Raw genomic sequence first — 47,419 nt, forward strand, 5'->3', positions numbered from 1 at the left:
CGCCGTCACCTTGGGCAGCGGCCTTATCGCCTGCTCCAGATTTTCGATCCCGCACATGCCGCACGACGACTCCGACACACGATGCCGCACTCGCTCCAGCAAGGCCTCGGTGCGGTCCTGCGGCAATGTCGCGCGCGCCACGATCCCCTGGTCGGTACGATGCGTGTCGACATCGAACGCCGCATCGCCCGGCCCGATCAGCCGCTCGGCCAGCGCAAAGCCCAGCACCAGATCGCCAATGTCACTCGGCGTCGCCATCAGCACCGCATAGCCGATGCCGTTAAATTCGATCGCGACCGGCACTTCCTCCGCCAGCGCGCGGGCGATCGCCTGCGTCCGGCCGTCCGGGGTCAGACGATCGAATGTCAGGGGGCTGGCGGCGGCGTCTTCCATCATCAGGGCGTAGCGGTGGACGGCGCGCCGCTCAACCGGCGTCGCAATGGCCCGTCTCGTCCACCGCGTTGAATTGCGTCGCGTCGACATCAGGCGCCGCCCGACCCCGCGCCATCCGCGCGACGGCGGCCGCCACCATCGGCGAAAGCCGGTCGGGCTGGTCCTGCGCGATGGCGACGATCTGCGCCTTCATCCGCGGGTCCCAGAAACGGGTCAGATGCTCGGCCAGCGCTTCCGTCGCCTTCGCGTCTCCCATCATCGCCAGATTGCGCGCGATCTGGTGCGCCATATAGAGCAGGCGGTCCTCGGTGGACATGACATGGATATCATCGCTCATATCCGCCTCCCTATTCGGCCGCTTCCAACGGCGCGATGCGGCGACTGTTGCGCGCCTGCCGCACATAATCCTGCTGCCAGTCGCTCGGCCCGTTCGACGCCATCACCTGCACCGCCGTCACCTTATATTCCGGGCAGTTGGTGGCCCAATCGCTATAGTCGGTGGTGATGACGTTCGCCTGCGTCTCCGGGTGATGGAAGGTCGTATAGACCACGCCCGGCGCGACCCGCTCGGTAACAAGCGCGCGCAGCGTCGTCTCCCCAGCCCGGCTGCGCAAAGTCACCCAGTCGCCGTCCTTCAGGCCGCGATTGTCCGCATCGCTCGGATGCATCTCCAGCCGATCCTCCGGGTGCCAGGCGGTATTGGCGGTCCGCCGCGTCTGCGCCCCGACATTATAATGGGACAATATCCGCCCCGTCGTCAGCAACAACGGGAAGCGCGGTCCGGTCTTCTCGTCGGTCGGCACATAGTCGGTGACGACGAACTTGCCCTTCCCCCGCACAAAGCCGTCTATGTGCATGGTCGGCGTCCCGTCGGGCGCTGCGTCATTGGCCGGCCATTGCAGCGATCCTTCCGCCTCCAGCCGGTCATAATGCACGCCGGCAAAGGTCGGGGTCAGTGCGGCAATCTCATCCATGATTTCGGACGGGTGGCCATAGGTCCAGCCCAAGTCCATGGCGTTCGCCACCAACTGCACGATCTCCCAGTCGGCATAGCCATTCAGCGGGGCCATCACCTTGCGCACCCGCTGGATGCGCCGTTCCGCGTTGGTGAAGGTGCCGTCCTTCTCCAGAAATGTCGATCCGGGCAGGAAGATATGGGCGTAATTGGCGGTTTCGTTCAGGAACAGATCCTGCACCACCACGCACTCCATCGCCGCCAGCCCGGCTGCGACATGATGGGTATTGGGATCGGATTGCAGGATATCCTCGCCCTGCACGAACAGCCCCTTGAACGTCCCGTCGGTCGCGGCGTCCAGCATGTTGGGGATGCGCAATCCCGGCTCGGCGTCCAGCGCCACGCCCCATGCCCGCTCGAACATGCTGCGCGTCGCGGTGTCGGACACATGGCGATAGCCCGAAAATTCATGCGGGAAACTGCCCATGTCGCAAGCGCCCTGCACATTATTCTGCCCCCGCAGCGGGTTCACGCCCACGCCCTCGCGTCCGACATTGCCGGTCGCCATGGCCAGGTTGGCGATGGCCATGACGGTGGAGGAACCTTGCGAATGTTCGGTGACGCCCAGCCCATAATAGATCGCGCCATTACCCCCGGTGGCATAGAGCCGCGCCGCCGCACGCACCTCGTCCGCCTTCACGCCGGTCAATGGCTCGATCGCCTCTGGCGAGCGCGCTGGCTCCGACACGAACTCCGCCCAATCGGCAAATTCGTCCCAGTCGCAGCGCTCGCGAATGAACGCCTCGTCATAAAGCTTCTCGGTCACGATGACATGCGCCATCGCGGTCAGCATCGCGACATTGGTGCCGGGCCGTAAGGGAAGATGATGCTCCGCCGCAATATGGGGCGATTGCACCATATCGGTACGGCGCGGGTCGATGACGATCAGCTTCGCGCCCTGCCGCAACCGCTTCTTCATGCGGCTGGCGAACACCGGATGCCCGTCGGTCGGGTTTGCGCCGATCACCAATATGACGTCGGCCGCCATCACGCTGTCAAAATCCTGCGTCCCTGCCGACGTCCCGAACGTCTGGCTCAACCCATAGCCGGTCGGCGAATGGCAAACCCGCGCGCAAGTATCGACATTATTATTGCCGAACCCCTGCCGGATCAATTTTTGAACCAGAAAGGTTTCTTCATTGGTGCACCGGCTCGACGTGATCCCGCCGATGCTGCGCGTCCCATATTTCGCCTGAATCCGGCGAAACTCGCTCGCGGTATAAGCGATCGCCTCGTCCCACGACACTTCGCGCCACGGTTCGCTCACCGACGCACGGATCATGGGGTTCAGGATACGGTCCTGATGCTGGGCATAGCCCCAGGCGAAGCGGCCCTTGACGCAGCTATGGCCGCGATTGGCCTTGCCGTCCTTCCACGGCACCATCCGCACCAGTTCCTCGCCCCGCATTTCCGCGCGGAACGTGCAACCCACGCCGCAATAGGCGCAGGTGGTGACGACGGCGCGATCGGGCGTGCCGATCTCCACTACGGCCTTTTCGATCAGCGACGCGGTCGGGCAAGCCTGCACGCACGCCCCGCAGGACACGCATTCGGACCCCAGGAAATCCTCGCCCTGCGACGCCGACACCCTGGAGGCAAAGCCCATATTCTCGATCGTGAGCGCAAACGTCCCCTGCACTTCGTCGCACGCCCGCACGCAGCGCGAACAGACGATGCACTTGCTGGGGTCGAAGTCGAAATAGGGGTTAGACTGGTCCTTCGCCTGCCCCATATTGGTTGCGCCGTCATAGCCATAGCGCACATCGCGCAGGCCGACCGCGCCCGCCTGATCCTGCAATTCGCAGTCCCCGTTCGCGCCGCAGGTCAGGCAATCGAGCGGATGGTCGGAGATATACAATTCCATCACCCCGCGCCGCAATTGCTTGAGGCGCTCGGTCTGCGTCCGCACCACCATGCCGTCCACGACCGGCGTGGTGCAGGATGCGGGATAGCCATTGCGCCCCTCTACCTCGACCAGGCACAGGCGGCAGGAGCCGAAACTCTCCACGCTGTCGGTCGCGCACAGCTTGGGGATCGACCCGCCGGTCAGCGACGCCGCCCGCATGATGCTGGTGCCTTCGGGCAGGGTCACGCTCTGCCCGTCGATGGTCAGGGTGACGGACTTGCCAGTGGAGATCGCCGGCGGCGTACCATGATCTGTTTCGCGGTTGAAGCTCATTCCGCGGCCTCCTTGATCGGCGCACTCGCACCAAAATCTTCGGGAAAATAATCGAGCGCGCTCAGCACCGGATAAGGGGTGAAGCCCCCCAGCGCACAGAGCGACCCATATTTCATCGTATCGGCCAGATCGCGCAGCAGGCTGGTCTGCGCCTCGATCGACACATCGATCCGGTTCGGTGCCCGCGAGTAAAGCGCCCTATCCAAATAGCCCTCCCCCGTTCGGGCTGAGCCTGTCGAAACCTTCCCCTTATCTTCAGGGTGAGACGTGTCCCGCGCCCCGATGATCCGGTCCATAATCTCCACGCCGCGCGTCGATCCGATCCGGCAAGGCGTGCATTTGCCGCAGCTTTCCGCCGCGCAGAACTCCATTGCGAAGCGCGCCATATGCGCCATGTCCACGCTATCGTCGAACAGCGTGATCCCGGCATGGCCGATCAACCCGCCCGCGGCCGCGAACGCCTCATAGTCGAACGGCAGATGGAACATGCTCGGCGGGAAATAGGCGCCCAGCGGCCCGCCCACCTGCACCGCCCGCACCGGCCGCCCGCTCGACGTGCCGCCGCCGATATCGTTCACCAATTCACCCAGCGTGATGCCGAAACCGACCTCATACAGCCCGCCATGCCGCACATTACCCGCCAGTTGCACCGGCATGGTCCCGCGCGACCGGCCGAACCCGACCGCCGCATAGGCATCCGCCCCCTGCGCCAGAATGAACGGCACCGCCGCCAGGCTCAGCACATTGTTGATGACCGTGGGCCGGCCAAACAGCCCCTGCAACGCCGGCAAAGGCGGCTTGGCCCGCACCTGCCCCCGCTTGCCCTCGATCGAATCGAGCAGCGCCGTCTCCTCGCCGCAGACATAGGCGCCCGCGCCCTCGCGCACCTCCAGCATGAAGGGCGCGACGATGTGCGCCGACGCCGCGATCGCCGCGCGCATCGTCGCGATCGCGAACGGATATTCCGACCGGATATAGATATAGCCATGCCGCGCGCCGACCGCATGAGCGGCAATCGCCATCCCCTCGATCAGGCAGAAGGGATCGCCCTCCATCAGCATCCGGTCGGCGAAGGTGCCGCTGTCGCCCTCGTCCGCATTGCAGACGATAAACTTCTCGTCAGCAGGCGCGTCCAGCACCGTCTGCCACTTGATCCCGGTCGGGAACCCCGCACCGCCGCGCCCGCGCAGCCCCGACGCCTTGACCGTATCGACCACCTGTTGCACCGCCTGCGCCCGCGCCGTCCCCAATCCTTGCCAGCCACCATGCGCCGCATAATCCGCCAGGCTCAGCGGATCGATGACCCCGCACCGCGCGAAGGTGAATCGCCGCTGCCCGACAAAGAAAGGCAGGTCCTCCACCTTCCCCAACCGCGCCGCGTGCGCGCCGTCCAGCACCGCCGCGACATCGCCCGGTCCCACAGGACCAAAGCCGATCCGCCCCAGGTCCGTCTCCACCTCGACCAGAGGCTCGATGCTGAACAGCCCGCGCGATCCCGTTCGCACCACCTCGCACCCGGCATCACCAAAGGCCCGCGCCACATCGTCCGCGCCCAGCGCCACCGACGCCATGTCGCGGCTCACAAACACGCGCGTCATGCCGCCACCTCCAGTGCGATCCGCTCCAGCGCGGCCGCATCAATCCGCGCCACCGGCCGTCCGTCGACCAGCGCATTGGGACCGATCGCGCACAGGCCCAGGCAATAAACCGGCTCCAGCGCGACCTGCCCGTCGGCCCGCGTCGCGCCCATCGCCACGCCCAATCGCTCCGCCGCCGCCTTTTCGATCGCCGCGGCGCCCCGCGCCTGGCAACTTTCGGCTCGGCACAGCTTCACCACATGCCGCCCCGGCGCGACCCGGCGAAAATCATGGTAGAAGGTGACGACCCCATGCACATCCGCGCGGCTGAGGTTCAGCGCCTTGGCGATCGCCGGCACCCACGCATCGTCGATATGGCCGGCCTCTTCCTGCATCGCGTGCAGCAGCGGCAACAGCCGGTCGCGCGTCGCGCCGTGGCGCGCGGTCCATGCGCCGATAAATTCTTCCATTTCTACCCTGCCTTCTGGCCCGAATTTTGGGTGCGATCCTGCGCCCCGGCCATCAGCGGGTCAAATCGAAGTCGTCCATCTTTGATAGAAAAAGCCTATCACGCTGTTCGAAAGCCCGGCGGCAGGCGCATTTCGCGCGCGACCCCCAGCACCGCCTGCGCCAGCGGCCCCATCGGCGCGCTGTCGGACACGATCACCCCGACCCGGCTGCCTTCGTCCGTCTGGGGCATGGCGTGGGTCCGCGCCCAACTCAGTCCGTCCAGCAAGGTCGCATGACTGTCGGGAATGATGGAGCAGAGCCGCCCCTGCTGCACCAGCCCCAGCAGCGCCACATAGCTGTCCGCCGTCGCCAATGGCCGCAGCGCCAGCCCCCGCTCGGCCAGCCGCGCATCCAGAATCCGCCGATTCTGCATCCCCTGATGCAGCAGGCAGAGCGGCAATATGGCCAACCCCGCCCAGTCCAGCGGATCGGGCACCACCACGCCATCGACAGCGCTCACCAACATCGTCCGCTCGACATAGAGCGGCACCGACAGCGCATGGGCGGGCGGCTCGAAATCGAGATAGGTTAACCCCGCATCCAGTTCGAACGCCGCCAGATCGCGCTCGATCTGGCGCGACGTCGACGCCCGGATCGACACGTTCAAACCCGGATGCCGCGCCTGCATCGCCGCGACCAGGCATCCGATGGCGGGCATCGCCGCCGGAATCGCGCCCAATCTGAGTTCCCCCCTCAACGGCCCGCGCGCCGTCTCCGCCGCCTGCCCCAGCGCCTCGGCCGCCGCCACCAATTGCCGCGCCCATGGCAATATCGCCTCTCCCTCCGCGGTCAGCCCGCCATATTTGCGGTCGCGCCGGATCAGCCTCTTGCCCAATTGCGTCTCCAGCGTGACAATCCCGGCGGACAAAGTGGGTTGCGACACATTGCAATGCGCGGCGGCGCGGGCGAAATGGCCTTCGCGCTCCAGCGCCAGGAAATATTCGACAAGGCGGGTCTGCATATCCCCACCTTATGCCTTATAGAGCATAACTATCAAGGGAGCGGCCATGGACGAGACAAGGATATTGGGGGCCGTGCTGGCCGGCGGCCGCTCCAGCCGCTTCGGTAGCGACAAGGCGCTGGCCCGCATGGCCGACGGCCGCACCCTGATCGACCATGCGGTGGCGGGCCTCGCCCCCCATGTGGCGGCGGTCGTCATCTGCGGGCGGGAAGGCGGCCTGCCCGATCGCCCCGCGTCCGACATGGGACCGCTCGGCGGATTGAACGCCGCGCTCCATCATGCGCTGGACTATGGCTTTGCGGGCGTGCTGACCACCGGCTGCGACATGCCCTTCTATCCCGCAGCCCTGCCCGCCGCCCTGATCGGCGAAAGCGCCGCCATCCTCAAAGGCCAGCAACTGCTCGGCTGGTGGCCCGCCACGCTCGCATCCGAACTGGACGCCCATCTGGCGGAGGAGAATAATCGGTCAATATATGGCTGGATCGACCGCGCAAACGCGCGCGTGGTGGAGATACCGGGCCTGGTCCTCCCCAACATCAACCGGCCGGAGGATCTGGCGGGTCTATAGCCCGTGTTCCCGCAATTTCAGACCGCCAGCACCTCACCCACCGCCATATCCGCAACCACCGGCGTCCCCGCCACCGCCTCGCCGATCAGCAGCAAGGTCGGATCGTCATCGCTGATCGTCTGCACCAGAAACGCCAGCGCCGACAGCTTCCCCCGGATCAGCCGCTCGCTGGGCAGCGACACATTGACCGCCACCATCACCGGCGTCTCCGGGTTGCGCCCCGCCGCGATCAGCGACCGGCCAATCTCGCCCGCCGCCGCACGCCCCATATAGATGCCCAGCGTCCCGCCCGGCCGCGCCAGCGCTTCCCAGTCCAGCTTCAGCGGCTCGCCCGCCTTGAGATGCGCCGTCACCAAAGTCAGCCCCCGCGCCACGCCCCGCAAGGTCAATGACGCACTCCCGCTCGCCGCCGCCGCGCTCGCCGTGGTGATGCCGGGGCAGATATGGAAACGCACCCCCGCCGCGCCCAAATGCGCCATCTCCTCGGCCGACCGGCCGAATACCGACGGATCGCCGCCCTTCAACCGCACCACCCGCCGGCCCGCCTGCGCCGCCACCAGCAACAGGTCGTTGATGCTGCCCTGCTGCTTGCTATGCCGCCCGGACCGCTTGCCCACGCTCACCCGCTCCACGTCCTGCGGGATCAGGTCCAGCACCCCCGGCCCCACCAGCGCGTCATAAAATACGATATCGGCCGCTGCGATCAGCTTCTCCGCCTTGCGGGTCAGCAGGTCCGGGTCGCCCGGCCCCGCGCCGACCAGCCACACCTCACCGGGCGCAATCATCTCATTCGGCTGCATGAAGCGTCTCCTGACGACTCTCTTTCAATAGATTGGCGAGCGCGGGCCGGCACGACCCGCAATTGGTGCCCGCGCCGATCGCCTTGCCGATCGCCGGCACATCGACCAGTTGCTGCTCGCGGATCGCCGCGACGATCTGGTTCAGGCCGATGTCGAAACAGACGCAGATGGTCGCGCCCTTGTCCGGCTGGCTGCCCGGCCCGCGCGCGGCCAACACCGATGCGCCCACACCCTCGACCGACAATTGCCCGATCAGCCAGTCGCGCGACGGCAGCAGGCCGGTGCGGGTGATGAACAGCACGCCCGCCAGCTTGCCTTCACGGATGATGGCCACCCGCCGCGTGCCCCGCGTCTGGTCGATCGCCTCGACCCGCTCACCCTTGGGCAGGCACGCTTCCAACCGCGCGGCATCGCCATTGCCCGCTACTTCGTAGAGCGCGCCGCCCGGCACGCTGATCTTGGTGGACCAAAGGCAGGGCAGCTTCACTGGCTCCTGGCCCCGCAGGATCAGGAAGCCTTTCCATTCGGTCGCGACCCGCTCGACGCTGGCCGGGGTCGATTTGAAACCCGGCTGACCCGAATGGGGATCGACCAGCGGCCGGGGCAAAAGGCCGGTGCGCCCGCCGCTCGACACCTGGTCGGTCCAATGGATCGGCGTGAAAATCTCGCCGACCCGCTGTCCTTGGCTCAACATCACGCGAAACAGGCTGCTCCCCTGCGCCGTCTGCACCTGCGCCAGATCGCGATCGCCTATCCCCAACGCCTGTGCATCGCGCGGATGGATCTCGACCAGCGGCTCCTCGCGATGCCGCGCCAGCTTGGGCGCCAGGCCGGTGCGCGTCATCGTATGCCACTGGTCGCGATAGCGGCCGGTGTTCAGCGTCATCGGCCAGTCTTTGAGCGGCGCTTGCACCTCCATCTGCTTTGTCAGCACCAGCCGCGCCTTGCCGTCGGGGGTCGGAAAACGCCCGTCGGCAAAGGGCGTCCCGCCCCAGCGGAACGGCTCCATCGCGTCATAGGCGTCATTGCCGATCGTCGCCCACGCCCGCAGGTTCAACAGCCGTGCCCCGTCATTCTGATAGGCGGTCAACCGCGCATGTTCGCGCCAGATATCGGCGGGCCGGTCATAGGCGAAGGCATTGCGCCACCCCATGCGCCGCGCAACCTGCGTCACAATCCACCAGTCCGGCTGCGCCTCGCCCGGCAACGTCAGGAAGGGCCGCTGGCGGCTGATCGTGCGGTCACTGTTGGTGACGGTGCCGTCCTTCTCCCCCCATCCGGCGGCGGGCAGGCGGACGTCGGCATGAACGCTGGTGTCGGTATCGGCGATGATGTCCGACACCACGACGAAGGGGCATGTTTCCAGCGCCTCACGCACGCGCCCCGCATCGGGCAGCGACACGGCGGGGTTGGTCGCCATCACCCACAGCGCCTTGATCCGCCCTTCGCCGATAGCGCGGAACAGGTCCACCGCCTTCAACCCCGGCTTGGTCGCCATCGTCGGCGCGGCCCAAAAACGGCCGACGCGCGCGACATTGTCGGCCGCGAAATCCATATGCGCCGCCAATGTGGACGCCAGCCCGCCGACCTCGCGCCCACCCATGGCGTTGGGCTGGCCGGTGATGGAGAAGGGCGCTGCGCCCGGCTTGCCGATGCGGCCAGTGGCCAGATGGACGTTGATGATCGCATTGACCTGGTCGGTGCCACGGATCGACTGGTTGATGCCCTGGCTGAACAGGGTGACCGTGCGCGGCGTCGCGGCGAACAGCCGGAAAAACTGCTCCAGCAGCGCGGGCGCAATGTCGCAGGTTTTCGCCGTCGTCCACAGGTCGTGGCCGGTGCCGATATGATCCCAGAAGCCGTCGGGCGCGGTCACGCTATCGCCCAGAAACGCCGGATCGGTCATCCCCTCGGCCACGCACCAGGCGAGCAGGCCGTTCATCAGCGCGACGTCGGCGCCCGGCTTCACCGCCAGATGCTGGTCCGCGTCCTCGCAGGTTTCGGTGCGTCGCGGATCGATCACGACCAGCTTGGTGCCACGCGCCGCGCGCGCCGCCTGGATGCGCTGATACACGATCGGATGGCACCAGGCGGTGTTGGACCCGACCAGCACGATCAGATCGGCTTCGTCCAGATCGTCATAGCTGGCGGGCACGATGTCTTCGCCAAATGCCCGGTTATGCCCCGCCACCGCGCTCGACATGCAAAGGCGGCTGTTGGTGTCGATGTTGGCCGAACCGATGAAGCCTTTCATCAGCTTGTTGGCGACATAATAATCCTCGGTCAGCAATTGGCCGGAGACATAGAAGGCGACGCTGTCCGGCCCATGCCGCGCGATCGTCTCGCGAAACTTCTTCGCGACCAGGTCCAGCGCCTTGTCCCAACTCGCCCGCCTGCTGCCCACCATTGGATGCAGCAGGCGCCCGGTCAGCCCCACCGTCTCGCCCAGATGCGTGCCCTTGGAGCAGAGCCGCCCGGCATTGGCCGGATGCGCCGCATCCCCGTTGATGACGACCGATCGCGGCCCGGTCGGCGTGGCCGATATGCCGCAGCCGACACCGCAATAGGCGCAGGTGGTGCGGATCGGCTCCGCCATCAGGCCGCCGCCTGCATCGCGACAGGCCGCGCGATCCATATCCGCCCGCCTTCTTCCTTGACCGCGATGGTCGGCGTGCAGCCCTCGTCCGCGCCCTGCGCCTCGCCGGTCTGGAGCGCGATATTCCAGTTATGCAGCGGGCAGGCGACGCTATGGCCATGGACGATGCCCTGGCTCAGTGGCCCCTTTTTGTGCGGACATTCATTGACCAGCGCGAACACCTGGTCGTCGCCGGTGCGAAACACCGCGATCTCCTTTTCGCCGCCGATCTGCACCGTCCGCGCGCCGCGCTGGGGAATGTCGGCCAGGGTGCCGATGTCGATCCAATCCGTCATATGATTCACTCCGCCGCGATGGAGATGGGGTCGAGATGCTGGTGCAGGTCGCTATTGGCGCCCGCGGCGCGCTGCGCCCACGGGTCGTCCTGCATGAACTGCTGCGAAAACAGGAACCGCGCGCGCAGCGCCTCGCGACCGGCTTCATCCTCCACGATCCGCTGCTTGACATACTCCACGCCGACCCGCTCGATCCACGGCGCGGTCCGCTCCAGATAGCGGGCCTCTTCGCGGTAAAGCTGGGTGAAGGCGGCGCAATAATCGAGCGCCTCCTGCTCGGTCGACACCTTGCACAGCAGGTCGGTGACGCGGACATGGATGCCGCCATTGCCCCCGACATGCAGCTCATAGCCGCTGTCCACGCACACGATGCCGAAATCCTTGATCGTGGCTTCAGCGCAATTGCGGGGGCAACCCGACACCGCGATCTTGAACTTGTGCGGCATCCACGACCCCCAGGTCATCCGCTCGGTCTTGACGCCAAGGCCGGTCGAATCCTGCGTGCCGAAACGACACCATTCGCTCCCCACGCAGGTCTTCACCGTGCGCAGCGACTTGCCATAGGCATGGCCCGACACCATCCCCGCCGCGTTCAGGTCCGCCCAGACGGCGGGCAAATCCTCCTTCTTGATCCCGAATATGTCGAGCCGCTGCCCGCCAGTGACCTTGACCATCGGCGCGTCATATTTCTCGACCACGTCGGCGATCGCGCGCAATTCGCGTGGGTTGGTCAGGCCGCCCCACATGCGCGGCACGACCGAATAGGTGCCGTCCTTCTGGATATTGGCGTGCATCCGCTCATTGACGAAGCGGCTCTGCTGGTCGTCGACATAGACGCCCGGCAACGCGCAAAGCAGATAGTAATTCAGCGCCGGGCGACAGGACGAACAGCCGTCGGGCGTGGACCAATGCAGCTTCTGCATCACTTCGGGGATCGACCGCATATCCTGCGCCACGATCTCCCGCCGCACATCATCATGGCCAAAGCTGGTGCATTTGCACATCGTCTTGGGGCCGGACTGGACGTCATCGCCCAGCACCACCGCCAGCAGATTTTCGACCAAGCCGGTGCAACTGCCGCAGCTCGCCGACGCCTTGCACCCCGTCCGCACCGCGTCCAGGCTGCATGCGCCCTGTTCGATGCAGGCGACGACCTGGCCCTTGGAAACGCCGTTGCAGCCGCAAATCTCGGCATCGTCCGAGAGCGCCGCAACGGCCGACTTAGGGTCCAGCGCGCCCCCTCCCTGGGCGAAAGCCTGACCGAAGATCAGCAGGTCGCGCATCTCGGCGACATTTTCGCCGCGCTTCAGCAGGTCGAAATACCAGCCGCCATCGGCCGTATCGCCATAGAGGACCGCGCCGATGACCTTGTCATCCTTCACCACGACCCGCTTATACACCCCGCGCGATGCATCGCGCAGGACGATATCCTCGCACCCCTCGCCGCCCGAAAAATCACCGGCGGAAAAGACATCCAGCCCCGCGACCTTCAGCTTGGTCGATGTGACCGAACCCTTATAGCCTGTATGCTGGTCGGTCAGCCCGTCGGCCAGGCTGCGGCACATGTCCCACAGCGGCGCGACCAGGCCATAGACATTGCCGTCATGCTCGACGCACTCGCCAACCGCCAGCACGTCCGCATCGCTGGTGACCATATGGTCATCGACCTTGATGCCGCGATTGACCTCCAGCCCCGCTTCGCGCGCCAGCGCGGTCGCGGGACGGATGCCCACCGCCATGACGACCAGACTGGCGGGAATTTCGCGGCCATCCTTCAACCGGACGCCCTCGACCTTGCCTTCACCATAAATTTCGGCGGTATTGGCCCCGGTCAGGATGGTCTGGCCCCGCCCTTCCAGCGCGCTCTTGAGCAGCCAGCCGGCCGCTTCATCCAGCTGTCGCTCCATCAGCGTGTCCATCAGGTGGATGACCGTCACCTTCATCCCGCGCAGCGTCAGGCCATGCGCCGCCTCCAGCCCCAGCAACCCGCCGCCGATCACCACCGCGTTCCCGCCCTTCCCGGCGGCTGCGACCATGGTGTCGACGTCCTTCATGTCGCGGAAGCTGATGACGCCTGGCAGATCCTTGCCCGGCACCGGGATGATGAACGGATCGGAACCGGTCGCGATCAACAGCTTGTCATAATGCACCGTCCGGCCGCTTTGCGCGGTCACGCTCTTGGTCGCCCGGTCGATGGCCGTCACCGGATCGCCCGCGATCAGCGCGATGCCGTTATCGTCATACCAGGCGCGATCGTTGATGACGATGTCGTCGAACGTCTTCTCGCCCGCCAGCACGGGCGACAGCATGATGCGATTATAATTCACATAAGGCTCTGCGCCGAAGATGGTGACGCGATAGCGCGCGCCGTCCCGCGCCAGCAGTTCCTCGACCGCGCGGCACCCGGCCATGCCGTTGCCGACCACGACCAGATGTTCGCGCACATCGTCCATCGGCACCAGCATCTGGTCATCGCCGCCCGCCACCGGCGCCATTGCGGCCTGCGTCTCGATCTGAAATTCCATCCCCGTCGCTCCAGAAAAACAAAAAGCCGCCATCCTGACCCCCGGTAAGAACCGAAAGTCAGGATGGCGGCTTTGCCATCATATGGGCCTTGTCGATCCGTCCCTGGACCGCCGCGGCTATGTGAGAAGGACATCCTTGTCCCTTGCAGTGCAGCATATGGGGAATCGCTCGATCACTCAAGCGATTCCTCTCATGGATTTTCAATCAGATGGCCCAATCGGCCTGCAACCACAGCTTGTCGGTGTCCGTCGCCATCGCCTTCGCGTCATAATGGGCATAGCGGACCGACAAAGCGGTCTTCTTCACCTTCGCGGATGCGATGAGGTTCCACTCATTGCCATAATGCAGGTCCAGCCGGTCGCTGTCGAACCGGTGCCATGTCGCCGCCAGCGCCACGCCCGTCATCGGCCCCACCTGTTTCCAGCCATAGCCGCCACCGACATACAGGTCGCGCACGCCATTGGCGGGCGTGACCAGGAACTTGTCGGCCCAGCCCTGGAATTTGAAATTGGTGCCCAGCGGCGTCTGGAAACTGGTCAAAGCCGCGCCGCTGCTGGCGCCCAGCACTTCATAGCCCGCGTTCAGCTTCCATCCGCTGAAATCCAGTGTCGCGTCCGCCAGCCAATAATCCGCGCTGTAATCATTGGGATTGCGATGATGGTCGGACTGGCGCGCATAACTGAACTGATAGCTCAGCTTGGCGACCTTGGAGAGCTGCCGCGATCCCGCCAGCCGCACGCCATAGGTCTGACTGGACATGCGAAACCCCTGCGTCGCGGCTTCATCCTGATCCACCATATAGCCAAAGCCGGTCAGCGTGCCGACGGGCGTTACATAGGACAGGTTGGCCAGGATATTGTCCCCGCTCACCGCCTGCTGCCGCGCGCCCTTGCCCTGGAAACCCCATATCGTGCGCACGCTCCACGCATAGGCGACGTCCAGCTTCAACCCCTTGGCCGGCGCCCATTCGGCGCGCACCGCGTCGAACGTCTGCGCATTGTCGCGAAAGGCGACATTGCCCACGAACCGTTCGTCATCCAATGCGATCTTCTGTCGTCCGCCAGTCAGCGTCACCGCCTTGGTCTTGTACTGCAACTGCGCGATATAGAGCGCGATATTCTCCGGATCGGCCACTATCGGCCGGGTCGCCGCGCCATTCACCCCGTCATAATAGCGGTCGATGAGCGCCAGCGTCCCCTGCCCCACAACGCTCGCGGACAGCGCGCCGCTAGTGGCGATCAACCCGGCGCGGGCGCGCATGGTCAGGGCGTCGGCGTCTTGTGGCAGGCCATCCTGATCGACATGCTCATAGCGCAACCGCGCTTCGGCGACGGGTTTCAAACTAATCTCTTGGGCGTAAGTTGGCCCTGCGACGGCCAGCACGGCCGCCGATGCGATGATCTTTTTCATGGGAAATCGTCCCCCCTCGGACGAAGATACGGATCTAATCCCGTTCGCCCGAGCGATGTCGAAGGGCTCTGCTGAGCGGAGGCGAAGCTGCTTCGCTGCGCTCAGTGAGAGACTTCGACTTCGCTCGGCCCGAACGATGTTAACTTTGGGGCGGCAGCCTTTCATCGTCGCATCGCTGGTGCGGAAAACCGGGTCCCACTTTTCCGCGCGATGCTTGACGATGGGCCGCCGCCTCTCCTACTCTTTTAGATGCGGGCGCCCGTGGTCCAGGTCGCGCGCCACTTGGCCTTGACCAGCATCAGGCCCAGCAAGGCCACCACCGCCAGCCCGGCGAAGATCAGAAAGCCCGATGCGAAGCTGCCGGTGAACTGCTTGGCGATCCCCAGCGAACTGGCGAGGTAGAAGCCGCCGATACCGCCGGCCATGCCGACCAGGCCGGTCATCACGCCGATTTCCGCCTGGAACCGCTGCGGCACTAGCTGGAAGACCGATCCGTTGCCGGTGCCCAGCGCCAGCATGGCGAGGACGAACAGGCCCAGCGCGCCAACCAATGTGGTGGCAAAGGCCACCCCGGCGAGCGCCAGCGCCGCGACGATCAACACCATGGTCAGCGTCTTCACGCCGCCGATCTTGTCGGCCAGCGCGCCGCCCATCGGCCGCACCAGCGATCCGGCGAACACGCATCCCGCGGTGCAATAGCCCGCGATGATCGGGGTCAGGCCGAACTGGTCGGTGAAGTAGATCGGCAGGCTCGCGGCCAGGCCGACGAAACCGCCGAACGTCACCGAATAAAAGCCCATCAGCCACCAGGCGTCAGCCTGCTTCAATGGCTCGAAATAGTCGACCAGCTTCTTGGCCGGGGGCGCGTTGGGCGCGTCCTTCGCCATCAGCATATAGGCCACGAACACGATCGTCAGCGGAATGCAGGCCAGGCCCAGCACCGCGTTCCAGCCGAAAATCTTGGCCAGCATCGGCGCGAACAGCGACGCCAGCACCGTGCCCGAATTGCCCATGCCAGCCAGGCCCATGGCCTTGCCCTGATGCTCCGGCGGATACCAGCGGCTCGCCAGCGGCAGCGCGATCGCGAAACTCGCGCCCGCAAAGCCCAGGATGACGCCCAGCGCCAATGTGCCGCCAAAGCTGTTCACGCCCATCATCCAGGCGGTGAACAAGCCAAGGATCACAATGATCTGGCTGATCGCGCCCGACAGTTTCGGGCCTATCCGATCGACCAGCAGGCCGTTGACCACGCGCAGCAGCGCGCCAGCCAGCGTCGGCACCGCGACCATCAGGCCCTTTTCGGCCGGGGTCAGCATCAGCGTCTTGGAAATCATGGGCGCAAGCGGCCCCAACAACACCCACACCATGAAGGCGAGGTCGAAATACAGGAATGCGGCGATCAAGGTCGGCGTGTGGCCGGCCTTCCAGAAACTTGTCGCGGGTGCGGCCGGTGCGGCCTCTCCATCACGATCCCAATAAGCGGTTGCCATGCTACGTCCCCCAATAAACGGAAATGGACACGAAAAAAGCCGCAGGCCGGACGTTACCTTGGCGGTAAATCCGGTCAGCGGCTTTGCTGCGAATATGGATGAGGATGGCGATCCCACCCTTGGGACGGCGCATCCTTGTCAGCGCACTTCGTCGTGCGACCCTTATGGTATCTCGCGATTCGCATCATGTTGCAAGGCACAAAATGGGAGGACGAACCGCCCCCCTATTGCCGTTCGCCCTGAGCCTGTGGAAGGGCCGCTCTTTCTTCTTGTCTTATAAAGAGAAAGTGCAGGATTCGACAGGGGCAGCCCGACCGGATTATTTTTTGCCGGATCGATTTTGCGCGATCCGCCCGCCTCATCGCCCCGGCGCAAATCCCGCCAGATAATCCTCGATCTTCTCCGGGTCGAACACCCGCCCGTCGAAGAATCGGTCCGGCCCCAGCGTCAATTCGCCCCGGCGCGATCCCACCGCAAGCGGCAGGTCGACCGCGCCTTCCAGTTTCATGCTGGCGCCCGGCATGGCAACGTCGCTGTTGGCCAGCGCCCGGCGATAGACGTCCGGCCGGAACACCGCGCCCGCCTTGGCCGCCGCAGCGGCGTCGTGCTCGACCATGTTCCACCGCACCAGCTGCGAATAGATCCACAACGCCTGGCTGCGCCAGGGAAAGGGCGTGGCTTCCCGGCTGAACAGCATGAAGTCGGAATTGGCCACCGGCGCTTCGCCCGCCCGCGCCACCATCTGCCCGGAAAGCGCCCGCGCGATCAGGTCCGCCGGCTGATCGACATAGCGCGGCCGCGCCAGCAGTTCCGCCAACGTGGCATGATTGCCGCTATCGTCGCACCAGGCCGCCGCCCGCGCCAGTGCGCGCAGCAGCCGGTCGACGATGTCGGGATTCTCCTCCAGCCACGGCTCGCGGAAGGCCAGAACCTTCTCCACGCCGCGCCGCCAGATGCGCTCGCCCACCGCCACCGTCTCGGCCAGCCCCGCCTCCACCGCGGCGCTGCCCCAGGGTTCGCCCGCGATGAAGCCGTCAATCTCGCCCGCGCGCATCGCCTCCACCGTCAGCGACGGCGGCAGCACGCGCAACACCACATCTTTGTCGGGGTCGATCCCCGCGCTCGCCAGCCAGTAACGCAGCATCAGGCTATGGCTGGAAAAGCGATGCACGACACCGATCATCGGCTTGCGCCGCCACAGGCCGATCGCCGCGGCGAAATCATGCGCGGTGCCCAGCGGATCGGCGACCCGCCGCGCCACGTCCGGCTCCAGCGCGGCGGCGAAATCGCGGGCCATCACCAGCATATTGCCGTTGACGTTCAGCTTGTAGGGCGCGGCCAGCGCGGCGGGCTGCTGGCTCAGGCCCAGCGTCACCGCCACGGCCAGCGGCGCGAGCATCTGCGCGGCATGGACCTGGCCATAGACCAGCCGGTCGCGCAGCGTCGCCCAGCTGGTCGATCGCACCAGCTCCAGCGCGATCCCCTCTTCTTCCGCAAAGCCCTGCTCGCACGCGGCCACCAGCACGGCGGCGTCGGTCAACGGCAGAAAGGCGATTTTCAGGTCCGTCGTCATAATCCCCCTCCGCCCAACAGCTCGCTCGCGGTGATCAGCGCCTGCGCCACCTCCACGATCTTCTTGCCCTGGTTCATCGCCGCGGACCGCAACAGCGCATAGGCGTCCTGCTCGCTCAGCGATCGCTGGTTCATCAGGATCGACTTGGCCCGGTCGATGATCTTGCGTTCGGACAGCGCGGTGCGCGCCTCGTCCAGTTCGCCCTGGATCTTGGCGAAGGCGTTGAAGCGCCGCACCGCCAGTTCCAGCACCGGCTTCACCCGCTCCTTGCGTAGTCCATCCACGACATAGGCGGACACGCCCGCATCGATCGCCGCGCCGATCATCGCCTCGTCCGACTGGTCCACGAACATCGCGATCGGCCGGGCGAGCGCGCGGCTGACGGTCAGCATTTCCTCCAGCGTGTCGCGGCTGGGGCTGCCCAGGTCCATCAGCACGACATCGGGCGCCATCCGCTCCAGTCGCGCGACGAACGCGCCGCGCGGGGGGACGATATGGATATCGTCATAACCCGCCTCGCGCAGTCCCTCCTCCAGGACGGTCGCGCGCAGCCCGCTGTCATCGATGATGACGATTCGCATCTACCCTTGCCTCTTTTCGCCCCTTCACTGGCCGCGATGCTGCGCCGCGTCAATCGGGCGGCGGATCGCGCTGCGGCCATCCTGACGCTTAGTGTGCGGCGGACGTATCCACATTGCCCCGCGGCTTGGGCGCGATCCACACGATCACCGCCGCTGCGAACAGGATCATAGCCGACATGAAGAAAACATGATCGACCGCCATGACGATCGCCTCCTGCTCGACCAGGTTGGAAATGGTCTGGCGCGCCTGTTCGGGGGAAAAGCCCAGGCTGGACAGCAGGGATTGCGTCTGTTCGGGTTGCAGGACGTCGGCCATATCGTTGCGCGACACGCGCTGGCTGTCGCCCCAACTGGTCAGAACCAGCGACGTCGCGATCGCCGTCGCCATGGTGCGCACGAAATTCTGCAAACCCGCGGCGGATGCGGTTTCGCTGGGCAGCACCGAACCCAGCGTCAGCGTGGTCAGTGGAATGAAGAAAAAGGGCAGAGCGAAGCCCTGGACGAACTGCGGAATGATCATCGTGCCGAAATCGACGCCGCTGGTCCAATGGGCGCGCACCAGCGACATGATGCCGATCCAGGCGACCGCGCCCGAAATCATCAACCGCACATCGACCCGCGATATCATATATCCCGCAATCGGCGCTGTGAACAACGCCGCCATCGCCGTCATCGCGGTAACGATGCCCGCCAGGGTCGCGGTATAGCCCATCGACATCTGCAACCATTGCGGAATGACGACGATGCTCGCGAAATAGGCGCCAAAGCATAGCGCCATGGTGAACAGGCCGGAACTGAAGCCGACATGCCGGAATACCCGCAGGTCGACCACCGGATGCTCCTCGGTCAACTCCCATATGACGAAGGCGACGAAGCCGATGACCGCCAACAGCGCCAGCGCCACGATTATCGGATCGGCGAACCAGTCATGGTCGCGGCCGATGTCCAGCATGATCTGCAAACAGCCGATCCAGAACACCAGCAGGAACAGGCCCATCTTGTCGATCGGCACATTGGCCGTCTCCGTCTCCACCGGCTTCAGCAGCGCCTGCGCCGCGAAAATGCACAGCACCGCGATCGGCAGGTTGATGAAGAAGATCCAGTGCCAGCTCCAATTGTCGCTGATATAACCGCCCACGATCGGTCCCAACGCCGGTCCCATCAGCGTGGTCATCGCCCACATGCCCATCGCTCTCCCGCGCATTTCCGGTGGAAAAATGCGCATCAGCAGCGTCTGCGACATCGGCATGATCGGCCCGCCGCAAATGCCCTGTCCAATGCGGCAGGCGACCAACATGCCGAGCGTCGATGACAGGCCGCACAGGACGGAAAACAGGCCAAAGCCGATCATCGCCATGGTGAACATGCGCACCACGCCGAAACGCTGCGCCAGCCATCCGGTCAGAGGTACGCAGATCGCCTCCGCAACCGCATAGGATGTGATGATCCAGGTGCCCTGATCCGGCGAAATGCCCAGATTCCCCGCGATATGCGGCACGGAAACATTGGCGATCGTCAGGTCGAGCACGACCATCAAATTGCTCATCGCCAGCACCAGCCCGGCCAGCGTCCGGCTGCGCGGCGAGAGTCGCGAGAAGATATCGTCGTCGCTGCTCATCGCCCGGACATTCCTTTGGTGTTACTTTTCGGACAGGTCGATCTCGACATCCATGGACAGGCCCACGCGCAACGGATGCGCCGCCAGTTCCTTGGGGTCGAGCGCGATGCGCAGCGGCAGGCGCTGCACCACCTTGATCCAGTTGCCCGTCGCGTTCTGCGCCGGGATCAGCGACATGGACGCGCCCGTGCCGCCGGAAAAGCCGACGACCTTGCCATGATAGACGACGTCGCCGCCATACAGGTCCGACGTCACCCTGGCCGGCATCCCGACGGTCACGCCGCGCAGCTGCCGCTCCTTGAAATTGGCGTCGACATAGACCTGGGCGAGCGGCACGATGCTCATGATCGGGCTGCCCTGCGCCACGCGCTGTCCCACCTGCACCTGCCGCTTGGTGACGACGCCGTCGATCGGCGCGCGGATGATCGCCCGGTCCAGGTTCAGCTTCGCCGAATCCAGCTTGGCCTGCGCCGCCATCACCGCCGGGTCGGTATCGACCGTCGATCCGCGCACCAGCGCATCGTTGGCCGCCAATTGCCCGCTGGCCGCGCTGCGCGTCGCCTGTGCGGTCTGCACTCCCGCGCGGGCCAACTCCAATGCCGCGCGAGCGGCGGCATAAGCCTTGCGCGCGCTCGTCACTTCGTCACCCGACACCGCGCCATCGCTCACCAACGCCTCGCGCCGTCGCAGGTCGATCCGCGCCTTGTCGAAATCGGCCTGCGCGCTCGCCAACTGGGCGCGCGCCTGCACGATATCCGCTCCGCGCGCATCCACTTGCGCCGCCAGCGACGTGCTGGTCGCCGCGGTCTGGCGGAACAGCCGCTTGGCTTCGGCCAGGTCGGCCTCCGCCTGCGCCACCGCGATCTGCGCGTCGGTCGGGTCCAGCTTCACCAATATGTCGCCGCGCTTGACCTGCTGGGTATCGCTGACCAGCACGTCGATCGCCTGCGCCGACATAAGCGGCGTCACTTGCGCCATTTCGGCGTTCACATAGGCATTGTCGGTGCTGACATGCGTGCGACCGATCAGCAGGTACCAGGCGCCCCACAACAGCCCGCCGACGATGACGACCAGGGCCAGCCGGATCAGCCAGGTCTTGCGCGCCGATTGGCGGCCTTCCTGCTGCATGTCATCGCTGTCGGGCGCGGAAGCTTGCGGATTGGCGTCAGCCATGGGGTTGGTCCTTGGACTGGAAGTCGCTGGCGGCGAAACCGCCGCCCAGCGCACGGATGAGGGCGATATCGGTGGAGAAGGCGCTGGCCTCCAGCCCCGCAAGGGACTGGCGCGCGCCAAGCAGCTGGTCCTCGACATTCAGCACGTCGAGATAGGTGGACAGGCCGCCTTTGTAGCGTTTCTGGGCGATGCCATAGGCGTCCTCCGACGCCGCCACCGCCGCGCGGGCGTCAACCAGCCGCTGGTCCAGCGTCTTGCGCATGGTGACGGCGTCGGCGACCTCTTGATAGGCGGCCAGCACGGTCTTGTCATAGGACGCCACCGCCTCGTCATAGGTGGCGCGCGCGCCGCGATACTGGCCCTGCAACGCCCCGCCATGAAAAATCGGCAGGCTGATCGCCGGGCCGACGGTGCCGAACAGCGATCCCTTGTCGAACAGGCTGTTGATGAACGGCTTGGGCGTGCCCGTGGCCGACGTGCCGCTGAAGACCGTATCATAGCCCAGCGATTGGACACCGATCAGGGCGCTCAGCCGCAGCGCCGGAAAGAAGTCGGCATGGGCCACCTTGATCCGCTTGGCCGCCGCTTGCGCGCGCGCCAGTGCGGCGGCGATGTCGGGACGGCGGGCGACCAGATTGGTGGTGACGTCGGCGGGCAGGCCCAGCGGCGCCAGCGCGCCGATCTTGGGCCGGCCAATCGAAAGCCCCCGGTCCGGTCCGGCGCCGATCAGCGCGGCGATCTGATGCTGGCGCAATTCGATCGCCATGGTCGCGGCGGCCAGCTGCGCGCGGGCGGACGATACGGTGGCGTCCGCCTGACGCACGCTGCCGCGCGTTTCCAGTCCATTGTCGCGCCGGTCCGCCACCAGCTTCTGGCTCGCCATCCGAATGTCGAGCGTGCGCTGCGCGATATCCGCCTCGTCATGCAGCCGCGCCAGGTCGGCATAGGCGTCGGCGATACCCGTCGTCAGCGCCAGCCGCGCCTGCTGCGCGTCGATCCGCGCCGCGCGCGTTTCGGACGTGGCGGCCGCCAGCGCCGCCTTGTTTCGGCCCCACAGGTCGAGGTCGAAACCCATGTCCAGCGCCACGCGCCCGGTGCCCAGCCAACCTTGCGGCACGAAATTCTGGGGCAGTCCCATATTATAGCTTTGCTTGGTCGCGCCGCCGCTCGCATCCAGGTCGACCGACGGCAGCAACGCCGCACCCGCCTGCTGCGCCATGCCCGCCGCCTTGCGGAAACGGGCGCTGGCGGCGGCGACGTCGGGCGATGCGCGCAGTCCTTCGGCGATCAGCGCGTCAAGCTGCGGATCGCCATAGGCGCTCCACCAGCCATCACCCGGCCAGGCCAAGGGCGCAGCCGCCAGACTGCGGTCCGCCGCGATGGTGGCGGGCGTGCGCAACTCAGGTTTCGCGCCCAGATCGGGGACTGCGGCGCAGGCGGCCAGCAGCAGGATGGAAGAGGCCATGCCGCCCGTTCTGGCGGCCAGGGCAATGCGACTCACGGACATATCAAACCGTACCACCTAGTATGAAAATTGCCATTGCCGCCCCTGCAAAGCCTTGTCAACCGAAATAGCGTACTCTATGGTACGATTTTATGACAGCGCCTGACACGCCCCCGATTCCCTCGCGAAGGGAGGCCCGCCGCCAGGATCGACGCGATGCGATCCTAACGGTGGCGCAGACCTATTTCCTCGAACATGGCTTCGCAGGCACCACCATGTCGGGCATTGCGGCGGAACTGGGCGGGTCGAAGGGCACTTTGTGGAGTCATTTCCCCTCGAAGGAAGCCTTGTTCGCCGCCGTGGTCGAACGCGCGGCCAAGGCCTATCAGGCCCAGTTATCGCAGATTCTGAACGTCGATGAGGCGTTGGAACTGACTTTGCAGCGCGCCTGCCGCAGCCTGATCGAAAAAGTGACCTCGCCCGACGGCAGCGCCCTGCATCGACTGATCGTCGCCCAGGGACGGCGTTTCCCGGAACTCAGCCAGATTTTCTTCGACCTTGCGCCGCAAAATACCCGCCTTTTGCTGGCCGATTTCCTGCATGGCGCGATGATGCGTGGACAGTTGCGACCGGCCGATCCGGTCGACGCCGCACGCGCGCTGCTGTCGCTATCGCTGTCCGGCTGCCACCAACAAATGCTGATCGGCCGGATCGACCGTCCCGCCCCCAATGAAATCGCCGCCGACGCGACCTTCGCCGTTGATATCTTCCTGCGCGCCTATGCGCCCCAGCCGCCCCCCCCGGCCTGATGCCATCGCATTGATCGCATATCGGCACGTTAACCATTTCTTCGGCGGCGCTTCTTATCCTTCCGTCAGGCCAGAATCGGGAAAAGTGGGACGACATGCCGATCTTCAAGCGCAACCGTATCCGCCATGGCGAACTGGAGGGCGCGCCCGAAACCGCGCGATCCCTGCGCCGCCTGCGTCTGCTGTTGGTCGATGAAAATCCCACCGCGCGCGCCGTCGTCGCCCGCCGCCTGTCGCATCTCAATTATGACGTGGCGCTGGCCGAAAACGGCTTCATCGCACTTAATCTGCTTGTCACTCGGCCGGTCGACATCATCCTGATCGACATGGGCCTGACGATGCTGCCTGCCGTCGCCACGATGCAAAAGATACGCGCCGCCAATCTGGCCGGCAACGCCTGTTTCGTCATGATCGCCGGGCGGCTCGACAGCCAGTCCACGGTGGAGGCGCTGGCCGCCGGAGCCGACGACCATGTCGTCAAACCCTTCGATTTCGATGTGCTCGACGCCCGCCTGCGCCATCTGTGCCAGCGCGCGGAACAGGTCGGCGCGCTCACCCGCCATAATGCCGACCTCGACGCCCGCATCGCCCGCCGCGCGGTGGAACTGGGCGAAACCCGCGAAGCGCTGCGCGAAATGCAGATCGACCGCGCCCGCCTCGTCTCGTCGATCCAGGCGCTGCATGACGAGGTCGAACGGCTTCACGCCGCTCAGGGCTGATCCATCTCCAGCCATAGCGAAAGGCCATCGCCCGGATCGGCCGGCGGCGCATCGGCCGTGATCCGCGCCGCATCCGCCCGCGCCCGGTTCAACGGGCCCGCCGGCACCGCCGGTTGATGATAGACCCGGTCCGCTTCCCCCAGCAACCGCGCTGCCCGTAATGTCAGCTCGTCGGGATCGCCCGACGACAGCCGGATCACCTCCAGCCGCGATGGCGTTTGCGCGCCCTCCGCCGCCAGCCAGCCCGGCACGCCATCGGCCGCCCCGTCGCGCAGCGGATCGATCGGCCCGCCAGGGACCAGCCCCGCATCGATCGCCCGCCGCCGCGCACCCGCGTCCGGCCAGCGCGCCCGGATCGCCGCCCGCCCAGCAAACAGCGCCGTCGCCAGGTCGCCCAGCCGCGCCGGCAGCATCGCCTCCAGCCGTTGCCGCAACGCCTTGGCTAGCCCCGCCGACGCCCCGCCCGTGCCGATCGCGATCAACACCGGATCGCGATCCACGATCGCGGGCAGGGTAAAATCGCACAAATCCGGCATGTCGGTCGCATTGACCAGCACGCCCCGCGCCCGCAGCCGCGCGACGGTCGGCCCGTCGCCGTCCGCCACGATCGCGATCCGCGCCTCGGCATCGCTCTCGCCGACCACGATTGCACCCGCCCGCTCCAGCAACCGGCGCTTGGCGTCCGCCGCCTCGCCCTCGCCCGTCAGGATCACCGGCCGACCCGTCAGCCGCAAGAAGACGGGCAGGCTCTGCATCAGTGGCCGACCCAGTCCGGGATGATGTCCGCTTCGATCAGCGCCTCGATCGGCGGCCGCGCGCGCACCACCGCCCATTGGTCGCCCGACACCAGCACTTCGGGCGTCAGCGGACGGCTGTTATAGGTGCCCGCCATGGTCGCGCCATAGGCGCCCGCGGTCATGAAGGCGACCAGGTCGCCCGCCTGCACCACATCCATGTCGCGATGCATGGCGAAGGTATCGCCCGTCTCGCACACCGGCCCCACCACATTGGCGGTTTCGCGCGTCCCCGCAGGCTTCACCGCGCGGATATCATGCCAGGCGTCATACAGGCTCGGCCGCATCAGGTCGTTCATCGCCGCATCGACGATCACGAACGGCGCCTGCGCGCCCTGCTTCACCCGCACCACGCGCGACAGCAGCGCCCCGGCATTGCCCACGATCACCCGGCCCGGCTCGAACATCAACCGCACCGGCCAGCCCTGCGTCACCCGCGTCACCATCGCGCCATAATCGGCGGGGCTGGGCGGCAAAGGCTGGGACGGATCATAGGGTACGCCCAGACCACCGCCCAGATCGGCGGTGCGAATGTCATGTCCCGCCGCCCGCAGCTTCTCGATCAGCACGCCGACCTTGGTGAAGGCCGCCTCCAGCGGGGCCAGGTCGGTCAGTTGGCTGCCGATATGCACGGCCACGCCCTGCACATCCAGGCCGGGCAGATCACGCGCCGCCGCATAGGATTCAATCGCCCGGTCATAGGGAATACCGAACTTGTTTTCGGATTTTCCGGTCGAAATCTTGGCATGGGTGCCCGCGTCCACATCGGGATTGATGCGATAGGCTACGGCCGCGCGCGTCCCCATCGACAGCGCGACCTCCGACAGCATCTCGGCTTCCGGTTCGCTTTCCAGATTGAACTGGTAGATGCCCTTTTCCAGCGCCAGCCGCATTTCCTGCGCGGTCTTGCCCACGCCCGAAAAAACGATGCGGTCGGCCGGGATACCCGCCGCGATCGCGCGCAACAACTCGCCGCCCGACACCACATCCGCGCCCAGGCCCAGCCTTCCCAGCGTCGCCAGCACGGCGGCATTGGGATTGGCCTTCACCGCAAAGGCGATCAGCGGGTTGTCGAGCGCGTTCAGCCCTTCGCGGAACACGCTGACATGGCGCTCCAGCGTCGCGGTGGAATAGACATAGACGGGCGTGCCGACCGCATCGGCGATCACGTCCAGCGGCACCTGCTCCACCTGCATGGCGCCGTTCACATAGTCAAAATGGTCCAACTTCGCGTCCTTAAAAGCTTATTGCGGCCGCTTTTCGGGCGGCAGGTCGAACGGATCGTCGGCCCGCTGCCGCGATTGCGTCAGCAATTCCACATTGCGCTGCGGCCGCGCCTGGATGGATGGCGTCATCAACTCCGTCGATGTCGGCGCCGTCGCCGCTCCCACCGGCACGGCGGCCACATTCTGCCCGGTGACGGGTTTCAACGGCTGCCGCCCTCCGCACCCGGCCAGCACCAGCGCGATCATGGACAGGCCAGCCAGCGTCCGTGTCTTCATCATCCCAGCACCTCTTTGGCTTCGGCGATCCGCGCCCTTACCTGCGACGGCGCGGTGCCGCCATGGCTCTGGCGGCTGGCGACCGACGCATCGACCGTCAACACCGCATAGACCCGCTCGTCGATCCGCGCATCAATGTCTTTGAGCGTCGCGATCGGCAACTGATCCATCGGCACGCCCGCGCTTTCCGCCGCCGCGACCGCGCGCCCGGTGATATGATGCGCCTCGCGGAACGGGATGCCCCCTTCACGCACCAGCCAGTCGGCCAGGTCCGTCGCGGTCGCAAAGCCGCTTTCGGCCAGCCCGCGCATCCGGTCGGTGCGGAACGTCACCGTCCCGACCATGCCGGTCATCGCCGCGATCGACAGCGCCAGCAGGTCATGCGCCTCGAACACCGGCGGCTTGTCGTCCTGCATATCCTTCGAATAGGCGAGCGGCAGCCCCTTCATCGTCACGCACAAAGCGGTCATGCATCCCATGATTCGCCCGGCATGACCGCGCACCAGTTCGGCCGCGTCGGGGTTGCGCTTCTGCGGCATGATCGAACTGCCGGTCGAATAGGCGTCGGGCAATTTCACGAAGCCGAAGGGCTGGCTTGCCCAGATGATGAACTCCTCGGCCAGCCGCGACAGGTGCAGCGACGCCTGGGTCGCGGCCATCAGATAGTCGAGCGCGAAGTCGCGGTCGGATACGCTGTCCAGGCTGTTGTCGGTCGGCTTGGCGAAACCCAGCGCCGTCGCCGTCGCATAACGATCGGTCGGAAAGCCGGTGCCCGCCAGCGCCGCCGCGCCCAGCGGACATTCGTTCAGCCGCGCGCGCGCGTCGGCGAAGCGGCTGCGGTCGCGCCGCACCATCTCATAATAGGCCATCAGATGATGCCCCAGCGTCACCGGCTGCGCCGATTGCAAATGGGTGAAGCCCGGCATCACCGCGTCGGCCTGCTCCTCCGCCCGCGCCACAAGCGCGCGCTGGAGGCCGAGCAAGCCCGCCTCGACCTCGTCGATCGCGTCGCGCACCCACAGGCGGAAATCGGTCGCCACCTGGTCGTTGCGGCTGCGCGCCGTATGCAGCCGCCCCGCGACCGGACCGATCAGGTCGGCCAGCCGCGACTCGGTGACCATATGGATGTCTTCCAGGTCCAGATTGACCGGCACGCCGTTCGCTTCATATTCGGCGGCGATGGTGTCGAGTCCCGCTGCAATCGCGTCCGCATCGGCCTGCGCAACGATGCCCTGTGTGGCGAGCATCGCGACATGCGCCTTGGACCCGGCGATATCCTGTTTCCACAATCGCTTGTCGAAGGGGATGGAGGCATTTATCTCACGCATGATCGATGCCGGGCCGGCGGCGAACCGGCCGCCCCACATGCTGTTGGAGCCTGCTTCCGTGATATCGTCATTCCGCGCGCTAATGATACTGCTCCTGCCTGCCGCTCTGGCGGCTTGCGATAGGCAATCGCCGCCGAAGGAGCAAGCCAATGCCGCCCTCCCCGGTGAGGTTCCCGCCACGTCGGGAGAGGCGACAGGCGGCGCGACGAAGAAGGAGGGCGCCTTCGACTATCGGCTCGACCGCAGCAAGGCGGGCGCCCCCGCCCCCGACTTCGCCTTTCAGAATCCGGACGGCGGCGAAAGGACGCTACAGGATTTCGCCGGCAAGCCGATCCTCGTCAATCTCTGGGCGACCTGGTGCGCGCCCTGCATCGCGGAAATGCCCACGCTGGACCGGATCGCGGCGACATACGGTCCCAAGGGCCTCGCCGTCCTCACCATCTCGCAGGACAATCAGGGACTTAAGGCGGCCAAGCCCTTTTTCGCCAAACATGACCTGCCGCATTTAAAGGGCTGGGCAGACCCGGAAAACCAGCTGGGCTTCCACTATGCCACCGGCCTGCTGCCCACCACCGTCATCTACGATCGACAGGGGAAGGAAATGGTGCGGGTGATCGGCGCGATGGACTGGGAAGGACCGGAGGCGAAGGCCCTGATCGACGCGGCCATGGCGTCCTGACCGGCTGAATGAAACCATAACGAAGCAGAATCAAAAATCCGCCATGCCAATTGATTGCAAAATGGCGTGGCGGCGATGCACAGTTGTCACTTGCCGATTCGCTGATCCCCGCAATATCCTCGATCGCTTTTGCCATGGAAACAATTGAGAAATATTACGTTTTAGTGCATTTTTTTGCACTGCAATAGAGGATTGCCACAGCCCGTCCGTCATCCCCCTTGTCATCATAATGCAAAAACAGGGGGCATGAATGACGCGACTGTCCGCGCTCAAACTTTCACTTATTCTGGCTTCGTCCTGGTCCGTCTGCGCCATCGCGCAGGACGCGCCGCAGGAACCGCAGACCGATGACGGCGCCGCCATCATCGTCACCGGCACCCGCGCCGTCGGCATGCAGGCGGCCGACAGCGCCGCGCCGGTGCAGGTTTTCAGCCAAGAGGCGCTGAGCCATGTCGGCCAGCCGAACCTCAATCAGGCGCTGACCCAGATGGTCCCGTCCTTCACCGCCCAGACGCAGGGCACCGACATGTCGAATTTTTCGCTGTCGGCTCGCCTGCGCGGCCTCAGCCCCAACCACACGCTGGTCATGGTCAATGGCAAGCGTCGCCACGGTTCGGCCATCCTTCAGGTGATCGCAGGCCCGTTCCAAGGTTCGGCCGCGCCCTCCATCGACCTCATTCCGCCCGACGCCGTGTCGCGCATCGAAGTGCTGCAGGACGGCGCGGCCGCCGTGTACGGCACGGACGCGATTGCGGGCGCCATCAACCTGATCCTGAAAGACCAGTCCGAAGGCGGCACTTTCAAGGTCACCGGCGGCCAATATTATAACAGCGAAGGCGAACTCTTCTCCGCTTCGGGCAATGTCGGCTTCAAACTGGGCGAGGACGGCTATTTCAACCTTACCGCCTTCCATCGCCGCCAAAGCTACACAGAGGTGGCCTAGCAAAACTGCACATCGGGATAAGTGGATTTTCTGCCTGACGGCGGCCAGGATGGCCGCGTGACAGGAGTAGAGATGAGCAAACGACCACGCCGGAATCACAGCCCGGCATTCAAAGCGAAGGTGGCATTGGCCGCGGTGAAGGGCGAGAAGACGCTGGCGGAGCTGGCGCAGCAGTTTGACGTGCATCCGAACCAGATCACGCAATGGCGCGGGCAGCTTCTGGAAGGGGCTGCCGGTGTATTCGGGAGCGAGACGCGGAGCGAGGCTGCCGAGCCAGTGATCGACGTAAAGACGCTGCACGCCAAGATCGGTGAACTGACGTTGGTGAACGATTTTTTGTCAGGGGCGCTCGGGAAGGCGGGACTGTTGCCGAGCGCAAAACGATGATCGACCGTTCGCACGCACTGCCATTGGCGCGGCAAGCCCGGGAGCTGGGGATCAGCCGGGGCAGCATTTATTATCTGCCCAGACCGGTGCCTCCTGCCGATCTCGCCATCATGCGGCGGATCGACGAACTGCACCTGGAGTTTCCATTCGCCGGGAGCCGGATGCTGCGCGACCTGCTCCGGCAGGAGGGCTTCAAGATCGGCCGCCAGCATGTTGGCACGCTGATGAAGACGATGGCGATTGAGGCGATCTACCGCCGCCCGAGCACATCGAAGCCCGCGCTGGGGCACAAGATCTATCCCTATTTGTTGCGCAAGCTGGCGATCGTGCGTCCCAACCAAGTCTGGGCGACCGACATCAGTTACATTCCGATGGCGAGGGGCTTTGTCTATCTCGTTGCCATCGTGGACTGGTTCAGCCGCAAGGTTCTGGCCTGGCGGGTGTCGATCACGATGGAAGCCGATTTTTGTGTCGAGGCTCTGGAAGAAGCATTGGCGCGCTTCGGCAAACCGGAGATTTTCAATACCGATCAGGGCAGCCAATTCACGAGCATGGCCTTCACCAGCGTGCTGCTCCGAGAAAAAATCGCCATAAGCATGGATGGCAGGGGCGCGTGGCGCGACAATGTCGTTGTCGAGCGACTGTGGCGCTCAGTCAAATATGAGGAGGTTTACCTCCGGGCCTACGGCGGGGTCAGCGAAGCCCGCGCGTCGATCGGTCGTTATCTGAACTTTTACAATGGAAGGAGGCCACATTCGAGCCTCGCCGCCAGGACGCCGGATCAGGCGTATTTTGACAACCTGCCGGTAATGATGGCAGCATGAATTTGGCAACCAATACGGGGCGTCACTCCGATCGGGCTACGCCCTCCCTGCATGACGCCCCGTATTGGCAAGGCAAGGAACCCGGCAGACGATCCACTTAACAATTGCCGATCCCTGTTCAGACAAACCCGGCCACCTCTACACCTCGACCGGCACCGGTCAGGTCACCATGGCCGACATTGACGGCAATCCTTATGTCAATATGGCGGGCACCTATCCCGGACAGTTCGGGTCGACCAACAACTATTATGATCCGGCCTGGGCTGGCCTCGACCTCAACGGCATCAACGGCGGCCAGGCCAAGTCGCAGTTGAACTTGCTCTTCTACAATATGGGCTATGATTTCGGCGGGGTCGAACTCTACAGCTTCGGCGACGTGTCCCGTCGCGTTGGCTATGCCAAACAGGGCTATCGCCCACCCAACCGCATCTGCGCCAGCGCAACGGACCTGTCGACCTGCTTTGGCGACACCGGCACATTCGGCATGGTGCCGCAGCAGAAGGTGGAACAGAAGGAATATAGTTTCACCGTTGGCGCCAAGGGCGAATTTGGCGAAGGCTGGAACTATGATCTCAGCACCACATACGGCTATGATCAGAACAAGATCTGGACGATCGAATCGGCGCATCGCGCCCTCTGGATCGAATCCTATCAATCCTCTCTGCTGCCGGGTTCGACCGTCACCCCCAACACGGTGACCGACGCCTATGACGGCGGATTCAAGCTGAGCCAGCTGACCAACACGCTCGACATCCGCAAGGAATTCGACGTCGGCATGGCCGCGCCGCTGACCCTCGCCTTTGGCGGCGAATATCGGCGCGACACCTATGAAATCGTGGCCGGCGACTTCGCCGCGACTTACAAGGAAGGCGTCCAGTCCTTCCCCGGCTACAAGGATGTCGATGCGGGCAAGCATAGCCGCAGTTCGAAGGCCGGCTATATCAATCTGATCGCCACCCCAGTCGATGGCTGGACCGTCGATCTGGCGGGCCGCTACGAAGATTATAGCGACTTTGGCGATACCAAGATCGGCAAGATCACGACGCGCTACGACTTCTCGGACGCATTCGCGATCCGCGGCACGGCCAGCACTGGCTTCCGTGCGCCCACGCTCGCCGAATCCTTCTACTCGACCGTCAATGTTGGCCCGACCAGCGCGGTTCTTCAGCTTCCGGCCGGTTCGCCCGCCGCGATGCTGCTGGGCTTCAACGCGCTCAAGCCCGAAAAATCGACCAACTTCTCGGCCGGTATCGTACTGCGGCCGATCCCTCGTCTGGCGATCACCATCGACGGCTATTATATCAAGATCAAGAACCGCATTTCGGCCACCGCGTCGCTGCCGGCCATTCAGGGCGGCCTGCCAGTGGCGGGTGCGGAAGATATATTGGCGGCGATCGCCTCGACCGGCCTTGTGCTGGATACTGGACTGCAAACGCTGGGCGTAGCCAGCTTCACCAACCTGATCGACACCGAAACCTATGGCATCGATTTCGCGGCCCGTTACCCGATCGCACTCGATTTCGGCAAGCTCGACCTGTCGCTGACCGCCAACTACAACAAGACGAAGATCACCGACAACAAGAACCCGACCTTGTTCAGCACCGTTTCGGAAAGCTATATCGAGGATGCGTCGCCTGAATATAAGGTCGTCGCTGGCGTTAACTTCTCCAGCGGTCCCTTCTCTGCCAACCTACGTCAAACCTTCTACGGCAAGACCAGCGTGCTTGTCCGCTCCGCCCTGTCGGCGGCCGCGCTCAATGGCCAGTCGCAGGAACGGGATGGCGTGGTCAAGGCGACCGGGATCACCGATCTGGAAATGGGCTATGATTTCACCGACAATGTGACCTTCTCGATCGGCGCTAACAACCTGTTCGACAAGCGACCTGAAAAGCCCAAACTGCTGACCGGCGTGACCGTACTTCCTGGCCAGTCGCCCTATGAAAATGGGACAACGACCTGGAACTCCTATTACGGCCACGGGGCCTATGGATCGGCGGGCGGCTATTATTACGCGCGCATCGACTTCAAATTCTGATCGAAGTCACGAAGACAAGGGCCGGTTCGCCAAGGACCGGCCCTTTTCCTTGCCATCTTCATATGGGGGATTGTCCATGACAGCGCGTTTCGCCTTCCTGCTGGCCGCCATGGCCGTACCTTCCGCTCAAGCCGCTACCGTCGAACATAAGCAGGCGCCCGGCGCCATGATCGCAAGCGCCGCGATCATCCCGCCCGGCAGCACCCTCTATTATCTCTCCGGCGCCACCGGCGCGCCGATCGATCCCAAGGACATGGAAAGCCCGGACGCCTTCGGCGATACCGAAGCGCAGACCCTGTCCATCTTCACCAGGATGAAGGCGCAGCTCGCCGACATGGGCCTGACCATGGGCGACGTCGTCAAACTCACCGTCTTCCTGGTCGGCGACCCCAGGCTGGGCGGCAAGATGGACCGCGACGGCATGACCCGCGCGTACAAGAAATTCTTCGGCACGGCCGACCAGCCGAACCTGCCGACGCGCTCCGCCTTCCAGATCGCCGGCCTCGCCCGGCCGCAACAACTGGTCGAGATCGAGGCGATCGCCGCCAAGGCGCCCTGAGCGCGTTCCAATAGGGGGATATCATGACCGACAGCACCGCGCCCAGCCGCCGCGACCTCCTGACCATGATCGGCAAGGTCGGCGGCGCCGCCGCCATGTATCAGGCGATGACCGCGCTCGGCCACGCCGCCGAAACCCAGTTCACCGGCCCGCCGGTCCTGACCGGTGCCAAGCCGGGGGCGTCGGTCGTCATCCTGGGCGCTGGGCTGGCGGGCATGGCCGCCGCCTATGAGCTGCAAAAGGCCGGCTATGCGGTCAAAATCCTGGAATTTCAGGATCGCCCCGGCGGCCGTAACTATTCGCTGCGCGGCGGCGATACGTTCACCGAAAGCGACGGCACGGTGCAGAAGGTGCAGTTCGCGGCGGGCAATTACCTCAATCCCGGCCCCTGGCGCATCCCGCACCATCACAAGGCGCTGCTCCATTATTGCCGCCAGTTCGGCGTCGCGCTGGAGCCCTTCATCCAGCTCAACCACAACGGCTTCATCCATTCGACCGAAGCCTTTGGCGGCAAGCCGATGCGCTACAAGGAAGTCGCGACCGACTTCAAGGGCCACACCTCCGAACTGCTGGCCAAGGCGATCAGCGCCAAGGCGCTGGACGACAAGCTGTCCGCAGAGGATCAGGAAAAGCTGATGGAGGCGCTGCGCGGCTGGGGCGTGCTCGACAAGAATCTGGCCTATACCAGCAGCCTCAAGGTCTCCGCCCAGCGCGGCTACGACCAGGCGCCCGGCGGCGGTCGCAACGGCGCCCCCACCCCCTCGCAGATCGCCAAGCTCCAGGACGTGCTCGACCCGCAGGTCTGGACCGCCATGTCCTTCTATTTCAGCTATGTGATGCAGACGACGATGTTCCAACCTGTCGGCGGCATGGACATGATCGGCAAGGCGTTCGCGAAGCAGATCGGCAAGATCGTCACCTACAACGCCAAGGCGGTGAAGGTCGCCCAATCCGACAAGGGCGTGACCGTCAGCTACAAGGATGTCGCCACCGGCCAGATGCACGATGTCAGCGCCGATTATTGCGTCTGCACCATCCCGCTCTCGATCATCAGCCAGGTCGACATGCAGGTGTCCCCGGCGCTCAAGGCCGCGATGAAGGCGGTGCCCTATGGCGGCCACGTCAAGATCGGCCTCGAATTCAAGCGCCGCTTCTGGGAGGAAGACGACAATATCTATGGCGGCCACAGCTTCACCGACCAGTCGATCACCCAGCTCTCCTATCCCAATGACAGGATGTTCGGGTCCGGCCCTGCCGTGCTGCTCGGCGCCTTCGCCCGCGACCTTGCCGGCTTCCAGCTCGCCGGCATGACGCCGCAGCAGCGGATCGAAACCGCGCTGAAACAGGGCGAGGTCTTCCACCCGCAATATCGCAAGGAATATATGAACGGCGTATCCGTGCCCTGGAGCCGGGTGCCGTGGATATTGGGCTGCACCTCCGCCTGGAGCGAGGACAACCGCAAGGCGCATTACAAGGCTCTCGTCACGCTCGACAATCGCGTGGTGATGGCGGGCGAACATGCCAGTTACTATGGCGGCTGGATGGAAGGCTCCATCCTGTCGGGCATGGACGCAATCGCCCAGATCCACGACCATGCGCAGGCGGCCTGAGATGCAGCGCGGACTCCTCCGTCTCGCCGCGCTGGCGGTGCTGGCCGCCGCGCCCGCGCTCGCGGACTCCCCCGGTGGCCGCCCGGTCAAGCTGGCGCTGCCCGATGGCGAGCAGGTCTATAAGCAGGTCTGCGCCGCCTGCCATCTCGACCATGCGCAGGGGTCGCCCGACGGCACCGTCCCGGCGCTGGCCCATAATGCCAAGCTGGCCTCGGCGGACTATCCGATCACCGTCGTGATGAAGGGCCAGGGCGGGATGCCCTGGTTCTCCGAAATGCTTACCCCCGGCCAGGTCGCCGCCGTGGTCGGCTATGTCCGCACCCATTTCGACAACAGCTATGCCGATCCGGTCAGCGAAGCCGATGTGAAGCGCATCGCCGCCGCCATCCGGGCAAGCGAAGAATGACCGACGCCGCCCCCCTATCCCGCCGGATGCTGATGCACGGCGCAATCGGCGCCGCCACCGTCGCGGGCACAGCCCCAGCGCTCGCCCAGCGCGGGCGCAAGGTCGACCTGCCCGACGATCCAGCCGGCATGGCTGCGAGCCTGACCGACGCTGTCTATATCAACAGCAACGAACATCCGGTCGGCCCCTGCCCCGCGGCGCTCGCCGCGCTGGCGAAGCTGCCGCCGCTGTCGGGCCGCTACGGCATGGCCTTTGCCGGGAAGCTCGAAAGCCTGTTCGCACGCCAGAACGGGCTGGCTCCAGAACAGGTTCAGGTCCACCCCGGCTCCTTCATGCCGCTGCGCTCGGTGGCGCTCAGCTATTCCAGCGCTGATCGTCCGATCGCCTATTTCGAACCGACTTTCGACCAGGGTTTTCTCGGCCTCGACAATGCCAGCATCACCCGCTCGGTCGCGGCCCCGCTGTCGGGCGATTTCGCCGCCGACCCGCGCAAGCTGCTGGCCGCTGCGCCCGACGCCGGCGTCTATTATCTCTGCAATCCCAACAACCCGACCGGCCTCACCACCACCCGCGCCGATATCGACTGGCTGCTGGCCAACAAGCCCAAGGGCAGCATCCTGCTGGTGGACGAAGCCTATATCCATTTCAGCGACGCCCAAAGCTGCCTCGATCTGGTCGCCCAAGGCGCTGACCTGCTGGTCACCCGCACCTTTTCGAAAATCTACGGCCTGGCCGGCCTGCGCTGCGGCCTGATCGCCGGGCGCAAGGATTTGCTCGACGGCATGGCGCGCTACGGCACCAACATCACGCCCATGCCGGCCGTGCTGGCGGCAGAGGCCAGCCTGCTCGATCCGACCCTGCTCCCGACCCGCAAGGCGGAAAACAAGGCGGTGCGCGACGATCTGTTCGGCTGGCTCGACGCCAGGGGGCTGCGCTACCTGCCCAGCCAGGCCAGCTTCGCCATGATCCATGTCGGCCGCCCCGGCGCCGCCGTCACCGCCGCGCTGGCGCAGGCGGGCATATTCATCGGCGGCCCGCGCAAACATATGGACGACTGGATCCGCGTCTCCTTTGGCAGCCCGGCCGAAATGCAGGCGTTCAAGGCGGCCTTCCTCAAGGTCATGGCATGACGATCAGCCGCCGTCAGGCGCTGGGCGCGGCGATCGCCGTCCCACTGGCGGCGCAAGCGGCGCAGGCGGGCCGCGCCAGCAAGCCCAGCCTGCCGGACAGATCCAGCTTCGCCGCCACCCCCATCGCCTATCTCGACAGCGCCTCTACCCACCCGATCAGCCTGGGCGCGCGCGCAGCGATGGACGCCTATGTCGCCGCCCGCACGCTCGATCCCGCCGCCGCGGCGCTGAGGCCTGTGGACCGCGCCGCCACCATCGCCAAATTCGCGCGACTGGTGAACGCCGACCCGGACGAACTTTGCTGGGTCCAGTCCACCACCATGGGCGAACAGGCCGTGCTCCGCGCGCTCGGCTTCCCGCACAAGGGCGGCCGGGTCGTCACCGACACGCTGCATTTCTACGCCGGCTTCCCCATGTATCGGGAACTGGCGAAACAGGGCGTCGATGTCGCCTGGGTGCAGGCGCGCGACGGCCGCATCGCGATGGACGACATGGCCAAAGCCATCACCCCCGGCACGACGCTGGTCAGCCTCTCGCTCGTTTCCACCTATAATGGCTTCCAGCATGACCTGAAGGCCGTCTGCGACCTCGCCCATGCCGCCGGCGCGCTGGTCTATGCCGACATCATCCACGCGGCCGGGGCAGTCCCGGTCGATCTCCACGCCAGCAGCGTCGATTTCGCCGCCTGCGCCACCTATAAATGGCTGATGGGCGATTTCGGCCTCGGCTTCCTCTACGCCCGGCGCGGCGTGCTGGACGCCCTGCCGCTGGCCGATTTCGGCTATTACGGCTTCGCCGCGCCCGGCGCCCCGCCCGGCATCGGCCTGTCCCCGCCGCAAACCCATGTCTATCCGATGGACCCGCCCGGAAATGAACCGGTCAGCTACGCCATCCGCCCCGGCGCGCTGGGCCATTTCGGCACCGGCACCTATGCGCAGGCGGTGGTCGCCGCGATCGACCATGGCCTCGACCATATCGCTACCCTCACCGTCCCCGCGATCCAGGCTCATGCCCAAAGCCTGATCGCCCCGCTCCGCGACGGCCTGACCGCCAAGGGCTACCGCCTCATCACCCCGCCCGGCACGCGAACGCCGCTGCTGACCGCCCTGCTGCCCGACGCGAAAACCCGCCTCGCCGACCCACTGGCCAAGGCGCAGGTGCGTATTTCGCTGCACGACCATCATTTCCGCATCGCGCCGTCGATCTTCAACGACAGGGCGGATGTCGACCGCCTGCTTGCCGCGCTACCCCGCGCCTGACATCTTAGGGAGAGACTTATGAAGCACCTTCTCGCCACCGCCCTGCTGCTGGCCGCCGCACCCGCCTTCGCCCAACCCGCGCTGGCCCAGCCCGCCGCCGCGCCGCAAGCCCTGCCCGCCAAGCTCCCCTTTTCGCCGTCGATCCGGGTCGGCGACCTTCTCTTCATGTCCGGCCAGATCGGTCAGGCGCCCGAAGGCATGGACAAGCATAAGGAAGGCTTCGACGCCGCGGTGAAGGGGGCGATGGATTCGATCGGCAAGATATTGGCGAGCAATGGCCTGGATTTCGGCCATGTCGTCAAATGCACGGTCATGCTGGACGACATGGCCGACTGGCCGCGCTTCAACGCCGCCTATCTCCCCTATTTCGAAGGCAAACGCCTTCCCACCCGCAGCGCCTTCGGCGCCGACGGCCTGGCGCTGGGCGCGCCGCTAGAGGTGGAATGCATCGCCGCGTTCAAATCTTAAATCCCTCCCCTTCAGGGGAGGGGTTGGGGTGGGGGCTTTCGATAACACCCGACCTTGAGACAGGTGGCCTCTACCTCTCCAAGAGGTCTAGCGGGAAAAGGGTGAGACGGTCAAAGTGCCACAGCCTCCCGCACCACCAGCACCGGCACGCCATCGCGCACCGGAAAGGCCAGTCCCGCCGCGTCCGACACCAGCGCGCTGCGCGCCGCATCCCACCGCAACGGCGTCCGCGTCACCGGGCAGACCAGCTTCTCCAGCAACCAGGGATTAATCGGCGCAATTTCGCTCACAGCCCGCTCATTGCATCGTCGCCCCGCCATCGCGCTCGATCCGGCCGACGATCTGCATCAGCTGGATGATCCGCTCCGACCGTTCGGACAGCGTATCCGCCTCCAGCAATGTCTGCTTGGCCGCCGGGTCGAACGGCACGATCTGCGCGATGCCATTGACCAGCGCGGTATCGTCCAGTTGCGACACCGCGGTCCAGTCCACCACATAGCCCAGCGCATCGGCGAAGCGCCGCGATTCCTGCTCCAGCGCCGCCCGCTCCGCCATGTGCAGCACCTCATCTTCCTGCGGCGCCTGCTCGACATCGGCCTCGATCTGTCGAAATTGCGTCGGCACCTGCAATTCGCGCACCAGCCGGAACCGCGCCAGGCCGGTCAGCACGATATTGAACCGCCCATCCTCCAAAGCTTCGATCTGACTGACATGACCCAAACAGCCCATATCGAACAATGGCGGTACGGTGCCGGTTCCGCGCGGCTGTATCATGCCGATCCGCCGGTCGCGCGCCATCGCGTCATGGATCAGCGCGCGGTATCGCGGCTCGAAAATATGCAGCGGCAGGTCCATCCCCGGCAACAGCAGCGCGCCGGACAATGGAAAGATTGAGACGCGCGCCAGTGGCATGGCGGTTACGAAAACAGGATCTGGGAGAGTTTGCGCCGCTGCGCCGACACCCACGGATCTTCCAGCCCCACCGCGTCGAATATGGTCAGCAACTGCGCCCGCGCCGCGCCGTCGTTCCAGGCCCGGTCGCGCCGCACGATCTCCAGCAGCGCGTCGGCCGCACCATCGCGGTCGCCATTGGCCATCAGCCCGCCGGCCAGTTCGAACCGCGCCTCATGATCGTCGGGATCGGCCTCCACCTTCGCCTGCACGCTCGACAGGTCGGCGACCGGCTTCACGTCCCGCGCCAGCGCGATCGCCGCGCGCGCCTGATCGATCGCGACATTTCTGGCGACATCGGCCGGCAGCGCATCCAGCACCGCTTCCGCCTCGTCCAGCCGCCCCAGCGCCACCAGCGCCCGCGCCAGACCGGACGCCACCTCGACATTGTCGGGCACCATCTCGGCGATCTGGCCGAACACCGACAAAGCGCGCTCCGCATCGCCCGCCGCCAGCACCTCCTCGCCCATGGCGATCAGCGGCGCGATTTCCTGCAACTGCGCCTTCTCATCCGATTCGATCGGCAATTGCGACAGCAACTGATCGAGATATTGCTTGAGTTGCCCTTCGGTTCGCGCCTGAGTGAGGTCCGCGACCGGCTGGCCCTGGAACACGGCATAGACGGTCGGGATCGACTGCACGCGAAACTGGCTCGCGATGAAGCCATTCTCATCGACATTGACCTTGACCAGCTTGACGCCCTTGGCCGCATAGTCGGCGCAGACCTTCTCGATCACCGGGGCCAGTTGCTTGCACGGGCCGCACCATTCGGCCCAGAAATCGACGATCACCAACTGCGTGCGCGAAGGCTCCACCACATCCTGGCGAAACGCCTCCACGGCCGCCTTGTCGGCCTCGCTCAATCCCAGGGTCGCCACGCTTCATTTCTCCTGTCCATGCGGTCATGCGCCGCCGTCATACCGCGCCTTATGTGGGGCGTCACCCCTTTGGGACAAGACGGATGCGGGAAAGGATCAGAAGGTGTAGCCCACGCCGATCGCGCCGACCCACTGGTTGCGCGACCCCACGTCCGCCACGATGGGCGAATCCGCATATTTGCCTAGCACCCGCGCATAGCCCGCGACACCGAACACGGCCCAGCCCTTGCGCAGGTCGCCCGACAACGACTTGCCGGCCGAAAGGTTGACGTTCAACCGCTTGAAGCCCGATCCGCGCCCGGCCCGGTCATAGACCGCCAGCCCGCTCGCCAGGCTCTCCTGCGGCGTGATGTCGAAATAAGTGCGGCCATATTTTTTGCCGACATAATCCGCCGACACCGACGCGCCGACAAAACTCGTCATCGACAGCGGCGTGTAATATTCGATCGTGGGCGTGATGACGGCGCCGCCATGCGCGCCCGCGACATCCTTGGTCACCGCGACCCGCGCGGCGAGATTGTCATAATCGCTGGTGATGACCCCGGTCTTGCCGATGCCGACGAAGCCGCCGACCTCCACCGCTATGTCGCGCTTGCCCAGCAACCGCACGGCGTCGTCCTTGATCCCCTTGCGGCTGGTGCGGTCCAACCGGACATTGACCACCGGGCCAAGTTCGAAGTCAAAGCCTGTGCCGGTCGGATCGGGGATAGCATCGACATAGAGCGCCGTGCCACGGGTCCAGAAAGCGAAGTCACGCACCTTGCCGCGCGCCTGCACGATCGGCATCACGCGATATTCATCGGCCCCTTCATAGCTGGGGATGACCGCCGCCCCCGCGCCGATGGTCAACATGCTGTGCTGTTCCTCCTCCTGCGCCATGGCGGGGCCGCAAAGGGGCAGGGCCGCGACGATCGTCGCGGCCAGTCGGCTGCGGAAAAAATGCATGATGGCCCTATTCGTAAAACTGCGTTTGGACCTAAGAATGTTTTGAGGGGGTTACAGGTTCCCGCCCTCTGTTTCAGAGGAAATATTTGAGCCTGATCGCCTGCTCCACCGGCGCGCCCGCGACCGGAAAACTGGCCGAACCAAAGCTCGGCGCGCCGAAACGCAGCACCGGATTGCGCGAAAAGCCCACACCCTCGCGCGGGATGCCCATGAATGTGTCCAGCTTGCCATTGCCATTTTCATCATGGACGATGGCGATCGCATAATCGCCCGGCGCGACCGTGCCAAGCGGGATCGGCCCGCTCTTCACCGGCACCGCGAAATGCCGCTTGTCAGGGTCTTTGGCGCAATCTGGGAAATACGCGGCCGATCGGGTGACGCACACCAATATCTGCCCTCTGGTCGATCGCAGCCCCTCCAACGTCATGCTGAGCGCCTGGGGCTGCCCCGCTGCCCCTGCACCCGATCCTGCAATGGCCATGAACAATAGCGCTCCCAACCGCCTCACGCACCCACCTTCTTGAAATCGCCCAGCCCCTTATCGGTGCCGCACAGGCGGTCCCAAACGCGGAAATATAGCCCGTAATTACAATTATACTGGTCATGATGCCGCTGATGATGGGTGGCGGTTATCAACCACCCGCCCATCGGCCCGCGCACCATCCACCGGGGGAACATCTCCCATCCCATATGGTTGCTCACCCCCATGATCGTCATGATTGTCAGCACGCATCCCAGCGCGCCGACATGGATGGGAATCAGGAACACCAGAGCCGGGATCACCACCGCCCCGGTCAGCGCCTCCCAGGGATGGAAACTCATCGCCGCCCAGGCGGTCGGCGGTCGGCTGGCATGATGCACCGCATGGGCGATGCGGAATAGCTTGGGCCGGTGCATCCAGCGATGCGTCCAGTAAAACCATGTGTCGTGCGCGGCCAGATATAGCAGCACCGACAGCGGCAGCCACCACAGCGGAAAATCCCGCACGTCGCTGTAGATGCGCGTCCAGCCTCGCTCCTGCCAGCCCCAGGCCACCACGCCGGCGGGCGCGCCATAGATCAGCGCGGACGCCAGCGACCAGCCGATCTCCCGCCCCATCTGCTTTTCCAGCCCGCGATACAGCCCCGGCTGGCGAATCCGCGTCGCCAGCGCAAACCCGCCGCTCGCCAGCAGATAGCGGACGCCGACAATGACGCTCATCGCCAGGGCGGACAGAAGGATGGCTGCGACCATGGGGAGCGCTATACAGACTTCTTGATAGGTGACGAATAGGGTTGGTCGAGATTTCGTCCAGATGGAGCCGAAAAGCGTGACTTTCGAGTAGCTCGGAACGAGTCACGCGCCTCGTTCCGACGCAGCATACTTAAAGTACGTGAGCGCCGGAGCGCAGAAAAGCGCGCCTTGCAGGCCCATATGGGCGGAATATCGGCCAACCCTAAGTCCGCGGCCGCGCCTGCCGATAGCTGCCCAACTGCCGCACCCACTTGGTGTGGAACTCCAGCTCCGCCAAAGCCCGGTCCACCGCCGGATCGCCCGGCATCCCCTCGATATCGCAGAAAAACTCCGTCGCGGCGAAACTGGCTCCGCGCTGGTAGCTTTCCAGCTTGGTCATATTGACCCCGTTGGTCGCAAAGCCGCCCATCGCCTTGTAGAGTGCGGCGGGCACATTCTTCACCTCGAACAGGAATGTCGTCATCACCGGCCCGACATGGGCGACCGGCATCCTGCCCTCCTGCGCCAGCACCAGGAAGCGGGTCATATTGTCGTCGCTATCCTCGATATTCTCGGCAATCAGGCGCAGCCCATAGAGTTCCGCCGCCAGATAGGGCGCAATCGCCCCTTCGCCCGGCGTGCGCGTCTCCGCCACCAGCGCCGCCGCGCCCGCCGTATCGGCATAGGCGACCGGCTGGATACCGCGCTCGCGCAGATAATGGCGGCACTGGCCCAGCGCCTGCGGATGGCTGATCGCGCTCTTTACCGGGCTGTCGTCGGGCGCCATCAGGCAATGCCGGATACGCAGGAAATATTCGTCGACGATGCTCAGCCCCGATTCGGGCAGCAGGAAATGCATGTCCGCCACTCGCCCGTGCAGGCTGTTTTCAATCGGAATAATCGCCCGCGCCGCCAGCCCGTTCCGCACCGCGTCGATCGCATCCTCGAACGCGAAGCAGGGCAGCGGCACGCAATCGGGCGCATAGCCCAATGCGGCCAGATGCGAATTGGCGCCGGGCGCGCCCTGATAGGCGACGGCGCGCGCCGGGTCGGCGGCGGCCTTTTGCGCGAGTTGTGCGACGATCGCGCGGGCGGGGGCGGGATAATTTTCCATGACTGGCTGCGCGCTTAGGGTTTCACCTGCCCCCACGCAAGCATCGCCGCGGCGTCCGCGCACGCAAAGGGCGATTTACCGTGCCAACCCGGCTTGCATGGTGGCGTGTCCGCCATTATGGCAGCCCACAAGAGGGGGCGCGGAAGACAGCCGCCAGAACAGAAGCGCAAGGGAAATCGAGCGAAATGGGCGATCGTTTCAACACCGTGGCGGGCTGGGCTTTGTTTGCGGGGATCATCGCGCTGGGTGGCGCGATCGTCAGTTCCAAATATTTCCATGACGAACGCCCCGAAAAGATGGGCTACGCGATCGAAGGCGTCGAAGCCGAGGGCGAGGGCGGCGACACCGGCCCTGGCCTCAACACCCTGCTGGCCAGCGCGGACGTCGCGGCCGGTGAGAAGGTGTTCGCCAAATGCGCCGCCTGCCACACCGTGAACCAGGGCGGCGCCAACGGCATCGGTCCCAATCTCTACGCCACGGTCGGCGAATCGATCGGCCAGGGCAAGGGCGGCTTCGCCTTCTCCGACGCGCTCAAGAGCAAAGGCGGCGAATGGAGCTTCGACAATCTCGATCACTGGCTGAAAAGCCCGCGTGAATTCGCGCCCGGCACCAAGATGACCTTTGCAGGGCTCGGCAATCCGGCCGATCGCGCCAACCTGATCGCCTGGCTCAACACGCAGGGGTCCAACCTGCCGCTGCCCGCAGCCGACGCCGCGCCTGCCGCAGCGGAAGGCGCCAACGCCGCCGAAGCCGGCAATGCCGCCAATGCGACGGAAGCCCCCGCAGCGAACGCGGCCAACGCCAGCGAATAAGCGGCGTCACAGAGCAACGAGAAAGGGCGCGGCGCTGATTGCCGCGCCCTTTCTCGTTTGGGGCTGGTTGCGTCCGCAGCGAAGCGACCCTGCCGCATAATGTGATGGCCGATGTGCGTAGGTTGCAGACACCCCACTCCTATGCCGTCATCTCCGCGCAAGCGGGGTGGCGGAGAGGAGCGCGACTCTTCACCGACATCCCGCCTTTGCACCGTGTCAAAGGTTGGGAGACAGGCTCCCGCCTGCGCGGGAATGACAAAAAGAGTGGGTAGCAGACGTTGCCGCAACTGAATGACTGACCGGCTGACGCCGGCAGGATTATGGCGCGGGGCGGAAGCTGTTTTGTGGCCAGTGGCTTGCGCGGCCTGTCGCGAAGTTCCGTTGGTCATCACGCAGGAAAAAGCGCTGGCGGCCATTCCGGAAGCGCTTTGCAGAATATGTTGGTTGCGGGAGCAGGATTTGAACCTGCGACCTTCAGGTTATGAGCCTGACGAGCTACCGGGCTGCTCCATCCCGCGTCACCAACATGGGCTGCGTTTTGCAGCCTGCGAAGCATTTTTGCTTGTCATCCCGCTTTTGCGGTCTGACGGCGGGCTGCTTCATCCCGCGTCACCAACGGTAAAAGGGCGACCTTTTGGGTCGCCCTTTTATGAGACTTATGAATGGGTTTTATGTTTGTCCGATATATGCGCGAGCTTCAATGCCTGGCGACGCCCTACTCTTCCAGTGCTTGAGCAATAGTACCATCGGCGCAGACTGGTTTCACGGCCGAGTTCGGGATGGGATCGGGTGGGTCACAGACGCTATGGTCACCAAGCAATGAAGCTGGCGCATATATGGGTTTTTGATCGATGCCGTGCACATGAGTATTTGCTTGCCAAACACGGCAACAGCCGCGTTTGGTGTATGTTTTGTAAGCGTATATCTGGGCTGGCTTAACAACCTGCGATCGCCGAGCTTTGCTGTTTCCAGCATTGTCGTTGATGGTGGGACTCTGCGGTTCACAAGTGAACCGTTTAAGCGCGAATAGGACAATTAGTATCGGTTAGCTTCATGCGTTACCGCACTTCCACATCCGATCTATCAAGGTCGTGGTCTTCGACCGTCCTGAGAAATCTTATCTTGAGGGAGGCTTCCCGCTTAGATGCTTTCAGCGGTTATCCCGTCCATACATAGCTACCCAGCTGCGCTCCTGGCGGAACGACTGGTACACCAGAGGTATGTTCAACCCGGTCCTCTCGTACTAGGGTCAACTCCTCTCAAATTTCGACGCCCACGGCAGATAGGGACCAAACTGTCTCGCGACGTTCTGAACCCAGCTCACGTACCACTTTAATTGGCGAACAGCCAAACCCTTGGGACCTGCTCCAGCCCCAGGATGTGATGAGCCGACATCGAGGTGCCAAACGATTCCGTCGATATGAGCTCTTGGGAATCATCAGCCTGTTATCCCCGGCGTACCTTTTATCCGTTGAGCGATGGCCCTTCCACGAGGGACCACCGGATCACTATGACCGACTTTCGTCTCTGCTCGACTTGTCAGTCTCGCAGTCAGGCGGGCTTATGCCATTGCACTCTAACAGACGGTTTCCAACCGTCCTGAGCCCACCATCGCGCGCCTCCGTTACTCTTTAGGAGGCGACCGCCCCAGTCAAACTACCCACCACAGAGGGTCCCTGTACCGGATAACGGTACGAGGTTAGACATCAGAAAACAGCAGGGTGGTATTTCACCTATGGCTCCACATCAACTGGCGTCGATGCTTCAAAGCCTCCCACCTATGCTACACAGCTCTTTCCTAATGCCACTCTGAAGTTGCAGTAAAGGTGCACGGGGTCTTTCCGTCTAACCGCGGGTACTCCGCATCTTCACGGAGAATTCAATTTCGCTGAGCATATCCTGGAGACAGTGGGGAAGTCGTTACGCCATTCGTGCAGGTCGGAACTTACCCGACAAGGAATTTCGCTACCTTAGGACCGTTATAGTTACGGCCGCCGTTTACCTGGGCTTCAATTCAGAGCTTGCACTCCTCCTCTTAACCTTCAGGCACCGGGCAGGCGTCAGGCCCTATACGTCGTCTTGAAGCCGACTTAGCAGAGCCCTGTGTTTTTGCTAAACAGTCGCTACCCCCTGGCCTGTGCCCCCCACAAGAGCTTGCGCTTATGTGGGGCCTCCTTCTTCCGAAGGTACGGAGGCAATTTGCCGAGTTCCTTCAGGATACTTCTCTCAAACGCCTTGGTATACTCTACCATTCCACCTGTGTCGGTTTAGGGTACGGTCTATACGGAGGGGCTATTTCCTGGGACAACTTCACAGCCTGGAGCAATCCAATAAGCCCAGACCATTTACGCCATCCGTCACACACCTCCAGGCCCACGAATATTAACGTGGTTCCCATCGACTACCCCCTTCGGGCTCGTCTTAGGGGCCGGCTTACCCTGCTCAGATTAGCTTTAAGCAGGAACCCTTGGAATTTCGGCGACAGTGCATCTCACACTGTTAATCGCTACTCATGTCTGCATTCGCACTTCCGATACCTCCACGGTCGGTTACCCTCCCGCTTCAACGGCCTACGGAACGCTCCGCTACCGCTTGGATCAAAGATCCAAACCCTAAGCTTCGGTGCATCACTTTAGCCCCGTTACATCTTCGCCGCAGGATCTCTTGTTTAGACCAGTGAGCTGTTACGCTTTCTTTAAAGGATGGCTGCTTCTAAGCCAACCTCCTGGTTGTTTTGGAAATCCCACATGCTTTCCCACTTAGTGATGACTTGGGGACCTTAGCTGTAGGTTAGGGCTGTTTCCCTTTTGACGACGGACCTTAGCACCCGCCGTCTGTCTGCCGGACTAGACTCGTTGGTATTCGGAGTTTGGTTAGTGTTGGTAGATCTCGCGACCCCCGCAACCATCCAGTGCTCTACCCCCAACGGCAATCATCCGACGCTCTACCTCAATAGATTTCGCGGAGAACCAGCTATTTCCCGGCTTGATTGGCCTTTCACCCCTAAGCACAACTCATCCGACAATTTTTCAACATTGAACGGTTCGGTCCTCCAGTGCGTGTTACCGCACCTTCAACCTGGTCATGCATAGATCGCCGGGTTTCGGGTCTAATGCATCAAACTATGGTCGCCCTGTTCAGACTCGCTTTCGCTGCGCCTACACCTAACGGCTTAAGCTTGCTTGATACACTAAGTCACAGACCCATTATGCAAGAGGTACGCGGTCAGGTCTCAAGGACCCTCCCACTGCTTGTAGGCATCCGGTTTCAGGTACTGTTTCACTCCCCTCATCGGGGTGCTTTTCA

40 protein-coding genes, 1 tRNA gene, 2 rRNA genes and 2 pseudogenes (2 of these 45 only partly in view) are annotated in these 47,419 nt (G+C 64.5%); 14 read left to right on the forward strand and 31 right to left on the reverse strand.

The window, feature by feature from the left end:
* The 6 genes from fdhD to sphantq_RS06460 all read right to left on the reverse strand — a co-directional run.
* On the reverse strand, window positions 1-396 hold the beginning of the coding sequence (fdhD, locus tag sphantq_RS06435; protein ID WP_443021552.1) for a formate dehydrogenase accessory sulfurtransferase FdhD. 417 nt of this gene lie to the left of the window's left edge; only the first 396 of its 813 coding nucleotides appear in the window; its start codon is at window positions 394-396; its stop codon lies beyond the left edge, outside the window.
* Window positions 397-424: 28 nt separating this feature from the next.
* Window positions 425-730, reverse strand: coding sequence for a formate dehydrogenase subunit delta (locus sphantq_RS06440; RefSeq protein WP_272799862.1), 306 nt, complete (start codon window positions 728-730; stop codon window positions 425-427).
* A gap of 10 nt (window positions 731-740) precedes the next feature.
* The gene (gene fdhF / locus sphantq_RS06445; protein WP_272799863.1) at window positions 741-3,587 is read right to left on the reverse strand and encodes a formate dehydrogenase subunit alpha; all 2,847 of its coding nucleotides are present in this window, start codon (window positions 3,585-3,587) and stop codon (window positions 741-743) included.
* Window positions 3,584-5,185, reverse strand: coding sequence for a formate dehydrogenase beta subunit (locus sphantq_RS06450; RefSeq protein WP_272799864.1), 1,602 nt, complete (start codon window positions 5,183-5,185; stop codon window positions 3,584-3,586). Before sphantq_RS06450 ends, fdhF begins: the two co-directional genes overlap by 4 nt.
* Window positions 5,182-5,634: an NAD(P)H-dependent oxidoreductase subunit E gene (locus sphantq_RS06455; RefSeq protein ID WP_129925850.1), complete on the reverse strand. Its 453-nt coding sequence runs from the start codon at window positions 5,632-5,634 to the stop codon at window positions 5,182-5,184. Before sphantq_RS06455 ends, sphantq_RS06450 begins: the two co-directional genes overlap by 4 nt.
* A gap of 98 nt (window positions 5,635-5,732) precedes the next feature.
* Window positions 5,733-6,635, reverse strand: a complete 903-nt coding sequence (locus sphantq_RS06460) for a LysR family transcriptional regulator (protein WP_272799865.1) — start codon at window positions 6,633-6,635, stop codon at window positions 5,733-5,735.
* Window positions 6,636-6,681: 46 nt separating this feature from the next.
* Between sphantq_RS06460 and mobA the strand changes: the two genes are divergently transcribed.
* Complete coding sequence (mobA, locus tag sphantq_RS06465) at window positions 6,682-7,203, forward strand: molybdenum cofactor guanylyltransferase (RefSeq protein WP_272799866.1); 522 nt, start codon at window positions 6,682-6,684, stop codon at window positions 7,201-7,203.
* 17 nt (window positions 7,204-7,220) lie between these two features.
* Here the strand turns inward: mobA and cobA are convergent, their stop codons facing one another.
* The 11 genes from cobA to sphantq_RS06520 all read right to left on the reverse strand — a co-directional run bounded on the left by cobA (window position 7,221) and on the right by sphantq_RS06520 (window position 22,812).
* Window positions 7,221-8,003: a uroporphyrinogen-III C-methyltransferase gene (gene cobA, locus sphantq_RS06470; protein WP_272799867.1), complete on the reverse strand. Its 783-nt coding sequence runs from the start codon at window positions 8,001-8,003 to the stop codon at window positions 7,221-7,223.
* Window positions 7,990-10,599, reverse strand: a complete 2,610-nt coding sequence (locus tag sphantq_RS06475; protein WP_272800192.1) for a nitrate reductase — start codon at window positions 10,597-10,599, stop codon at window positions 7,990-7,992. Before sphantq_RS06475 ends, cobA begins: the two co-directional genes overlap by 14 nt.
* On the reverse strand, window positions 10,599-10,934 hold the full coding sequence (gene nirD, locus sphantq_RS06480) for a nitrite reductase small subunit NirD (RefSeq protein ID WP_066604648.1): 336 nt from the start codon (window positions 10,932-10,934) through the stop codon (window positions 10,599-10,601). The genes sphantq_RS06475 and nirD overlap by 1 nt, the downstream gene beginning before the upstream one ends.
* 5 nt (window positions 10,935-10,939) lie before the next feature.
* A complete protein-coding gene (nirB, locus tag sphantq_RS06485) occupies window positions 10,940-13,429 on the reverse strand; it encodes a nitrite reductase large subunit NirB (RefSeq protein WP_272800193.1) in 2,490 nt (829 codons plus the stop codon).
* Between the two features lie 235 nt (window positions 13,430-13,664).
* Window positions 13,665-14,870 carry a hypothetical protein gene (locus tag sphantq_RS06490; protein WP_272799868.1) on the reverse strand — a complete coding sequence of 402 codons (1,206 nt, stop codon included), beginning with the start codon at window positions 14,868-14,870 and terminating at the stop codon, window positions 13,665-13,667.
* 245 nt (window positions 14,871-15,115) lie between these two features.
* Window positions 15,116-16,360 carry a nitrate/nitrite transporter gene (locus sphantq_RS06495; protein ID WP_066604652.1) on the reverse strand — a complete coding sequence of 415 codons (1,245 nt, stop codon included), beginning with the start codon at window positions 16,358-16,360 and terminating at the stop codon, window positions 15,116-15,118.
* Window positions 16,361-16,718: 358 nt separating this feature from the next.
* Complete coding sequence (locus tag sphantq_RS06500) at window positions 16,719-17,933, reverse strand: CmpA/NrtA family ABC transporter substrate-binding protein (RefSeq protein WP_066604655.1); 1,215 nt, start codon at window positions 17,931-17,933, stop codon at window positions 16,719-16,721.
* A complete protein-coding gene (locus tag sphantq_RS06505) occupies window positions 17,930-18,514 on the reverse strand; it encodes an ANTAR domain-containing response regulator (RefSeq protein WP_066604659.1) in 585 nt (194 codons plus the stop codon). Before sphantq_RS06505 ends, sphantq_RS06500 begins: the two co-directional genes overlap by 4 nt.
* Before the next feature lie 88 nt (window positions 18,515-18,602).
* A complete protein-coding gene (locus sphantq_RS06510; protein WP_129925846.1) occupies window positions 18,603-20,132 on the reverse strand; it encodes a DHA2 family efflux MFS transporter permease subunit in 1,530 nt (509 codons plus the stop codon).
* Between the two features lie 21 nt (window positions 20,133-20,153).
* Complete coding sequence (locus tag sphantq_RS06515; protein WP_272799869.1) at window positions 20,154-21,305, reverse strand: EmrA/EmrK family multidrug efflux transporter periplasmic adaptor subunit; 1,152 nt, start codon at window positions 21,303-21,305, stop codon at window positions 20,154-20,156.
* Window positions 21,298-22,812: an efflux transporter outer membrane subunit gene (locus sphantq_RS06520; RefSeq protein ID WP_066604670.1), complete on the reverse strand. Its 1,515-nt coding sequence runs from the start codon at window positions 22,810-22,812 to the stop codon at window positions 21,298-21,300. The genes sphantq_RS06515 and sphantq_RS06520 overlap by 8 nt, the downstream gene beginning before the upstream one ends.
* Window positions 22,813-22,901: 89 nt before the next feature.
* Here sphantq_RS06520 and sphantq_RS06525 point away from each other — a divergent pair, with 89 nt between their 5' ends.
* Together sphantq_RS06525 and sphantq_RS06530 are read left to right on the forward strand one after the other, a co-directional pair.
* The gene (locus sphantq_RS06525) at window positions 22,902-23,558 is read left to right on the forward strand and encodes a TetR/AcrR family transcriptional regulator (protein WP_272799870.1); all 657 of its coding nucleotides are present in this window, start codon (window positions 22,902-22,904) and stop codon (window positions 23,556-23,558) included.
* 95 nt (window positions 23,559-23,653) lie between these two features.
* Complete coding sequence (locus sphantq_RS06530; protein ID WP_066604675.1) at window positions 23,654-24,277, forward strand: response regulator transcription factor; 624 nt, start codon at window positions 23,654-23,656, stop codon at window positions 24,275-24,277.
* On the opposite strand, the gene sphantq_RS06535 is transcribed toward sphantq_RS06530, so the two are convergent.
* Genes sphantq_RS06535 through argH form a run of 4 tightly spaced genes read right to left on the reverse strand, consistent with a single transcriptional unit; the run spans window position 24,268 to window position 27,940 of the window.
* The gene (locus sphantq_RS06535) at window positions 24,268-25,032 is read right to left on the reverse strand and encodes a precorrin-2 dehydrogenase/sirohydrochlorin ferrochelatase family protein (RefSeq protein ID WP_272799871.1); all 765 of its coding nucleotides are present in this window, start codon (window positions 25,030-25,032) and stop codon (window positions 24,268-24,270) included. The genes sphantq_RS06530 and sphantq_RS06535 overlap by 10 nt on opposite strands.
* Entirely contained in the window at window positions 25,032-26,297 is a 1,266-nt protein-coding gene (gene lysA, locus sphantq_RS06540) for a diaminopimelate decarboxylase (protein WP_272799872.1), read from the reverse strand. Before lysA ends, sphantq_RS06535 begins: the two co-directional genes overlap by 1 nt.
* A gap of 18 nt (window positions 26,298-26,315) precedes the next feature.
* Window positions 26,316-26,573 (reverse strand): argininosuccinate lyase, encoded by a 258-nt coding sequence (locus sphantq_RS06545; RefSeq protein WP_066604682.1) that lies wholly within the window; start codon window positions 26,571-26,573, stop codon window positions 26,316-26,318.
* The gene (argH, locus tag sphantq_RS06550; RefSeq protein WP_066604684.1) at window positions 26,573-27,940 is read right to left on the reverse strand and encodes an argininosuccinate lyase; all 1,368 of its coding nucleotides are present in this window, start codon (window positions 27,938-27,940) and stop codon (window positions 26,573-26,575) included. Before argH ends, sphantq_RS06545 begins: the two co-directional genes overlap by 1 nt.
* Window positions 27,941-27,983: 43 nt before the next feature.
* Here argH and sphantq_RS06555 point away from each other — a divergent pair, with 43 nt between their 5' ends.
* The 10 genes and pseudogenes from sphantq_RS06555 (at window position 27,984) to sphantq_RS06600 (ending at window position 38,201) form a co-directional block, all read left to right on the forward strand.
* Window positions 27,984-28,580 (forward strand): TlpA family protein disulfide reductase, encoded by a 597-nt coding sequence (locus tag sphantq_RS06555; protein WP_066604692.1) that lies wholly within the window; start codon window positions 27,984-27,986, stop codon window positions 28,578-28,580.
* Between the two features lie 250 nt (window positions 28,581-28,830).
* Window positions 28,831-29,511, forward strand: a pseudogene (locus sphantq_RS06560) (TonB-dependent receptor plug domain-containing protein); the annotation flags it as partial.
* A gap of 84 nt (window positions 29,512-29,595) precedes the next feature.
* A protein-coding gene (locus tag sphantq_RS06565; protein WP_443021536.1) for an IS3 family transposase occupies window positions 29,596-30,734 on the forward strand; the annotation gives its coding sequence in 2 pieces (ribosomal slippage) (window positions 29,596-29,862 and window positions 29,865-30,734; 1,137 coding nt in all).
* Window positions 30,735-30,873: 139 nt separating this feature from the next.
* Window positions 30,874-32,769 (forward strand): annotated as a pseudogene (locus sphantq_RS06570) (TonB-dependent receptor domain-containing protein); the annotation flags it as partial.
* Between the two features lie 76 nt (window positions 32,770-32,845).
* Window positions 32,846-33,328 carry a RidA family protein gene (locus sphantq_RS06575; RefSeq protein WP_129925839.1) on the forward strand — a complete coding sequence of 161 codons (483 nt, stop codon included), beginning with the start codon at window positions 32,846-32,848 and terminating at the stop codon, window positions 33,326-33,328.
* 23 nt (window positions 33,329-33,351) lie between these two features.
* The gene (locus sphantq_RS06580; RefSeq protein ID WP_272799874.1) at window positions 33,352-34,938 is read left to right on the forward strand and encodes a flavin monoamine oxidase family protein; all 1,587 of its coding nucleotides are present in this window, start codon (window positions 33,352-33,354) and stop codon (window positions 34,936-34,938) included.
* A 1-nt stretch (window position 34,939) separates the two neighbouring features.
* Window positions 34,940-35,344 (forward strand): c-type cytochrome, encoded by a 405-nt coding sequence (locus sphantq_RS06585; protein ID WP_272799875.1) that lies wholly within the window; start codon window positions 34,940-34,942, stop codon window positions 35,342-35,344.
* On the forward strand, window positions 35,341-36,474 hold the full coding sequence (locus tag sphantq_RS06590) for an aminotransferase class I/II-fold pyridoxal phosphate-dependent enzyme (RefSeq protein ID WP_272799876.1): 1,134 nt from the start codon (window positions 35,341-35,343) through the stop codon (window positions 36,472-36,474). Before sphantq_RS06585 ends, sphantq_RS06590 begins: the two co-directional genes overlap by 4 nt.
* Window positions 36,471-37,733: an aminotransferase class V-fold PLP-dependent enzyme gene (locus sphantq_RS06595; protein WP_272799877.1), complete on the forward strand. Its 1,263-nt coding sequence runs from the start codon at window positions 36,471-36,473 to the stop codon at window positions 37,731-37,733. The genes sphantq_RS06590 and sphantq_RS06595 overlap by 4 nt, the downstream gene beginning before the upstream one ends.
* Window positions 37,734-37,751: 18 nt before the next feature.
* Complete coding sequence (locus sphantq_RS06600) at window positions 37,752-38,201, forward strand: RidA family protein (protein WP_129925834.1); 450 nt, start codon at window positions 37,752-37,754, stop codon at window positions 38,199-38,201.
* A gap of 110 nt (window positions 38,202-38,311) precedes the next feature.
* Here sphantq_RS06600 and sphantq_RS06605 read toward each other — a convergent pair whose 3' ends face one another.
* From sphantq_RS06605 to sphantq_RS06635, 7 genes are all read right to left on the reverse strand, one after another.
* Entirely contained in the window at window positions 38,312-38,521 is a 210-nt protein-coding gene (locus tag sphantq_RS06605; protein WP_272799878.1) for a Trm112 family protein, read from the reverse strand.
* A complete protein-coding gene (locus sphantq_RS06610) occupies window positions 38,499-39,113 on the reverse strand; it encodes an LON peptidase substrate-binding domain-containing protein (protein ID WP_066604716.1) in 615 nt (204 codons plus the stop codon). The genes sphantq_RS06605 and sphantq_RS06610 overlap by 23 nt, the downstream gene beginning before the upstream one ends.
* Window positions 39,114-39,118: 5 nt before the next feature.
* On the reverse strand, window positions 39,119-40,030 hold the full coding sequence (locus sphantq_RS06615) for a tetratricopeptide repeat protein (RefSeq protein WP_129925832.1): 912 nt from the start codon (window positions 40,028-40,030) through the stop codon (window positions 39,119-39,121).
* 96 nt (window positions 40,031-40,126) lie between these two features.
* Complete coding sequence (locus sphantq_RS06620) at window positions 40,127-40,975, reverse strand: MipA/OmpV family protein (protein WP_272799879.1); 849 nt, start codon at window positions 40,973-40,975, stop codon at window positions 40,127-40,129.
* Between the two features lie 73 nt (window positions 40,976-41,048).
* Window positions 41,049-41,456 carry a DUF2141 domain-containing protein gene (locus tag sphantq_RS06625; protein WP_066604726.1) on the reverse strand — a complete coding sequence of 136 codons (408 nt, stop codon included), beginning with the start codon at window positions 41,454-41,456 and terminating at the stop codon, window positions 41,049-41,051.
* Between the two features lie 23 nt (window positions 41,457-41,479).
* On the reverse strand, window positions 41,480-42,208 hold the full coding sequence (locus tag sphantq_RS06630) for a sterol desaturase family protein (protein ID WP_066604727.1): 729 nt from the start codon (window positions 42,206-42,208) through the stop codon (window positions 41,480-41,482).
* 202 nt (window positions 42,209-42,410) lie between these two features.
* Entirely contained in the window at window positions 42,411-43,301 is an 891-nt protein-coding gene (locus tag sphantq_RS06635; protein WP_066604729.1) for a prephenate dehydratase, read from the reverse strand.
* Window positions 43,302-43,486: 185 nt separating this feature from the next.
* Here sphantq_RS06635 and sphantq_RS06640 point away from each other — a divergent pair, with 185 nt between their 5' ends.
* Entirely contained in the window at window positions 43,487-44,113 is a 627-nt protein-coding gene (locus tag sphantq_RS06640; RefSeq protein WP_066604732.1) for a c-type cytochrome, read from the forward strand.
* Between the two features lie 441 nt (window positions 44,114-44,554).
* Here sphantq_RS06640 and sphantq_RS06645 read toward each other — a convergent pair.
* From sphantq_RS06645 to sphantq_RS06655, 3 genes are all read right to left on the reverse strand, one after another.
* Window positions 44,555-44,631: transfer RNA gene (locus sphantq_RS06645), tRNA-Met, on the reverse strand.
* Between the two features lie 184 nt (window positions 44,632-44,815).
* A 5S ribosomal RNA gene (rrf, locus tag sphantq_RS06650) occupies window positions 44,816-44,930 on the reverse strand.
* A gap of 199 nt (window positions 44,931-45,129) precedes the next feature.
* Window positions 45,130-47,419, reverse strand: a 23S ribosomal RNA gene (locus sphantq_RS06655); it runs 517 nt beyond the window's last position.

It is taken from the genome of Sphingobium sp. AntQ-1, assembly GCF_028538045.1.
In the GTDB taxonomy this organism is placed as follows: domain Bacteria; phylum Pseudomonadota; class Alphaproteobacteria; order Sphingomonadales; family Sphingomonadaceae; genus Sphingobium; species Sphingobium cupriresistens.

Excerpts from the sequence above, each read along its gene's own strand:
- cobA (WP_272799867.1), bottom strand. The coding sequence starts at position 8,003 with ATGCAGCCGAATGAGATGATTGCGCCCGGTGAGGTGTGGCTGGTCGGC.
- sphantq_RS06580 (WP_272799874.1), top strand. The coding sequence starts at position 33,352 with ATGACCGACAGCACCGCGCCCAGCCGCCGCGACCTCCTGACCATGATC.
- sphantq_RS06505 (WP_066604659.1), bottom strand. The coding sequence starts at position 18,514 with ATGCGAATCGTCATCATCGATGACAGCGGGCTGCGCGCGACCGTCCTG.
- mobA (WP_272799866.1), top strand. The coding sequence starts at position 6,682 with ATGGACGAGACAAGGATATTGGGGGCCGTGCTGGCCGGCGGCCGCTCC.
- fdhF (WP_272799863.1), bottom strand. The coding sequence starts at position 3,587 with ATGAGCTTCAACCGCGAAACAGATCATGGTACGCCGCCGGCGATCTCC.
- sphantq_RS06585 (WP_272799875.1), top strand. The coding sequence starts at position 34,940 with ATGCAGCGCGGACTCCTCCGTCTCGCCGCGCTGGCGGTGCTGGCCGCC.
- sphantq_RS06460 (WP_272799865.1), bottom strand. The coding sequence starts at position 6,635 with ATGCAGACCCGCCTTGTCGAATATTTCCTGGCGCTGGAGCGCGAAGGC.
- sphantq_RS06530 (WP_066604675.1), top strand. The coding sequence starts at position 23,654 with ATGCCGATCTTCAAGCGCAACCGTATCCGCCATGGCGAACTGGAGGGC.
- sphantq_RS06605 (WP_272799878.1), bottom strand. The coding sequence starts at position 38,521 with ATGGCGGGGCGACGATGCAATGAGCGGGCTGTGAGCGAAATTGCGCCG.
- sphantq_RS06545 (WP_066604682.1), bottom strand. The coding sequence starts at position 26,573 with ATGAAGACACGGACGCTGGCTGGCCTGTCCATGATCGCGCTGGTGCTG.
- sphantq_RS06600 (WP_129925834.1), top strand. The coding sequence starts at position 37,752 with ATGAAGCACCTTCTCGCCACCGCCCTGCTGCTGGCCGCCGCACCCGCC.
- argH (WP_066604684.1), bottom strand. The coding sequence starts at position 27,940 with ATGTGGGGCGGCCGGTTCGCCGCCGGCCCGGCATCGATCATGCGTGAG.
- sphantq_RS06535 (WP_272799871.1), bottom strand. The coding sequence starts at position 25,032 with ATGCAGAGCCTGCCCGTCTTCTTGCGGCTGACGGGTCGGCCGGTGATC.
- sphantq_RS06595 (WP_272799877.1), top strand. The coding sequence starts at position 36,471 with ATGACGATCAGCCGCCGTCAGGCGCTGGGCGCGGCGATCGCCGTCCCA.
- sphantq_RS06555 (WP_066604692.1), top strand. The coding sequence starts at position 27,984 with ATGATACTGCTCCTGCCTGCCGCTCTGGCGGCTTGCGATAGGCAATCG.
- sphantq_RS06630 (WP_066604727.1), bottom strand. The coding sequence starts at position 42,208 with ATGGTCGCAGCCATCCTTCTGTCCGCCCTGGCGATGAGCGTCATTGTC.
- sphantq_RS06475 (WP_272800192.1), bottom strand. The coding sequence starts at position 10,599 with ATGGCGGAGCCGATCCGCACCACCTGCGCCTATTGCGGTGTCGGCTGC.
- sphantq_RS06590 (WP_272799876.1), top strand. The coding sequence starts at position 35,341 with ATGACCGACGCCGCCCCCCTATCCCGCCGGATGCTGATGCACGGCGCA.
- sphantq_RS06520 (WP_066604670.1), bottom strand. The coding sequence starts at position 22,812 with ATGTCCGTGAGTCGCATTGCCCTGGCCGCCAGAACGGGCGGCATGGCC.
- sphantq_RS06575 (WP_129925839.1), top strand. The coding sequence starts at position 32,846 with ATGACAGCGCGTTTCGCCTTCCTGCTGGCCGCCATGGCCGTACCTTCC.
- nirD (WP_066604648.1), bottom strand. The coding sequence starts at position 10,934 with ATGACGGATTGGATCGACATCGGCACCCTGGCCGACATTCCCCAGCGC.
- sphantq_RS06515 (WP_272799869.1), bottom strand. The coding sequence starts at position 21,305 with ATGGCTGACGCCAATCCGCAAGCTTCCGCGCCCGACAGCGATGACATG.
- sphantq_RS06495 (WP_066604652.1), bottom strand. The coding sequence starts at position 16,360 with ATGGCAACCGCTTATTGGGATCGTGATGGAGAGGCCGCACCGGCCGCA.
- sphantq_RS06490 (WP_272799868.1), bottom strand. The coding sequence starts at position 14,870 with ATGAAAAAGATCATCGCATCGGCGGCCGTGCTGGCCGTCGCAGGGCCA.
- sphantq_RS06640 (WP_066604732.1), top strand. The coding sequence starts at position 43,487 with ATGGGCGATCGTTTCAACACCGTGGCGGGCTGGGCTTTGTTTGCGGGG.
- sphantq_RS06455 (WP_129925850.1), bottom strand. The coding sequence starts at position 5,634 with ATGGAAGAATTTATCGGCGCATGGACCGCGCGCCACGGCGCGACGCGC.
- sphantq_RS06610 (WP_066604716.1), bottom strand. The coding sequence starts at position 39,113 with ATGCCACTGGCGCGCGTCTCAATCTTTCCATTGTCCGGCGCGCTGCTG.
- sphantq_RS06440 (WP_272799862.1), bottom strand. The coding sequence starts at position 730 with ATGAGCGATGATATCCATGTCATGTCCACCGAGGACCGCCTGCTCTAT.
- sphantq_RS06510 (WP_129925846.1), bottom strand. The coding sequence starts at position 20,132 with ATGAGCAGCGACGACGATATCTTCTCGCGACTCTCGCCGCGCAGCCGG.
- sphantq_RS06500 (WP_066604655.1), bottom strand. The coding sequence starts at position 17,933 with ATGACGACGGACCTGAAAATCGCCTTTCTGCCGTTGACCGACGCCGCC.
- sphantq_RS06635 (WP_066604729.1), bottom strand. The coding sequence starts at position 43,301 with ATGGAAAATTATCCCGCCCCCGCCCGCGCGATCGTCGCACAACTCGCG.
- sphantq_RS06625 (WP_066604726.1), bottom strand. The coding sequence starts at position 41,456 with ATGGCCATTGCAGGATCGGGTGCAGGGGCAGCGGGGCAGCCCCAGGCG.
- sphantq_RS06620 (WP_272799879.1), bottom strand. The coding sequence starts at position 40,975 with ATGCATTTTTTCCGCAGCCGACTGGCCGCGACGATCGTCGCGGCCCTG.
- sphantq_RS06525 (WP_272799870.1), top strand. The coding sequence starts at position 22,902 with ATGACAGCGCCTGACACGCCCCCGATTCCCTCGCGAAGGGAGGCCCGC.
- sphantq_RS06450 (WP_272799864.1), bottom strand. The coding sequence starts at position 5,185 with ATGACGCGCGTGTTTGTGAGCCGCGACATGGCGTCGGTGGCGCTGGGC.
- nirB (WP_272800193.1), bottom strand. The coding sequence starts at position 13,429 with ATGGCGCCGGTGGCGGGCGGCGATGACCAGATGCTGGTGCCGATGGAC.